The sequence below is a fragment of the Aquimarina sp. U1-2 genome, assembly GCF_017897595.1.
Taxonomy (GTDB): domain Bacteria; phylum Bacteroidota; class Bacteroidia; order Flavobacteriales; family Flavobacteriaceae; genus Aquimarina.
This window is the reverse complement of the sequence record NZ_JAGKIK010000021.1, coordinates 1-57,671: the sequence shown is the minus strand read 5'-3', so window position 1 is coordinate 57,671 and position 57,671 is coordinate 1. Positions and strand designations below refer to the sequence as shown.

Sequence of the window (57,671 nt, the reverse complement as noted above, 5' to 3'; positions counted from 1 at the left end):
TCTCGAACTACACGCGGACCAGCAAAACCAATTAATGCTCCTGGTTCGGCGATATTAATATCTCCCAACATGGCAAACGAAGCGGTCGTGCCTCCTGTGGTAGGATCTGTGCATAAAGAGATATATGGAATGTGCGCATCTGCCAATTGTGCCAATTTTGACGAGGTTTTTGCCAATTGCATTAAAGATAAAGCAGCCTCCATCATACGAGCTCCTCCTGATTTTGAAATAATCATGAAAGGAATTTTGTGTTCTAAAGAATAATCTGCAGCCCGTGCTATTTTTTCACCAACTACACTACCCATAGATCCTCCAATAAATGAAAAATCCATACAGGCGATGACAAGATCGTTTCCGTTAGATTTTCCTACAGCCGTTCGAACAGCATCTTTGAGATCTGTTTTTTCTTCTGCTTCTTTAAGACGATCTACATATTTTTTCTTGTCTTCAAATTTAAGCGGATCCTTAGATGATAAATTTTTATCTAATTCTTTGAATTGATTATCATCAAATAAAATTTCGAAATATTCTTTACTTCCAATTCTTACATGATATCCATCTTCGGGACTAACATAGAAGTTTTTTTCAAGTTGTTCGGCATCTACAATTTTTCCGGTAGGGGATTTATACCAGAGTCCTTTAGGGACATCCTTTTTATCTTCGGTAGCGGTTTGTATACCTTTTTGTGTTCTTTTAAACCAAGCCATATATTCGTATATTAAAAAAGCTGAAACTATCTGGGTGTAGTTTCAGCTTGGTATTTTTTGTTATAACGTATTCACATTATTTAAATCTTCGAACGCTTTCTTTAAACGGTTCTTAAACGTAATTTCGCCTTCTCTAAGCCATTTTCTGGGATCGTAATATTTTTTATTGGGTTCTTCAGCGCCTTCGGGATTACCAATTTGTGTTTTTAAATACTCAATATTATTCATCATATAATCTCGAATTCCTTCGTTAAATGCAAACTGAAGATCGGTATCAATATTCATTTTAATCACACCATATCCTATGGCTTCTCTTATTTCTTCTACTGAAGAACCACTACCACCATGAAATACGAAATCGATATGATTATGACCAACCCCGTACTTGTTAGAGACAAATTCTTGCGAGTTCTTAAGGATTTTAGGGGTAAGCTTCACATTACCTGGTTTATACACACCATGAACATTCCCAAAAGCAGCAGCTACAGTAAATTTATCACTTACTTTGCTTAGTTCTTCATAGGCATATGCAACTTCTTCAGGTTGTGTATATAGTTTAGAATCGTCTACATCGCTATTATCAACGCCATCTTCTTCACCACCGGTAATCCCAAGTTCTATTTCTAGGGTCATCCCCATTTTACTCATTCGAGTAAGGTACTTTTTGCAAATTTCAATATTTTCTTCGATAGGCTCTTCAGATAGATCTAACATATGAGAACTATAGAGTGGTTTTCCATTTTCTTTGTAAAATTGTTCTCCGGCATTTAATAACCCATCAATCCAGGGAAGCAACTTTTTGGCACAGTGATCTGTATGTAAGATAACAGGCACACCATACGCTTCAGACAATAAGTGCACATGTTTTGCACCTGCTACTGCACCGGCTATTGCTGCTTTTTGATCTTCATTAGAAAGACCTTTTCCTGCATTAAATTGTGCTCCACCATTAGAGAATTGTATAATTACCGGGGAGTTTAATGTTGCAGCGGTTTCTAGAACTCCATTAATAGAATTAGATCCTATCACATTTACTGCGGGTAATGCAAAAGCTTTTTCTTTGGCATATTTAAAAATTTCTTGTACTTCGTCCCCTGTAGCAACTCCTGGTTTGATGTTGTGACTCATAATTTAGTTTTGGTTTATAAGCTTACAAAAATAATAAAATAATACAGAAACAAATACGAATGCAACAATCTTTGCACGGGTATAGTAAACTCGGATACCGAGCTTAAAAGGGATAATTAATACCGAAATTATAAACAGCTTCAGAAAATCGATATCCTTTAAACCATCTTTGATCTTCGTCGTTGGCGGGGTTAAAGGTTTTAAATCCGATATCTAGTCGTATCACAAAAAAATCAAAATCATATCGAAGTCCGAAACCAGAACCTACAGCGATTTCCTGTAAATCATCGAGTCGCGAAAAAACAGCATCTTCATCTTCAACATTGTCTAGCACATTCCATATGTTTCCGGCGTCGATAAAAAAAGCTCCGTTTAAAGCACCTAGAATATTGTAACGGTATTCTAGGTTTGCAGCTAGTTTTAGGTTGGCCTCGTTAAATTCGTTTCGGCTTCGAGTACTACCCGGACCCAAATCATAGGCTAGCCATGCACGGTTATCATTTGGTCCGCCACCAAAGAAACTTCGTGCAAAAGGGATACTATTCGCATTTCCGTAGGGGATAGCCACACCTCCAAAATACCTGAAAGCCACAATATTTTTTCTGCCTAAATCCCAATGCTTGATATAATCCAGTTCGGTCTTGGCATATTGCGAAAATTCTACACCAAAGATCTCGAAACGGTCTCTAGAGTTTTCTTGTAATTCTGCAATATTAGAAATGGCATTCAAAACATTCCCGGCAAATTCAAACTTTACCCTGAATCTAGAATAGTCTTCATCAGAAAGATTTTCTTTATTGTTTTTGGTAAACGTATAACTTGACGCAAAAATCAAATTATCTTCGGTTAATCTAGTTTTTCGCTCATCAATATTACGTATTTCTTGTAGTTGGGTAGCTGTAAGATCTGCATCACGATCGGGCCCTAGAGATTCTTGAATAAACCCTTCAGCACCTGTAGGAATCGTAAGTACGGCATTATCTATGGTTGGAGCTCCGTCTTCGGGTTGAAAAAAGAAACTAGAGGATGGTTCTAAAACGTCTTGTGCTATCGTATTTAACTCAGTAAATGATGTATTATAAATGTTGAAGTAATTATTCGTATTTAAATTTCGAACGTATTGAACATTAACAATATCAATTTGATTCGATATCTTTTTATTGGGGCGCCATTGATAATTGAATACGCCGGTTGCATTTTGTCGATCCAGGCCAATATTTTGCTGGACGTTAATCCCAAAAATAAGGTTAGTTGTGGGAGACATGCGCTTGGGAATAATTTTATTAGTTCGTATCGGAAAAACAATTTTCGGAAATGACAAGCGTACATCGGTGCCTACTTCTGAAATATTAAAAAAGCGTTCCCCACCATCTACGGCATCGCTAGATGAACCGATACTTCCTCTCGCCGAAATTTCAAGTATTTCTGCACCTCCAAATACGTTTCTAATTAATAATGACCCACCAAAACCAATACCAAATGCCTGAATCTGAGAAGTAGATACATCAAACTGCGCATTAAAACTATACTTCTTCTTTGGTGTTAAACGAATATTAGCGATCAAACTTTTTCCTGTGATATCATTTTTATCTATATCGTATGTAATATTGGGATATTTAAAAGTTCTCAAATTGTTAATCTGGTTATTGGTAATCGTTCGATCACTTTCTTTAAAAATTTCTCCGGGAGTGATAAGAATAGAGTTGGCTATTGCTTTTCGGGTATACTTGATCTCATCATAAGCATAAATTTTGTATCCATTGTAAGAGGTACTATCTTTTGGAGTTTTATTTCTATTTTCGTAAGAATAATCTGTAAATACATTAACTCGACTTATCTTATGCACTTTAAAAGGTACTCTGGCAGTAGAATCACCATAACTTACGGGTCTATTTTTGATTAATAAGTTAAGGTTAACTTTATGATTAGTGCCCACCGTATCGGCATCAAATTTTATGAATTCTTTTTCAAAATGATAAAGGCCCGAATTACGGAAAAGAGAGGTAACTCGCTCTCGTTCTGACTCTAAATCTAATGTTTTATATTGTTTACCAGTAATAATAGTACTATTTGCGGCATTGGCTTTATATATCGAATCTGCTACATTAGACGTTATCTTCGTTTTTAAAGAATCAATAAAGTAAGGTGCTTTTGGTGTTACAAAATAATTAACTATTGCTGTTTTATCGTCACGTTTATCAATTTTGTAATCGGTTTTTACATTAAACCAGCCATGGTTCCAGTAATAGGCCTGTAGTTTTTTTGCAGAGCGCCTTGCTTTTGACTCATCAACTATCACCGGGGGTTCTCCAGAGCTTTTGATCCATTGGTTGATCGTAGATAATCCTGCACCTAATCGGTCTATTTGTTTTTTAGAAAGAAGGTTGATCATTCTTTTTTTTCGATTGGGCTTGCGATGTAACCAATCTCTATACAACGAATCCCGATCTACACTAGCCAAATTATAGACATGAAGACGCAGTGGGATACCGGCTAATCTCGCATTGGGTTCTTGATACAATAGATTTTCGAGCTTTATAGCATTAGTTTTGACACTATCTATAAAAATCAGGTTTTTTTCTAGCAGATATTCATCCTCCGGAACTCTTTTTACCGCATTACACGAAAATAAAAAGGTGGTGATTAAGGTTATAAATAATATTTTTGTCAGAAAGTCTTTCAATCCCTTATTGATTATGGATTCAAAAATACATTATTTGTATGGTTAGCAAAAACCAAAAGAAACTTATAAAAAGTTTATATCAAAAAAAGTACCGAAAACAACACGGGTTGTTTGTAGCAGAAGGTAAAAAGGTGATTAACGAATTGCTTTCGGCCGGTCTTCTTCTTCATCAACTCTATACGATAAATGAAGATGTTTTTAAGGTGACAGAAGATGTAATGCACACAATTACCCTCGACGAATTGAAGAAAATTAGTTTTTTAACTACACCGCAAACAGCTTTGGCCGTTTTTCGTATCCCTGAACCAAAAGAAATTGATACATCTGGTTTGGTCATAGCTCTAGACGATGTTCGGGATCCTGGTAATTTGGGAACGATAATTCGTTTATGTGATTGGTTTGGGGTGCCCGATTTGGTGTGTTCAACACAAACTGTAGATTGTTATAATCCGAAGGTTATTCAGGCGACTATGGGTTCGATAACTAGAGTGAATATTACGTATCTGGATCTGGCCGAGTTTTTAAGTTTACAAAAATTGAATACTCAGCTTTTTGGAACCTTTATGCAAGGTGATTCTTTATATTCAAAAATAGTCCCAGAACAAGCTGTTATTGTCATGGGAAATGAAGCTAACGGAATAAGAAAAGAAATTGAAGCTTTGTTAACCGATATGATCACCATACCACAATTTGGAACCCATAAAGAAACCGAAAGTCTTAATGTTGCTACCGCTACAGCTGTGGTACTTAGCGAATTTCGAAGAGTATCCTTACGTTAGATTATTGAAAGGTGAAGTTGATAAAAATTCCTCGGGTCGACATTTGATCTATGGTTGAGGTATAAGGGCTGTTAGGATCATTGTCTTGTACCAGTTCGTCAGACATAGCAAATACGCCTCGAATAGACGGGGTAAATTTGAAATAATACAGATACAAATCTACTCCAAAACCTATCTCAAAGTAGTTGGTATTTGTTTTCATTCTAAATTCTCCTGCATTATTATCATCAGGATTATCTTCATTACTTGACAAGTTAATCGAGGTAGATATACCTCCCACTATAAAAGGTTTAAAGTTATTTAAACGTTTTGCCGATACTTTAAGCAGTAGAGGAATGTGCACATAGGTAGATCTTACTTCTCTGAAAGATTCAAATTGAGAAGTGAAAAGAGGATTATTAAAGGTAATATCCCTGCGGGTGAAAGTCACCATCGGCTCTAGTCTTAGATCCAGGTAATCGTTTATTCTCATATTACCCAAAAGCCCAACACTAAATCCTACAGTTTTGTCTACAGTAATATCTTCGTCTTCAAAATCACTAGTGTAGTCAAAGTTAAAATCATAACTATTTAATCCTAATATATATCCCCAGCTAAATCTTGGTTTATCAAAATTTTGCAGGTTTTGTACTTTTTCTTTAGAGAATAGTTGTGCACTTACCTCTTGAGTGCAAACTAAAATTACAATAAGGATAAATAATCTTTTCATTTATTTAAAATTTACTCGATAATCGAGATGTAAAGGCTCCAAGTCTTACCTCGAAATAAAAACTAGTTTCCAACTGATGTCTTATGAGCTTACCTCAAAGACAGTGTACAGGCTATAAAAGTACAAACTTGTACAGATTGGCTGTAACTAGTATAGCGCCTAGTTCTAGGTTTTCTTTTATTTTGAAGCTTTATAAATTGTAGCCACACCAAAGGTTTGTGGTTTATCTTCCACATTTATAAACCCAATTTTTTTTAAAATATTGTTGAACGCTTCACCATATGGAAAAGCAGCAGCACTTTCACTTAAGTAAGCATAAGCCGATTGGTCTTTTGAAAAAATCCTGCCGATACGCGGTAGTATTTTGGTGGCATAGAAAGCGTACCCTTGTTTGTAAGGCGTTTTTGTGGGAATTGATGTTTCTAGAACAACAAATATACCTCCGGGTTTTAATACTCTGTATATTTCGGTAAGTCCTTTTTCAAGATTTTCAAAATTTCGTACACCAAAAGCTACGGTAATCGCATCAAAATAGTTGTCGTCATACGATAAGTTTTCACTATCACCCTTTACCATTTGTATCACCTTATCTAACTGCTTGTTTTTAATTTTGTTTCTGCCTACATCAAGCATTCCTGTAGAGATGTCTAAACCAATAATCTGATCGGCTCCTGTTTTGGATAAATTGATGGCGAGATCTCCCGTTCCTGTAGCTACATCTAAAATAGATTTTGGTTGTGTCTCTTTGACCAATTTTACCACTTTTTTACGCCATTGTATATCAATACCAAATGAAATAACCCTGTTTAATCCATCATAATTTTTAGAAATGGTATCAAACATCTCGGCAACCTGCTCTTTTTTTGATCTTGAAGTATCGTTATAGGGAGTTATCTTTTTGGACATCTAAAAAAATTTAGGCAAATATACATTTTTGAGATTGATAGTAGAGATAGAATTGTGTTAACTTGATCACCATCAAATTTTACTAGTTAGCCAATTTGCATTATCTTTGTACGCTTTTATATGCTAAGATGATACAAAGATGTCTTAGGTTGATATATCATTAGATGGAAAACAATATACATAACCGATGAAAATCATTATTGCCGGTGCTGGTGAAGTGGGATTTCATTTGGCAAAATTACTCTCGTTTGAATCACAGGATATTACTCTCATAGATACCGATAAAGAATGTCTCAACTATGCAGACACTCATTTGGATATTCGGGTGATTAAAGGAGATGCAACTTCAATATCTATTTTAAAAGAGGCACGTGTAGAAAACGTAGATATGGTTATTGGTGTAACCTCTAGTGAGACCACAAATATTACGGCCTGCGTATTGGCAAAACAGCTAGGAGCTAAAAGAACAATAGCCCGAATTTCGAATACAGAATTTATTGAGAATAAAGAAGAAGTAGGTTTTACCAAATTTGGTATCGACGAATTAATCTCTCCAGAAGCCTTGGCAGCGAGCGAAATAGAACTGTTACTAAATCAGTCAGGATTTCACGATAGTTATGAGTTTGAAGATGGTGCGCTCACCATGGTAGGTACAACATTATCACCAGAAGCCTTATTCGTTGGTAAAAGTGTTAGAGAAGCAGCCGCAGTATTTCCAGAATTACATTTTATGCCTATTGCCATACAACGATCGGGGACTCAATATACCTTGATACCCAGGGGTGATACTACCTTTAAGGATGGGGATCAGGTCTATTTTGTTACGTCTAAAGGAGGTGTTGAAGAGCTGTATAAATTAACGGCCAAAACCAAAGAAGAAATCAAGAACGTAATGATTCTTGGGGGGAGTAATATTGGGCATAAAACATCCTGTGACCTTTGTGACCATAAATTTAGAGTTAAACTTATAGAAAAAGATAAAGAAAAATCCTTTGATTTGGCAGATGATCTTCCAAATGCACTAATTATTAATGGTGATGGTCGCAACGTCGAATTATTACAAGAAGAGGGAATTGGTGATATGGATGCCTTTATCGCAGTAACCGGAAACTCTGAAACTAATATCATGTCTTGTCTGGTAGCCAAATCCAAAGGAGTGCGAAAAACTATCGCTTTGGTCGAAAATATGGATTATTTTCAATTATCTCACTCTATTGGGATTGATACGTTAATCAATAAAAAACTTTTGGCGGCCAATAATATATTTAGGTTCATTAGAAAAGGGGAGGTGGTTGCTATGACCAAACTCAATAATATGAATGCCGAGCTGCTTGAATTTATTGTAAAACCAACTTCTGAAGTCAGTGATAATTTGATTAAAGATCTCGATTTTCCCAGATCAGCTATTATTGCAGGGGTAATTAGAAATGGTATAGGAATGATTGCCTTAGGCGATTTTTATATTCAGGCAGGAGATCGTGTTGTAGTATGCTGTTTGCCTAAATCGATCAAGAAAATAGAAAAGCTCTTCCTATAACATGTCTAAATTAAATTTCAAGATTATATCTCATATTATGGGACTCTTGTTACTCTGCAACGGGGGATTTATGCTTCTTGCAGCGTTGATGAGTTTTATATACAAAGATGGTGTTACTGTAGAAATTATGATGGCTGCATTGGCCACCATGTTTGTAGGTATTGCCCTTATGTTTCTTACTAGAGAGCATCAAAAGGAAATCAATAAGCGTGAAGGGTATATCGTAGTAACTTTTGGATGGATTTTTATGTCTTTAAGCGGGACACTGCCGTATTTATTTTCTGGAGCGATACCCACCTTTACAAATGCTTTTTTTGAAACCATGTCGGGATATACCACTACAGGTTCGTCAATTCTAAATGATATTGAAATTATACCTAAAGGTGTGTTGTTTTGGAGAAGTCTTACACATTGGATCGGCGGAATGGGAATTATCGTATTAGCCATAGCGATCTTACCGTTGTTAGGTATCGGTGGGATGCAATTATTTGCAGCAGAAGCCCCGGGACCAAATGCAGATAAATTGCATCCAAGAATTACCGATACGGCGAAACGATTATGGTTGATCTATTTTGGCTATACCGCAGCAGAAACTATTCTTTTGAAACTCGCGGGGATGAATTTCTTTGATGCTATTAACCACGCACTTAGTACATTGTCAACAGGAGGATTTTCAACAAAAAATGCGAGTGTGGCGTATTGGAATGATGAACCCCTTATTCAATACATTATCATTGTATTTATGTTTTTGGCCGGTATGAATTTTATATTGAGTTATTTTGGATTCAAAGGAAAGGTTCAGAAAATTATAAAGGATGAAGAATTTAAACTCTATTTTTTCTTTACAGTTTCGTTTACAATTATTGCTGCCTTAGTGATTTATTTTAAAGCAGATGTGTCTATATCTTCTATTGATCATCCAATGGTTTGGGGAGAAGCCGAAAGTGCTTTTCGGCATTCATTATTTCAAGTATTAGCGGTAGTGACAACCACAGGATTTGTAAGTGCCGATTTTACCATGTGGACTCCATTTTTAACTATTTTTTTCTTTGGTTTAATGTTTTTAGGTGGTTCTGCCGGGTCTACCTCGGGTGGGATGAAAGTCGTAAGACATCTCATTACTATTCGTAATGGAATTTTAGAATTTAAACGAACACTACACCCTAGAGCCGTATTGCCGGTTAGATACAATACAAAAGCAGTCTCAAAAGAAATTGTATTTAATATACTAGCGTTTTTTATACTATATATGTTAGCGTTTATTATCGGCTCTGTAGGATTAGGAGCTTTGGGGCTAGATTTTGAAACAGCCATAGGTGGAGCCGCATCATCTCTAGGCAATGTAGGTCCTGCATTTGGAAAATTGAGTCCTGTAAATAATTTTGACGTTCTCCCTGACTTCGGAAAATGGTGGTGTTGTTTCCTGATGCTTATAGGAAGATTAGAACTTTTTACGGTTCTCATTTTATTAACTCCCTTTTTTTGGAGAAATCGTTAACCAAGAAAAAACCCGATTTGCACTTTTATAGATCAGAAGATAAATATGTAGGGTTTTAACTATAGAATATTGTTTACGGGTCACCCATTTAGTTCGCATAATTATTTTATAACGATAAAAACATCTATGTCTTTTCCTGCGCTCTATCTCGCCTGTCGCTACCGCGCCATCGTCTTCAAAAGGAAGGGAGTCAAAAGTCTCCTTTTGAGGTCAGATTTAGAGGGGTGTAAGCCATCACTAATCATTAATATCCCGAAAAATAGTATCTGAGACTTAGATGGGTAACCCTATATTTTTTTAGTAATTTAAAATCTTATCCACATGTCTGTTCGAGCGCAGTCGAGAACTTTTTATCTGCGTAAAATAGGTTTTGGTCGAGCCTCTCCTAAGCTCTGACGAAGGGCTCAACCGGATAAAAGTACCACTATGCAAGTGAAAAGTTACTTTATCTAAGCACAAAACCTTTCTCGATAGTACCATCTGGCACCTTCCTATCGATCGGTCCTGCTTAAATCAAAAAAGTGTAAATCAATTCTAAAACTTACTATGGATTATGGAATAGAGTAGTGTAAGGTAATAGTCCATAATTCTGCTACATTTTTTATGGTATCTTTAACTTTACCTGTAATTTTATCTCTATGCTCAGGCTCTAGCAAAAAAATATCTACAATGGTTTCATAATAGCTTCTGCTTGCTTCAGATTCTTTTTCTGGATTTATATCCAAAATTTCATCATCGGTATGATTAACATTAAAGTTTTCTTTGAAGATTTGCAGTATATTCTTCCGAACTATACGTTCTTTTTCTAGAGTATCCATGGGGGAATATGGTTTAAGTTAATAACTATTGTAAAACTTACGAAAAGTATAAAAAAGAATAACTACAGTTTTGCTCTTTTAGTATTTTAAAGTGCTTTTTTGGTGTTATATAAAAGTTAATAAATTAAGGGCTGTTTTTTGAAGAAAAACAGCCCTTAATTTATGTATTAATTTACTTAAAATAGTTGAACTTTTTTTCAGGAAACAACGTTCTTAATACGCGTTATGGCTTCAGTAATTTCTTTGGTACTGGCTGCATACGATAATCGTATACAATTATCATTGCCAAAGGCTACACCGGTTACGGTGGCAACATTAGCCTGTTCTAGAAGAAACATAGAAAAATCAGTTGCAGTTTCTATCAAATTGCCGTGCAATGTTTTTCCAAAGTAATATGAGATATCCGGGAATACGTAAAAAGCTCCTTCAGGCTCGTTACATTCAAACCCGGGTGTTTCAGACAATAGTCTTAAAATTAACTTTCGCCTTTCTTTAAACTCGTCTACCATGTATTGAATTTTCTCTACAGGAGCTTCTAAAGCTGTAATTACCGCTCTTTGTGCGATACAATTGGCCCCACTAGTAACTTGTCCTTGTATTTTATTACAAGCTCTAGCTATAATTGTAGGGGCGCCTATATATCCTATTCTCCAACCGGTCATGGCAAAAGCTTTGGCAACTCCATTAACAGTAACAGTTCTATCATACATATCTTCAAACTGAGCCATAGACGCATGTTCTCCTACATAGTTAATATGTTCATAAATTTCATCACTAACTAAAATAATTTTAGGATATTTCTGCAACACATCGGCCAGTGCTCTTAGCTCTTCTTTACTGTATATAGAGCCACTAGGATTGCACGGAGAACTATACCATAGCATCCTCGTTTTCGGAGTAATTGCAGCCTCTAATTGCGATGCGGTCATTTTAAAGTCAGTTTCTATGGTGGTATTGACTTCGATAGGTGTTCCTCCTGCAAGCTTTACAATATCACTGTAACTTACCCAATATGGGCAAGGTAGGATAATTTCATCACCGGGATTAATACATACTTGAGCTACATTGTAAAGTGCTTGCTTTGCACCCGTAGAGACTACAATTTGAGAGCGGTCGTAGCTCAAATTATTGTCTCTTTTAAATTTTGTAATTATAGCGTCCTTCAATTCTACATATCCGTCAACAGGGGTATATGAGTTGTAGTTTTGATGAATTGCATCAATAGCAGCGTTTTTTATAAAGTCTGGAGTATTAAAATCTGGTTCTCCTAAACTAAGTCCAATAATATCTTTTCCTTCGGCTCTTAGTTCTCTGGCTTTCGCAGCCATTGCTAAAGTCGCTGATGCTTCGAGAGCATTGATTCTATCTGATAATTGCGTACTCATTTTTGATGCTGATGTGGTCATTTCTAGTTATTTATAATAGTTATGCATGTAAGGCGGGTTTCATTCCCATTGCCTTTAAGTGCTTAAAATGTGCTATTATAGCTTTGCGCGTTGTTTTATATTCATTGTAGGGTAAATTAAACTCTAAGGCTGTTTGCTTCACAATCTTAGATATTTTGGTATAATGAATATGGCTAATATGTGGAAAGATATGATGTTCTACCTGGTGATTTAAACCACCTGTAAACCAATTTACTATTTTATTTTTAGTCGAAAAATTCACAGTTGTAAATAACTGGTGTATTGCCCAAGTGTTTTTCATATTGCCTTGATTATCGGGGATAGGCATATCTGCTTCTTTTACCATATGAGCCAATTGAAAAATGATACTTAAGATGAGACCGGCAACATAATGCATGACAAAAAAACCTATTAGGATCTTCCACCAGGCAATAGATAGAAATAGCATAGGAACCACTATCCAAATTAGTAGGTACAATATTTTAGTAATTACAATGTTGCTCCATTGCTTTAAAGGACTTGGTAGTTTGCCGTATGATAATTTGCGCGCTAAATAATCTTTAGTTTGTTTAAAATCGGTAGTCAAAGCCCAGTTAAACGTTAAGAGACCGTATAAAAAAACAGAATAGTAGTGTTGAAATCTATGAAAACGTCTCCATTGTGCATGCTTAGTAAAACGAATTACTCTACCAGCATCCATATCTTCATCATGGCCATGAATATTTGTGTAAGTGTGATGTAGCACATTGTGTTGAACTTGCCAGTTATAAACGTTACCAGCCAGTATATAGATACTGTTGCCCATGAGCTTATTGATCCATTTTTTTGATGAGTAGGATCCGTGATTGCCATCATGCATGACATTCATGCCAACTCCTGCCATACCAATACCCATAATTATGGTTAATAAAAGCATCCACCACTGTGAAATATCCAGCGTTAGAATTAAAAAATACGGAGTTAAAAATATTGAAAACATAACAACCGTCTTCACATGTAATTTCCAATTTCCGGTTCTTTTGATATTATTATCTTTAAAATATTGATTAACACGTTTGTTGAGTGTTTTAAAAAATTTTGCCGAATCTGCTCTGTTAAAGCGTACATTGGGTGCTGCCATAAGTATCAAAGTTTTATTCTATAATCGAGATTTTAAAGCCCCCGAGGCTTACCTCGAAATAAAATTAGTATCTAGCCAATATCTCATAGGCTATCGTAAGGTGATTACCTATCAAACGTATCTAATCATCTTTATATTGGGTAAAGTTAGCCATTTAAATTTTTTTAAGATCCTAAAATGTAGTAAAATATGCAAGGTAACCTGTATTTTTATGCCTTAATTATTGATACTTAATTTTTTTAAAGCTAAAGAAGAAAGCGTGACCATATTACAAAAATATTTTTCAAATATAAGTGAAAAACAACATCAACAATTTACTGAATTAGAACTATTGTACACCGAATGGAATGCTAAAATTAATGTAATCTCTCGAAAAGATATAGATGCTTTGTATGAGCGACATGTTTTGCATTCTTTGGGGATCGCAAAAATTCAAGGCTTTTTACCGGGGACAAAAGTATTAGATGTAGGAACGGGAGGCGGATTTCCTGGGATTCCTTTGGCTATTTTGTTTCCTGAGACACAGTTTTACTTAATTGATGTTATTGCTAAGAAAATAAAAATTGTGAATGAAGTTGCAAACGCTTTAGGCTTAACAAATGTAAAGGCAGCACAGCGTAGAGCCGGCACCTTTGATGATCGTTTTGATTTTATAGTAAGTAGAGCAGTTACAAATATGCCCGATTTTGTAAAATGGGTAAGAAAGAATATCGCCAAAAAGAGTAATCATGAGCTGCAAAATGGGATTTTATATTTGAAAGGTGGTGATCTAAAAGAAGAATTATCACTATTTCCAAAAGCTGTAGTTTATCAACTTTCAGATTATTTTGAAGAAGAATTTTTTGACACCAAAAAGGTGGTGCATCTTCCATTGAAGTATAAAGTTTAATTACTTAGATTGATTCGCATTTCTATAAGATGCTTTTTTAAACCTACTTTTTCATATGCCTTAATTGCTCTTGGATTTTTTTCATAAACGGTAAGGCGAACTTCTTCGAGGTTTTTGGTTTTGAGCCAATCATATAAATAGTTAATTACCGTTTGACTAACACCCTTACCTCGGTGTTCTTCTTTTACATAAATAAACCCAATATAACCGTATTGTTTTTGGATAAAGAAATCCTTACGATCACGTATTTGCCCGTAACCACTACCTGCTATTTCTCCTTCTATTTCGGCAACAACAACTTCGGTATGATCTGATTTGATATAGTCTTCGATGCTGTAATAGCTTATTTTCTCCGTTTGTTTTAGTGTAGGATCCATAGGGCGCTCTGCTTCGATAAGTTTTTGTTCGAAGTCAAGAAGAACAGGTAAATCTTCTAAAGTTGCGGTTCTAACAATCATTTGGTGAGTTTTTGTCAAAAAAAAGCGCCATTACAGGCGCTTTTTGATGATTTATAAAATTATTCTCCTAAAAAAGGATATCTGTAATCAGAGGGTGAAACAAAAGTTTCTTTGATTGTTCGAGGTGATACCCAACGCAGTAGGTTTAAATAAGAACCTGCTTTATCATTAGTTCCAGATGCTCTTGCTCCTCCAAAAGGTTGCTGTCCTACCACAGCTCCGGTTGGTTTGTCATTGATGTAGAAGTTACCCGCACTATTTTGTAGTGCTTTGGTTGCTTCTGCCGCGGCGTAACGATCTGTAGAAAAAACGGCACCGGTTAACGCATATTCACTAGTCTCATCTACTAACTTAAGGGTTTCTGCCCACATCTCATCATCATACACATAGATCGTAATTACGGGACCAAAAAGTTCGGTACACATCGTAGTGTATTTAGGATCTTTGGTAACAATAACCGTAGGTTCGATAAAGTACCCTTTGGATTTGTCATAACCACCTCCGGCAATAATTTCTGCATTAGCATCATTTTTTGCTTGATCGATATATTTGGCAAGTTTATCAAAAGAACCTTCGTGAATAACGGCAGTGATAAAATTGCTCATATCTTCTGGTGATCCCATTTTGAACGAAGTAATATCTTCTTTTACAAATTTTTCTACATCAGGCCATAAACTTTTTGGAATATACGCTCTTGATGCTGCGCTACATTTTTGTCCTTGAAATTCAAAAGCTCCTCGAGAGATTCCTGTAGCTACTTGTTTGGCGTTGGCACTTGGGTGAGCAATGATAAAATCTTTTCCGCCGGTTTCACCTACTATTCTAGGATAGGTTTTGTACTTGTGAATATTCGCTCCTATTTTAGCCCAAATATCTTTGAATACGTGTGTGCTTCCTGTAAAATGTATACCTGCAAAATCTGGGCTATCTAATACGGTATCGGTAATCATAACCGGGTCACCATAAACTACATTGATTACGCCATCAGGAACTCCGGCTTCTTTAAAAATATCTACAATTACTTTTGCTGAATATATTTGGCTGTCACTGGGTTTCCAAATTACTGTATTTCCCATTAAAGCAGCGCTGGCAGGAAGATTTCCTGAAATTGCAGTAAAATTGAAGGGAGTAATTGCGTAAACAAAACCTTCAAGAGGTCTATATTCTAGTCGATTCCATGCCTCTGAAGTCGAATCAGGCTGATCTTCATAGATTTGGGTCATATACGCTACATTGAAACGCAAAAAATCAATAAATTCACATGCTGCATCAATTTCAGCCTGAAAAATATTCTTAGATTGTGCCAACATCGTTGCGGCGTTAATTTTAGCTCTGTAAGGACCTGCAATAAGCTCTGCTGCTCTTAAAAATACGGCTGCTCTTTGCTCCCAGGCCAAATCAGCCCATTTCTTGCGAGCTTCGATAGCTGTATCAATTGCGTTTTCAATATGTTGTTTTTCAGCTTTGTGATATGTTCCTAAGATATGCTGGTGATCATGCGGAGGAGACATAGTATTCGTATCTCCTGTTCTGATTTCTTTTCCATTGATATATAAAGGTACATCTACTGTAGCGTTGTACATTTCTTTATAAGTAGATAGCACCTCTTCTCTTTCAGGAGTTCCTGGTGCGTATGATTTTACAGGTTCATTGATAGCAATAGGAACTTGAAAAAAACCTTTTCCCATAATGTATTTTGATATTTAAATTAGTACAATACGTTAGTTATTCAGGATAGCAAAGATAGAAAATTAAATAGGCGATCCTGTTTTTTAACCTTTTATAAACATTGAATACATTTTAATTTTTTGTAAGTTGTTAGATCTTTAACCGACTCAAAACTTATGTGTACAGTAACGTTAATCCCAATCGCGAAGAATGATTTTATCCTTACCTCTAATAGGGATGAGATGCCCCATAGAAAAACTATCGCGCCTCAATTTCACCAAGTAAACGAAACCAGAATGCTATTTCCACAGGATATGGTAGCTGGTGGTACGTGGATCGGGGTTAGTGATACCAATACTATGATATGTTTACTTAACGGCGGTTTTAAGGCGCATGAGAGTGCGTCTTTCTATGAAAAAAGTAGGGGAGTGGTAGTTAAAGATCTACTAGAAGCCAAAAACCTTGAAGAAACAATACATTCTTATAACTATACCAACATTGAACCGTTTACCATTGTTGCGGCAAGTTGGCAAACCGACCTTCTCATTTTTGAACTTGTATGGGATGGGAGACAAAAACACGTGCGTACCCTGCAAAATGAAATGCATATTTGGTCATCTTCGACTTTATATACCAATGAAATGAAAAGTATCAGAAAGAAATGGTTTAAAAATTTTCAGAAGCGTAATGACTTTTCGAAAGCCGCTATTTTAGATTTTCATAAGCATGCAGGTGTAGGAGATAAAGAAATAGATTTATTAATGGATAGAGGAGGGGTAAAAACCATAAGCATTACTCAAATTGTTAAGCAAAAAGACGAATTACAAATGCGATATGAAAACTTACAAAATCAAGAAGTTAAGAGGGTTACTTTTGAAGAAGTAACTGTTTGATTACGTTATTATTAACCTGTAATAGATTTTATAATGCATAATCCGGTTTACTACTTAAACTATATAAATTGCGCTACTCTGGCAAAATAATTTCGCTTGCATTTCCTGATACCTTTGTACAACATTCTGAGGAGTCATCAACCAAAATTCTCTTGGCGTTTGGTCTGGGAAGGCATAACTATATCAAGGCAGGACATGCTGCATTTGTGCTCATCGAGAATGCTAGTGGTCATGCAGCGTATTATGATTTTGGAAGATATATTACTCCGCCTGGATATGGTCGTGTTCGAAGTGCTACTACCGATGTAGAATTAGAAATTCCGTTTAAAGCTATTTTTACAGAAGATATGGCTTTGTCAAATATTGAAAAGTTTCTACTTTGGTTGGAAGCCCATCCTGAAAAAACTCACGGTAGCGGTCGTCTGGTCGCTTCGGTATGTGACTATATTGACTATAAAAAGGCAAAAGATTATATCACATCCATTCAAAAAAAAGGAAGCATACCCTACAAAGCTTTTGGGAAAGAGGGAAGTAATTGTTCTCGAATAGTAACAGATACAATTTTGGCAAGTACCGATCATAACAAGATTAGAATCCCCTTGTTGCGAAACAAATTATTCACTCCGAGTCCTCTTGGTAATGTTGAGAAAAGCGCACTTTTTAATCCAATTTATCAGGTATACAATAAGAAATTAAGTGTATATTCGGGTTCGGTATTAAAAGAGAACCTTACTAATTATTTTGACAAAAATATTCCGAGTACAATTGTTGAAAATATAGATCAACCCAAAGAGTTTTTACAAAATGCTCAATTTCTTTCAGGAACTGGTAGTAGTGCTTATTTTACTTTAGATGCTACTCAAGAAAAACAAATAGTAAAAATTACCAGGTATACACAATATGGAGTACAAGATTTTAAAGGCTTTTTTAGAGTTGAAAATGCATCGTTTGACGCATCAAAAGCGTTTCGTTTTGTTTATGACTCTAATTGTCAATATTGTCATGTAGCACAGAAAGGTCAAAAAATAAGAATGGATTTGGTGAAAAGATTGGCTTAATTAAGCGCAAAGGGAGTACTTAACTTAAAATCAGGGATCATTACTTTAAATTTTCGGGTAGATGTAAAATTCACCATATTGTAATGTCCCTTCATTGAGCCAAATGGCGAATTAAGTAAGCAACCACTCGAATATGTGTGTGATTCACCGGGTTTCAATACCGGTTTTTTACCTATTACCCCTTCACCTTCTACGATTTCAGTGTTATTTAAAGCATCTTTGATTTCCCAAAAGCGAGATGTAAGCTGTACAGAGTCTTTGCTTTGATTTTCGATGGTAACGCGATAACCAAAGGCAAAATGAATTTTGTAGTTCTTGTAGAACGTGCCTTCAAAGGTGGTATCCACCGAAATTTTTATACCTCTTGTTACTTGTTGAACCATAAATTAATATAGAGCAAATGAGACAGCAAAGCCCAAAGTTAATCCTATAGCAGCTAAAATAGTAAATATTTGATTTAGAATCAGAAATTTAATAAGAGTTTTTAGTCTCCCTTGGTTATAAAACCTCTTCATAGCTAGAAAAAGATAAATTAAAAAGGCTATTATTGATATACCTATTGCAGGATTGTCTACAGCATTTTTAGTTATGATACTATCAATTAGCATTCCTAATGTGAGCAATACAAAAAACATAGTTTGGGTATGAAAAAGGAATACAAGATGTTCCATATATGTAAAATCTCTTCTCATGTATAGTATCCATATAGCTAGTGCAAAAACTGGTAACATAAAAAATATGATAAAAGGGAGCTTGGCCCAAAAAAAAGAAATTATACCCTGAAGATTGCCTTCCAAGTCACTGGATTGTACAGATTTATCATAAATCCATCTGTGGTATGATGATTTGTAATGCTGTAAACTATCTAATGCCCTATTTGGATTTTTGATTTTTGTGTCACTAAAGTAATTTTTATACAAAAAATGTCTTCTAATTAAATTTTCAAGAAAAGACATATTTTTTAGTTCTTCTTCGCTATAATAAAATTCTTTAAAAGATTTTATTTGCATACGGGTTATAGTGTCTTTATAGTGCGAATTTGAAACTTTATTTACTGAGTCAAGCTCTTGTTGGTGAGCTTTAAAATTATTCGGATTTGAAGTTGCTGTAAAAGTATACTCGGTGTTAGGTGATGTATTAGTAGTATCTTGAGCGTTATTATTGTTGTCAATATTAATATTTCCAAAGTTGCTAAGAAAGCCAGTAATTACAAAAAAAATAATAGAAACACTTAGGTAAAATCGAAATGGATTGGCATAGCGCACGCGTTTACCTTCAATGTAGTCTTTTGAGATTTTTCCTGGGCTAAATAATAAGGCGATAATAGTATGACGCAATCGAGAATCATATGAAAAAATGCTTGCAAAAAACTCATTAAAAAAGTCAGCAAAAGACAGTTTTTTTGTGGTATTTACTTGTCCGCAATTGTGACAATATACATCTATAGTATCTAAAGGAATACCACAATTCAAACATTTACTTCCTCTATATTTTTTAAGAAATCTCCCCTTTTTTTTCATGATACGGCTAGTTAATGCGCAAGGTCTAAAATAAAAGGAGTTTCTTACAATGCCAAAATAACACGATATATTTGTGGTTTTTAGTTTGTGATATTTACCGAATTACCGATTCCTTTTCCTATAGCTCGATCATAACGAGCCCCAGGGGCTCTGTAATACGGGATAACGGTGTATTTGTTTTCGGTTTCATCAAAATTGCCGCTAATAAATCCTGGATCTATGGTGCCGTCTTGCCGTACTAGCACATATTTATAATTATAAAAACCTTGTTTAAATAGTCTTTGGGTGAAATACAGACCACTTTCTTTATCGTATGACAATTTTGTAGAGTCGTCTAGTAAAAAATTATTGAAATTTCCATAAAGATGCAGATCACCGCCGTTTAAAGGCTCATAGCATTCTAAAGCAAAGTGAACCCAGGCATAATCAGCCTGTATATCGTTATCATCGGCATCAATATTACGAATCACAAAGTTTCCATTGATATCGGGATTGTAGGTATATTGTCTATTTGCTCTTACGATATTAAAATGTAAATAATTATGATAAATATCTTTTAATTCAATTCTGGCTATTCCCGCGTTTGAGGCTCGTATATCTTTATTATCAAAAAACAAGAACTCATTTCCACCCCAAAAGCTGGATTCTTGGTCGTAACGATATACCAATTGATTGGCTATGGTAAACTGTGGAATCAAATTAGTAATACCTTGATCAATATTATTGTTTTGCATCACTAGTGTTTTTACAGTCACTTTTGGGTTTCTTAAAATTTCATTTGGAGAATTTATTTCAAATTGAACTGATTGTTTGGTGTCAATAAATGTAAGATCTCTTGATCTTCGTATCATTACTTTGACCAAAGCATTATTCTCATAAACGATAAATTTTCTGGAAAATACGATCTCATCATCATCGTTGTATATTTGTATAATGTAATTTCCACTTACTTTGAGTTTTCTGGTATCTTCGTTGGGAATGTTAAGGGTATAATGACTGTATAATTGCAAAGTGTTAAAGGAGTTTTCCCAGTTTACTATTCTGATTTCATCAAAACCGTCGAGATATTCATTTTTAAAAAGTACAGAAGGGGTCCAGTCAAAATTACAATGTAAAATTCTATAATAATAATCAGCTTCATCTCCATTTATATCATCGAAGGTAATTTTGATAGGCTTTCCTAGTTCTATTACCGGAATCCCTGTAAATTCAGAATCACCATAAAATTGAATCGTTCTGATATGATCAGCATCGTAGGTAGGATCTGTAGTCTGTGCATTAATTATATGTGCACCGCTGTTAAAAAACAGAGAAAATAGTAAGAATTGTTTAAGCTGAAATATCATTAGAGTAAGAATTAGTACCGTAAAGATAAACAAAATGTATGCCGGCAAAATATGACAGGGTCATAAATACATTATTCACCTTATTTAGAATGATTATTAATAAAACTTTATAACGGAACGTGTTTTCACTTCCATGTTTAAATTAGTAAATTTGCACGATTTTTTTAGTTAATTAACTTAGACTATAAATATGTCAAAAGACATTCGTATCAGAAAAGGTTTAGACATTAAACTTGTTGGTATAGCAGAGAAAACTACTGTTGATGCTACAAGGAGTAATGTTTTTGCAGTAAAGCCTGATGACTTTCATGGTATTATCCCAAAGGTTATTGCAAAACAAGGAACAGAAGTTCTTGCCGGTGAGCCGCTCTTTCATTCAAAGTCCAACGAAAAATTGTTATTTCCGTCACCGGTAAGTGGTGAAGTTGTTGAAATCGTTCGTGGTGCTAAACGAAAAATTTTAGCTTTCAAAATTCTTGCAGACAAAGATCAGCAGTATGTTGATTACGGTGTGAAAGATATTAGCGCGATGAATGGCGAAGAGATAAAAGCGCATTTGTTATCAACGGGTTGTTGGCCATTTATTAAACAACGTCCTTATGATGTAATCGCAAATCCAGACACTACTCCAAAAGCAATATTTATTTCGGGATATAGTACGGCACCCCTTGCTGCAGACTATGATTATACTTTAGAAGGAAAAGAAAAAGAGCTACAAACTGCTATAGATGCTTTACGTAAACTTACTAGTGGTTCGGTTCACGTTTCTGTAGGTAAAAAAGGAAACTCGCCGCTATCTGGTCTAAATAATATATCACTACATAAAGTCTCGGGTCCTCACCCGGCTGGAAATGTTGGAGTGCAGATCGCTAAAGTAGATCCTATTAACAAGGGAGAATTGGTTTGGGTGGTTAATCCGCAAGATTTGGTAGTTATTGGAGAGTTGTTATTAACAGGGAAATTTAACGCAGAACGAACGATTGCCTTAGTAGGATCATCTGTGAAGAATCCTAAATACTATAGAACCAAAATAGGTGCTGAAGTATCATCTGTTGTATACGATTCTGGCGTTCATGACGAAGGAAATATTCGTGTTATTAGTGGAGATGTTCTTACAGGAGATAATGTAAAACCCGATGGGCATCTTGGATATTATCACAATGCTATTACTGTGATACCTGAAGGCGATGATTATGAATTTTTTGGTTGGAATAAACCTGTATTTGATAAAGTGTCTACTTCTAGAGCATTAACTTTTTCGTGGCTTATGCCTAATAAAAGATATGAATTAGACACCAATACTAATGGTGAGCATCGAGCTTTTGTAGTTACTGGAAATTACGAAGAAGTATTTCCTATGGATATCTATCCATTACAACTTTTAAAAGCTTGTATGGTCAATGATTTAGATGCTATGGAGCAATTAGGTATGTACGAAGTTGCACCAGAGGATTTCGCATTAACTGAATTTGTATGTGTTTCTAAACAACCACATCAACAAATAATCAGAGATGGTCTAGATGTAATGTTAAAAGAAATAGGGTAATACTGTAATACTATGGGATTAAAAGATAAATTACATAAGCTAAAACTTAAATATCAAGGTAAAAAAATGGCTCCTGCATTTAATGCGATCCATACATTTTTATATTTACCTAATGAAACAACACACTCTGGTGCTCATGTAAGGGCAGCAGATGATTTGAAGCGTACAATGAACACGGTGATTATATCTCTAATTCCTTGTTTGCTTTTTGGAATATTTAACGCCGGATATCAACACTATGCCGCTATCAATGGTTTTCCAGAAAATTTTTCTCTGTTTCGAGATTTTATTAATTGGGATAATTTTGTGCTAGGGGCATGGACTGTGCTTCCTCTTGTTGTCGTATCGTATGGTGTGGGTCTCGCAGTTGAATTTGTATTTGCTGTGATCAAAGGTCATGAGGTTGAAGAGGGATATTTGGTTACTGGTATGTTAGTGCCACTTATTGTTCCTGTTGATATCCCGTTATGGATGTTGGCAATTGCAGTAATTTTTGGTGTTGTTATTGGTAAGGAAGTTTTTGGTGGTACTGGGATGAATATTTTAAATCCGGCACTTACTATTAGAGCCTTTTTGTTTTTTGCATACCCAACATGGATGTCTGGAGATAAAGTATGGGTACATGGTGCTGTTGAAAGAGCAGATACTCCCGATGCCATATCAGGAGAAACTATCTTAGGTGGTTTGGCTCAAGGGAAAGAGATTCTAACTACGGTTGGAGCAAAAGGTAATGAATTTGCATATTCTATTTCTGAAGCATTTTATGGTTTCATTCCGGGTTCTGTAGGAGAAACTTCAAAGCTTCTCATTATATTAGGAGCGGCTTTCTTGATATTTACGAAAGTAGCGAGTTGGAGAATTATTTTGAGTGGCTTTGCAGGGGCAGCTCTAATGGGATTAATATTCAACGGCATTGTAGATCATACCAATTTAATAACAGAGTCCAGTAAATTTTATGGGTTAATGAGTACTCCGTTTTGGCAACATCTCCTTATCGGAAGTATTGCTTTTGGCGTAGTTTTTATGGCTACCGATCCCGTATCTGGCTCTCAAACTAATAAAGGAAAATGGATTTATGGATTTTTAATCGGATTTATTTCAATATTAATTCGAGTTTTCAATCCTGCATATCCTGAAGGGGTTTTTCTCGCCATACTTTTAATGAACGTATTTGCTCCAACTATAGATCATTACGTAGTTCAGGGCAATGTTAAAAGAAGGATGAAACGTTTAAAACTTAAAACTGCATAATCATGGGATTTAACACAGATAAAAATTCATACACACTCATCTTTGCTATTGCTATGGTAGCTGTTGTAGGTTCATTATTAGCTTTTACAGCTTCTTCATTAAAGGATAAGATTGACGCGAACAAAAGAACAGAGAAACAACAGAATATTTTGTTTGCAATGGGGGTTACCGATGCTGAAGATCCTAACGAATTCGTAGCTCCAGAAAAGGCGCAAGAATTATTTGACAAATACGTTGGGGATCAACAATATATTGTTGTGAATGGCGAAGCACAAAAAACAAATGAGGCTTTTGGTATCGAGGTTAAAAAAGAGAATGATAAGGTAAAACGCGACTCTTTATACCAAAGAAAAAAACCACTTTTTATCGGTACACGTGATGGAGAATCGTACTACATTATCCCGCTAAGAGGTGTAGGTCTTTGGGGGCCTATTTGGGGATATGTTGCACTAGACGAAAAATATAGTGTAGTTAAAGGTGCTTTTTTTGATCATGCTACCGAAACTGCTGGTCTGGGAGCCAATATTACAGAAGCATATTTTAGAGATGATTTTATAGGTGAGCGTATTTTGAATGCTGCCGGAGATTATAAAGGAATTACTGTAAAAAAAGGGAATGCAGATCCTAAAAATCAAAGAAAAGACGATAACGCAGTTGATGCTTTGGCAGGTGCCACAATCACAGGAGATGGTGTAACTGCTATGGTAAAGAAAGGTATAAAAATGTACCAACCTTATTTTGAAACGTTAAAAAAGTAACCGATGGCCGAAGTAACAGAAGAAAAAGTTGAGGTGAAAGCTAAAGAGCCTAGAGAGCCTTTGTTTTCTAAAAAGAATAAAAAATTACTTACAGATCCTCTTGCAGATAATAATCCCATTACTATTCAGGTGTTAGGAATTTGTTCGGCATTGGCGATTACGGCTCAATTAAAGCCTTCCATAGTGATGTCGATCTCTGTGGTTTTTGTAATGGGAGTTGGTAATATTGTCATTTCTTTAATGAGAAATATCATTCCTTCAAAAATTAGAATTATCGTACAGCTTGTCGTTGTAGCCGCATTGGTGATTATCGTTGATCAGGTACTTAAAGCATTTGCCTATACCTTAAGTAAAGAACTTTCGGTATTTATCGGTCTGATTATTACGAATTGTATTATTATGGGTCGTTTTGAAGCATTCGCTTTGGGTAATGGCGTTTGGAAATCATTTCTTGATGGCGTGGGGAACGCTGCCGGATATGGATTATTACTGATTATTGTCGCCTTTTTTAGAGAGTTATTTGGTTCAGGTACGCTATTTGGATTCAAAGTTTTAGGGGATCCGGTAGAGAAAACCGGTTTATATGCTATAGGGTACGAAAATAACGGTTTTATGGTATTAGCTCCTATGGCGCTAATTACAGTAGGAATTATTATTTGGGTACAAAGAAGCAGAAATAAAGCGCTAATAGAGGATCACTAAAATTTAGAAGCATGGAATATTTGGAATTATTTTTAAAATCGATTTTTATTGAGAATATGGTATTCGCATTCTTCTTAGGAATGTGTTCGTACCTCGCAGTATCCAAGAAAGTATCTACAGCGGTAGGTTTAGGAGCTGCGGTAATTTTTGTTCTTGCCATTACGGTTCCTCTCAACTTTTTATTAGATCAGTATTTATTGCAAGATGGGGCGTTAACATGGCTTGGCCCAGAGTATGCAGATTATGATTTAAGTTTCTTAACTTTTATTTTATTCATTGCAACTATAGCTACTATGGTGCAATTGGTAGAAATCATAGTAGAAAAATTTTCTCCTGCTTTATATAACTCATTGGGAATATTCTTACCTCTTATTGCTGTGAATTGTGCTATTTTAGGAGGTTCTTTATTCATGCAACAAAAAGAATTTTCTAATATATCACAAGCGGCAGTATATGGTGTAGGGTCAGGGATTGGTTGGTTTCTAGCTATTTTGGCCATTGCTGCCATTCGAGAAAAAATTAGATATTCGAATGTGCCTGCACCACTTCGAGGATTAGGAATAACTTTTATACTTACAGGTCTAATGGCTATTGGGTTTATGAGTTTTGGTGGAATGCTAACAGGAGGAGATGAAGAGGATGAAGAAACTCCAAAAGCTGCTCAAGTTGAAAATGAGGGAGCTACAAAAGAAGTAGCCGAGAGTACTAACGTTATAACACTTAAATAATATGATATTTTTAGCATCTACCGGTGGAACTATAGCAATAACCATTATTTCATTTTTGGTATTGATTCTTATTTTAGTGGGAATTTTATTATTTGCAAAGGATAAGTTGTTACCATCGGGTCCTGTAAAAATTACCATTAACGGTGAAAAAGAAATTGAAGTCGCCTCTGGAGGGACATTACTGTCTACACTAGGAAGCGAAAAAATATTCTTACCTTCGGCATGCGGTGGAGGTGGGACTTGCATACAATGCGAATGCCACGTATTAGACGGAGGTGGAGAAGCCCTACCTACAGAAACTCCTCATTTTTCTCGTAAAGAACTACAACATGGGGCACGTTTAGCATGCCAGGTTAAAGTGAAGCAAGATATGAATATCGAAATACCAGAAGAAGTTTTTGGTATTAAAAAATGGGAGGCAGAAGTAGTTCGTAACTATAACGTAGCTTCATTTATAAAAGAATTTGTAGTGCGTATTCCTGAAGATATGGGCTATAAAGCAGGAGGGTACATTCAAATAGAAATACCACCTTGCGAAGTAAAATATTCAGATATTGACATTACCGCCCATCCCGAGGAGCATGACACTCCTGATAAATTTAAAGAAGAGTGGGATAAATTTAACCTGTGGCCTTTGGTGATGAAAAATGGTGAAACTGTAGAACGTGCATATTCTATGGCTTCTTACCCTGCAGAGGGAAGAGATATCATGTTGAATGTACGTATTGCTACTCCGCCATGGGATAGAGCCAAAAACGGTTGGATGGATGTAAATCCAGGAGTTGCCTCGTCTTATATTTTTGCTCAAAAACCAGGCGATAAAGTAACTATTTCTGGACCTTATGGAGAGTTTTTTATCAATGAATCACAAGCAGAAATGTTGTATGTAGGCGGTGGTGCCGGAATGGCGCCAATGCGATCCCATTTGTATCATCTATTCAAAACTTTAGAAACAGGGCGAAAGGTTACATATTGGTATGGTGGTCGTTCTAAAAGAGAGTTGTTCTATCTGGATCATTTTTATGATTTAGAGAAAAAGTTTGATAATTTTAAATTCTATTTAGCACTTTCAGAACCTTTAGAAGAAGACAACTGGAAAGTGAAAAAAGATCTCAATGATGAAGGTGATGGTTTTGTCGGTTTCATTCATAATTGTGTTATCGATAACTATTTAAATCATCATGAAGCTCCAGAGGATATAGAGTTATACTTCTGCGGGCCTCCATTAATGAACAAAGCTGTTCAAAAGATGGGTGAAGATTTTGGTATTCCCGATGAGAATATTAGATTTGATGACTTTGGAGGATAACCCTAAATTACTAACTAATACTGAAACCGATGCAAGAAACTGCATCGGTTTCAGTATTTTTCAAGGGAAATCAAAGTGGATTGTTTTATGAAGAAATACACTATATCGCTAGTCATTGTATTGCTCTTGATTTTTATGTTATTTACTACAAGAAAGGGTAATGTCGCGATAAATCAAATAAAAGGTCTAGCTACAAGTAAAATGGTACCGCCTACTCTTATTAATAAGAAGGGTGATTCTATTTTCACTAGAGTGCTAGTTCCAGAAGGATATAAAAGAGTTGTGTATCCAAAAGGTTCTCTTCAAGAATATTTACGTCATTACAAACTCAAACCCTATGGCAGTAAAATCATTAATTATGACGATTCAGAGTATTTTGCTCAACACTGGCACGAAGCAATTTTAGAAGTTCCAGTTCCAAAAAACGGACTACAGCAATGTGCTGATGCATTAATGAGAATACGATCAGAATATTTGTGGGATACCAACCGAAAAGATGAAATTGGATTCAATTTTACGTCTGGGCACTATTGCTCATGGAAAAAGTATGCAGAAGGATATCGCCCCAAAATTAAGGGGGATAAAGTTACTTTTTATAAAACTGCTACCCCAAATCGTTCAAAATCTAATTTTTACAAATACCTGAATTTAATTTATACCTATGCTGGTACGTTGTCCATGTATCATGAACTTGACAAAATACCTGTTTCAGAAATTAAAATAGGAGATATGTTAGTAAAACCTGGTTCTCCTGGCCATATAGAACTTATTGTAGATGAAATTATAAATGCCGATGGAGATAAAATGTATGTATTAGCACAAGGCAATACACCTGCGCAGAGTGTATGTTTACTTAAAAATCTTGAAGACTCTTCGATTTCTCCATGGTATCGGTTTCAAGAGGGAGCACCTGTGTATACTCCTAGTTATTATTTTGATGAGGCTAAATTTGTACGATTTAAATAATTCAAAATTCTGAATTCGTATTTCTAAATTTAGCGTAGTATCTTTGTAGTGCTATGACTAGAATTTTGACCAAACAAGAACTACATAACCTCGCGATGAATATCGTCGGTGAAGAACTGGAAAAAAAAGGTTTCGAATTTATTGCAGTTAACAGTACATTAGGAAAACACCCTCAATTCGTATGCGTTGATACATCTAATCAACGATATTTTGTACTAGTTAAAGCCATATCGTATCCCGATAATCCTCATAATTATGATGTGATATGGATGGAAACGTTCAAAAAACATGCAAGAGAACAAGAAGCAAAGGTTTTCTATGCTGGGGTGGGATTACAAAATGCAGAAAATCCAAATAAACCTGTACTTCTTAATAAAGATTACATATTAGAATATGCAGGATTGCAAACTATTGAAACGTATCTTAATTAGACATCATGATTCATAATTTACGTATTCTTATCTTGGTGGGTTGTCTTATATCTTGTAAAAAAGAACCCGAATTTCAACTCAGTTATGCTCGGGGAGAAGCTTTTGGCACAAGATATTCGGTACAATGTATAGGTCCTCAAAAAGTTGCGCTTTCAAAATCTTACGATAGCATTGTAGCTGTTATTAATGCATCTATGTCTACGTATATCGAGGATTCTGATATCTCTAGAATCAATCGTGGTGATACCACGGTTACTATTGATGATCATTTCAAAAAAGTATTCACCGCTTCTAAAAGGATATTCAAAGAGACTGAAGGTGCATTTGATCCTACTATTGGTATTTTGGTCAATGCTTGGGATTTTGGTCCTCAAGGTAAAATAATAGCTCTTGATAGTCTTAAAATTGATAGTTTATTACAATCGGTAGGTATGAAGAACGTAACTTTAGAAAAAGATAAAGTTGTTAAAACTCATGCGAATACATTTATTGATTTTAATGCACTTGCCAAAGGATATGCTGTTGATGTGTTTGCTAATTTTATTGAAGAACAAGGGTTTGCTCATTTTTTGGTTGAAATAGGTGGAGAGATACGAGGAAAAGGTTCTAATATCATAAAACAAAAACCGTGGCGAATTGGTGTTGAAGATCCTAATTTTGATAATTCACAATCCTATAGCAAAGTAATTTCTCTACAAAATGAAGCCATGGCAACTTCAGGAAGTTATCGAAAGTACAAAGTCGACGACAATGGAAGTCGTTACGCACATATAATTAATACGAAGACTGGTTATCCTCATAAATCAAACCTGTTAAGCGTATCTGTAATGGCTGCTACCTGTATGGAAGCTGATGCTTATGCTACAGCATTGATGTCTATGGGATTAGAGCGGTCAAAAGATTTTTTAAATACGCATCCTACTGTAAAAGCATATTTTATTTATGAAGATAAAAATAAAGAGTTGAAAACACTTACAATGAATGGTTTTCCTGAAGATAAAAACTCATAAAGATTTAGGTTTGTAGCAAACAGGTAGAATTTCTCCTGGCGCAAGACAATACTTGGTTACTTCTTTGGCTGTTAGCTTTTTGGTATAACTCACTTCTTGCACTGTAAACCCGATACTTCTTAATTTGTCAAAATAGTCTCTTCCATAAATTCGAACATGATCATATTGGCCAAATATTCGGGCACGTTCTTTGGCATCGGTAATACCATAATCTTCAAATGTAGTTTTTCTGTCTAATTGCTGTGGAATTTGAAGTATAGCCATACCACCAGGTTTTAGAACCCTAAATATTTCTTGCATTGCTTTAGTATCATCAGGTATATGCTCTAAAACATGATTACAAAATATAATATCATAGTCATCATTCTTAAACGGTAAATTACAAATATCAGCTTTTACATCGGCTAAGGGTGAATTTAGATCTGTGGTAGTGTACTCGAGATGTTCAAGCTTTCTAAATCTCTTGTAAAATGCCTGTTCGGGAGCAAAATGAAGCACTTTTGCCGGAGCAGAAAAAAAAGAAGTTTCATTTTTTAAATACAACCAAAGTAACCTGTGCCGTTCTAAGGATAATGTTGAAGGAGAAAGTACATTTTCTCTCTGATTTTCATAACCATAAGGTAGAAACTTTGAAAAGCTCTTTCCATCTATTGGGTCTGTATATGTGTTTCCTCGTAAAGCTAAAGAAATAAGAGGGGAAATGATATAACTCAGTCTAATGAGTATAGGCCTGGGAATTGTATTTAGTATGTGTTTGAAGAGTTTTTTCAAAGGCTTACCTATTTAATACTCGGTTTATGCTAAAGCATACACGATAAAAAAAATTCAAATAAAGTCTTGTCTAGAGTTAGTATGCTTAAACGGTGAGTACTTCTTTTCTAAATGCATCTTCTTCATTAGAAGTAATACCCAAGGCCTGATAAATATACTTGAAGGTTGAAAGAATTTCAGGCTTACCCTCTACAATGGCGACATCATGTTCAAAGTGTGCGCTGGGTTTACCATCAGCAGTTACGATAGTCCAACCATCTTCTAGTTGTTTGATGCGATGGGTTCCCATATTGATCATAGGTTCTATGGCGACAACCATACCTTCTACCAACTTTTTTCCGCGTCCTCGTCGGCCATAATTGGGCATTTCGGGGTCTTCGTGTAGCTTTTTCCCCAGACCATGACCTACAAGTTCTCGCACGACACCATACCCTTCAGCTTCTGTGTATTGTTGTATGGCATATCCAACATCACCTACACGATTTCCAATAGTTAATGCTGCAATACCTTTGTACAAAGATTCTTTGGTGATGGTAAGTAATTTCTCTATTTCTGGAGAAACCTCTCCTATGGTGAATGTATACGCATGATCTCCGTAAAAATCATTTTTTATAGCTCCACAATCAATAGCTACAATGTCACCTTCTTTTAAAGGCTTGTCAGTTGGCAACCCATGTACCACAGCTTCGTTAACACTAGTTAATAAAGTAGAGGGGCAGCCATAAAGACCTAAAAAACCAGGAACAGCGCCTAGATCACGAATAAATTCTTCTGCAATTTTGTCTAATGCTTTTGTAGTGACTCCTGGTTTGAGTTCAGAAGCTAACATTCCTAACGTTTTTGAAACCACCAAAGCGCTTTCTCGCATTAATTCTATTTCTTCACGTGTTTTTGTGATAATCATAAATAAATAATTGCATGTGAGTCGAGCGCAAATTTACGAAGAATATCAAGATATATAATTTAATCCTCGTAAGAATGTTTATAGGGTTGACCAGATACAATCGCAAGTATATCTTTTTCTAAAGTTTCTCTGGCAAACTCTACGTACCGACCAATTTCCTTTCCGTCCTTATGAAAAATGAAGGTAGGCACTCGTAGGATATTCAATCCTTCTTCTAAGCCATTAGGAGTATCTTTTTCTCTTGAAACGGTTATAAGTTCTAAGTTGTCATAATCGAAATCTGCCGCATCTAATAGTTTATAAAATGTAGGGGTTTCCCTTTTACTATCACTACACCAGGTACCCATAAAGGCTTTAATCGATATAGTACTGAGGTGTGGTGCTATTTTTGAAACGGTAGCGGTATCTATAGTATAATTCTTATAATTCTCATGAAACCAATGACCAAAAGGTTCCTGTTCTAGTGCTTTCCTATCTTGTTTGCCTATCAATATATCAGTTGTTATTGATGATGAAGCATCGGTATTTGGCAAAGGTTCATATGCTTCAGAAGTATAAGAAGACGTTTGGTCTTGTATTGGGGTTGTTGTGCTAATGCAAGCATTACACAGTAAAATGTAACCAAATAAAAGTAGTTGCTTCATGTATCGCTATTTTCTTTTTCAAGATACTGAAAAACTATAGGTATAGCAATACTTTCAAGATCAAAACAAAAAAATGTAAAAGTAGACGCAGCGTTATTGTAAATAAAGAGTTTATCTAGTGAAGTAATTTTAATTTTTAAAAAACATTATGAAACAACTAATTTTAAGTGCTTTCGTAGGTATTACAGTACTTAGCTGCTCAAACGATGATACGTCGAATACCACTATCCAAAACGATAATCAAAAAGCCTTCGAGACTTACATGACTGCAAGTACAGCTTTTCAATCGTTTGATCAACTTACTCTTGATGCATTTAATGATGTTAAAAACACGTCGAGAAGTAGCAAGCAAAATTGTGTAGCAATAGACGCTCTTTTAGCGTATCAAGACGCTCCTATTTTGGGCTTTGAAGCCTATGATTTTTATAGTGCACTCAGTTTAGATTTTGAGAAAGACGAGTGCCAATCTAATGAATGGCAAGGTAGGTTTGAGTTTTATATTGCCGGTTTAGGGACTACAAAACTTAGAGATTCTGCTGTATTCAAAAATGTTACTTATCAAAATGGTTATTCGTTTGATGGTTATAGATTATCTGTTCAAGATGAAGCGTTGAGTGATGAGGTAACTCAGGTATTCGATGTTACTATTGATGGAATATTAACAGCGCCAGACGGTACAGCGTTACGATATAAAACACAGAGAAATTTTGAATTCGAAAATCGTTTTACACCACAAGAGACTATAGGTCTTATCGAATCTTCTTCTCTTGAAGATTTACAAAACTTAAGACTTATAGAAACTACATCTGTAGAAAATTCTGTTGTAAAGTACGATGCTACATGTTTTAATGGATTAGAGTTTTTGAGATATCCTATAGCAGGTATTCAGAATTTCACAAGTAATTTCGGAGTTAACTTCAGTATTAATTATGGCGACGGATCTTGTGATCGCGAAGTAGTTTTAACGGGAGAGGACGGAAACCAACTGGTTTTTGATCTATAAACTAGTATATCAAAAATGAATTCGGTATAAGAATGTATCTAAATTTTCTTATGTTGAATTGATAATAATGAGATTACCTAAAGAATACATGTGATTCATAATAAGGAAATAGATATCAGAATACATGGTTTTTACCTTATGATTACTCGTATTCTTTATGTAATTTCATTTTACAATAGTATAACTTTTATTACTTATTGAGCAGTAGAATCTTACTGTTTGCGAGAAATCTGGCTACCCTTCATTAACATAGCGCTCTACAATAGTATGTGTAACTAACCCAAAAAAGTTGTCCTGCCTCTCGATAACCAACGTATTTTCTGTAAGTTCAATAATTTTATAGCTACGAATTATATTTATAAAATTTTGTTGTAATTCTGTAATAATAGTTTCATCTGCATTAAAAGTCCATGATCCTGCAAATGTTTGAACATCTGTATCTTCACATCGCGTTGCACCTTCGTCGAATACTAAGTCACCATTAAAGAAATAAATTTTTTGAGCATCACGTTCACATGGAAGCATATCTGCGTACCAATCGGTAATCACAGGTCCGTTAGCCACACGTGCCCTAGCAGGAGTAATAGTTTGTGCCGCTAATACCCAAATTTTTCCTACTAAAAGCGTTTGCCTGGTTACTGGTAAATTTTCATTTGTATTTTCTCCCGAATCCTCAGCGCATGAAAATAACATACAGAGAACAAGCACATAAATAATTGGGATGGAGCTTTTTTTCATCATGTATACATTAAGCGCTAATTTGGTTTTTCTATTTCTTTTAAATGGATAAGTAAATAGCTGAACGTTTACTAATTAAAGACAGCTGCAAATGAACTGACGCTGTCTAAAAATCGTAATCTCGAGAGAAGCTAAAGCATCTTTCAAAATTAAAATTTTTCGTAATGATTATTGTCACTACTTTCTTGGTCATCTTCATTAGGCATTACTTGCATACCTATTTCGTCAAAAATAAGAATATTTCTTGATAATTGAGATGTATTTCTAAATCAGTAGAATATGAGATAAAACAGCCATCTTATTTTAGTAATTGTTCTGAAGCAAGATTTTTATACGTTTACACATTAATTATTAAAAAAAGAAATAATTTAAAACGAATATCCGTAATTTAACCTAAACGGTTTGCGTCAAGCTGAACTCGTTTCAGCTTCTCATCTCAATTTACTGAAGATAAACTTAATGAGATCCTGATATGAATTCAGGATGACTTCTCAGTTAAATTTTAGGTATAATAACGGGCAATCAATAATTTAAAAATTAAGAAAAACATATAACCGTTACACGCTCACATATATAAAAAAATTGGAGCAAAAATAATACCCATACCTGCTTGAATTCTATGTTGGGAAATAGGAGCATTTGCATCATAAAGCGAAAACAGTTGGTAGCTTACCTCTGGCCCAATACTAATTTTCCATCGTCGGGACCATTTGGTGATAATTTTGAAAGAAAGAAAAGCAGATACATTCCATTTTCTGATTTTGGTAGCATCAGCCTCGATCAAATTAAAGTTTTGATCAAAATAAGGTGAAAGATCTGGGTTGTTGGTACTATTTGAATTAAGATTGGTAAAAAATTGATCCTGATATACTCTGTAGGTTGGTGATACATTACTATATAACAATCTATGTATTTGTATTCCAGGTTGGATGAGGTAATTAAAATTCTTTTTCTGACCTTTAAACCCTAGCGATAGCGGTAACTCGGCAAAAACAAAATCTTCATCATAGGGTGAGTTTTGAGTAAGTAGCGTATTGGGAAACACAGTATTGATTAAATAGTTGGTATGGACTCCAGTTTTTCTAAAATAAGTAAGATGTAGTCCTATTCCGGTAATTGTAGATTCACCTTCAGCATAAATAGTATTGCCCAGAGTTACAGATATATCAGGTATCGTGTTTTGATTAAATTCCCTGTTTCCTGAAGAGGAAGAAAATGTCCAAAAAACCGATGCTACAGAAGCATAAAACCCATAGGCAATGTCAACATTCTTTAAGGAGAATTTTGGTAATTTAATCTTGTTACGCTTTCGTTTTTTCTTTATTATTTTTAAGGAATCAATAACTTTTACTTCTAAGGAGTCTACGCGCATTGAATCTAACTGAGTAGGGTAAGAAAATTCGTCAGAGGGCCTTTTGTAGAGGGCGATGAGTTTTTTAAGTACTATATCTAAATTAACTCGTATTCCATTTTTGTTTGATCCCATGTAGTACTCTGAAATAGGAGCTAAATACAAGTACGTTGATGAAGTACTATTTTTAATGTTTTCGATGAATTGAATATCTTCCTTTTTAACCAATATGATTTGATCATCAAATCCAATATAATCCACAAGCGTATTCTCAAAAATAAGATCTAGGGCTCGAAATAATTCTTCGTTTTTTATAGCAATTGAAACTCTTTTTTTTAGTGGAATTTCACTATCAATATACGAAAAACTAAAGGCATTATCTTCCTCCAATGTTGCGAGTATCGTTTCTATCGTTTGATTTTTACTGTTTATAGTAACTTGGGAGGTCAATACATCTTTAGGTTGTTTTGTAGTCGACTCCTGACTTTTTACAGATAAGGTGCCGAAAAGAAATATACACAGTAAAGAAAAAATTCTGTATTTCAAATTGATGAATTCAAACGGATTAACGAAAACAATTGTTTTGTCCAACTATAACAAAGGTATCATTTTTCTTTTGTAACACAGTTCCCAGGGTCATATTGACAATTTGTAAAATTTTTTCTGGTGAATTTTTTTTAAATGTTCCGGTGTAACTGCATTGTAACAATAGAGAATCTTGTACCGTTACATGTATATCAAAGTTTTTTCTCAGGTCTTGAATAAGAGTACGAATAGTACTGTTTTTGTAGCTTAAAGTACCTGTTTTCCATGCAAATTGATTAGGAGATGTTTTTAAAAGAGTTAATCCGTCACTATGCATACTATAGCTTTGGCCAGGTACCATTTGTTTAGACCTTCCTGTTTTTAAATGTGATATGGTTACAGATCCTTCGATAAGCGTGATTTTGTCTTCATTTTTTTCTGAGGACATGATAAAAGATGTACCTGTAACCCGTATATTGCTATGACGACCTTTTACTATAAAGGGTCGATTTGTATCTTTTGCAACGTTAAAAAATGCGCTCCCGTTTAAATTTACGATTCGGTCACCTTGTTCTGTGTTCAAAAACTTGATTTGACTAAGCGGTCGCAGAGTAAGCATACTTTTATCATTTAATTTTATAGTTCTCGATTGTTTTTGTGAAGTGAAGGTTTTAGGTGTTGAACGGTTAGCCAATTTGGTATATTTCTTTTTTTCTTGATCACTTTTGGCAACAGTAGCATCCTCTGTAGTAGTCAAAACGTTTTTATGATCTTGATGATCACCTAGTGCTGGTATCGGTTTTTGAAGGATTGTATCCTCATTCTGTAGAGTCTCAGTATTTGTTATTTGTATTTTCGTACGATTGGCTTTCTTTTGCGGCAATGTAAGTAAAGCCCCAAGACCAAAAACTACTATTATGGCGGCAGCGGCACCGTACCAAATTCTATAATTAAACCTAGGCTTATTTCTTTCTACTTTATCGTAGATAGTATCAAACATTGGTTTAGAAGGTTCTATGGTATCATTTCTAAAACGCTCATGCAAAACCTTTTTTATTATGTCTTCATCCTGTTTCATGCTATGATTAACATTAATACGTGATATTGTGTTCTATAATACGTTCTAATAATTTTTTCTTGGCTCTGGTGTAATTAGATCGAGAGGTACTTTCTTTTATGTTCAGCATATGACCAATTTCTTTATGAGAATATCCTTCAATAGCATACAAGTTAAGCACATATCTATATTGTTCTGGCAAATCTGTTATCAATACTCTTAGTTTTTCTATAGAGAGCTCTTTCAAAAGCGCATCGGTTTCACTTGGGTCTACGGAGTGTATTTCATCCTGACTTTCAAAATTTTCATGATCTAGATAAATCGTTTTTTTTGTTTTTTTCCAATGATCAATGGCACAATTGGTAACAATACGTTCTATCCAACTCCCCAATACCCCGGTGTGATTATACCGGTGAATATTCTTAAAAACCTTGATGAATGCCTCTTGAACAATATCTTCTGCATCAGTTTGATGCTTACAATACCGCATACTTATAGCTATCATTCTAGAAACATACATGGTATAAAGCTTTTCCATAGCAGTACGGTCATGAGCTTTACATGCGCTCACTAACTTTGCCTGTTCTTCGGTATTCATAAAATAGATAGCACTTTCTTATAAAATAACTAGAATTTTCGAATTCGCTGCGTAAGATTTGGTAAAAATACTAAATGCATGTTTAGAATGATGAAAATAGTCGCTATAGACGTTATGTTTCAATTTTTTTGTCTTTATGACGCAGCGTTTTTTACATAGATGGGTTTAATAACTGATTAATTATTTTAAAACGAAAAAAGAATGAAACTCAATTTTGTTAGTTATTTAGTACTGTTTTTTTTAATGCTTGGTGCGATCGGATGTGAGTCTGAAGATTCTGAGAACGTTGACCAAGATAGGATTTATGCAGCTTACGAATTATTCTATGATGAAACAGAGAACGTAACCTATGCTAAGACTACATTTAGTTTTGGTAATTTAACAGGAACTCGTTTAGAATTGTCTGAGGGTGCTAGTATTATTTTTAATGATACCGCAATTCCATTTAATAACGTGGGTGGGTTCTACGAACTCAAATTAGCAGGCTTAGTGAATAGTGGTACTTTTTTATACACAGACCTAGATGGTGAAGTATTTTCAAACTTGATTACTTTAAGAGCGGTCAATTTTCCTGAAAATATACCAACCATTCTTGATCGATCTCAATCGTATGAACTTATTTGGCAAGGAGCATCGGTAGCAGAAGGTGCATCTAGTGTAGTAGCTACTGTAGTGCCAAATAATATACAACAAACAAAAGTTTTCACCCAATCTAATGAGGATGCTACATCTGTTGTTTTAGGCTCTGGAGTATTGCAGGACATAGATCCACAGCCAGGAACTCTTATATTAGAAAGGTTCGATATTACAGAAGCTACTGAAACTACTAGTGCCGGAGGATTAATTACCGGAAGATATAGACCTACAGTACTCTCGATTAACATTGAATAATGTAGCTAAGAACATTGACTATTGTTTTATGTTGGTTTAGCTTTATATAACTTTTAAAAAACATCCTATGCGATCAAGTTTCTTTTTAGTTTTCGCAATACTATTTTTGTGGCCCCCGATAATATATGCTCAAGAAAGTCTAAAGTTGGGAATACGGGGTGGATTCAACCTTAGTAATCAACGAATCGATACTGAATTTTTTAATATTGAAGACGATACTGAGGCCAAATCAGGATTACAGATCGGAGTAGTACTCTATGCACCTTTTAAAAACTCTAATTTCGGAATTCAACCTTCTTTAATGTTTAAAGGTAAAGGGTATCGATTTGATGAAAATATACTACTAGTTGATGTAGAAGTAACCTCAAGTCCACTGTATCTTCATGCCCCTGTTCCAATAGTTTATAATTTTAATATAGGAAAAACCAGTTTGTTTGCAGGTGCAGGGCCCTATGTAAGCTACGGTATAGGAGGTGAGATTGACACTACCGGTGATGTAGGAGCTATAGATTTTTTTACTGATAGTGATATCGAATGGGGAAATGAACAATTTGAAGATACCTACAGGCCATTCGATTGGGGAGCCGTTTTTACAGTAGGTGTACGAATTTCTCCTGCCTGGCAAGTAGATATATCCTATGAAGCTGGACTACAAAATATCGTACCCGAAGGTGATGATGATACTAGTATTAAGAACAGGTCACTGGGCTGCAGCCTGGTGTACTTCTTTTCAAATTAGTGACAATTTATTGAATATCTTAAACACACATGGTAAGTTGTTATCATTAATTTGATAATTGAAATAAGCCAGTGTTGAGCTTGTTTTAGTATTCAGTACACATAGGTTTTTGGTTCTTATTATAAATTACCCATTGTGCATTCTGAAAGAAATAGTAAAGAAAAGCGTCAATTCATGTGATTTTTTGTAATAACCTCTCGACTCCGCTCGAGATGACATGAAGAAAAATTAGCCTGCCCTCAACTTGATTGGGGTATCGAAAATAGCTTTTTGTATCCAAAATCCTACGTTATCCTGAGCTTATCGAAGGGCTCTATACACTTCTTCCTTCGTTCGAAACACTAGGATCTAGTAGTATCGCAACAAAACTTCCAAAATGGAAAACAAAAGAAGGAGAATACTAACAATAATTAGGATTTAAGTAAAGAGTGTCTCGTCATCACCTCTGGTTTTTTGAGATCCATCAAATCTAATATCGTAGGAGCAATGTCTCCTAGCACACCGTCATTAATTTCAATACTATCTTTATCTATTAAAATCAAAGGAACTGGATTGGTCGTATGTGCAGTGTGTGGGCTACCGTCTGGATTAAGCATTGTTTCACAATTGCCATGATCTGCAATTAGCAGTGTCGTATACCCATGATCTAGTGCGGTTTCTATGACATCTTGTACGCATTGATCAACAGCTTCACATGCTTTTATTGCAGCTTCCATTACTCCTGTATGGCCTACCATGTCTCCATTGGCAAAGTTAAGGCATATAAAGTCTGTTTCAGCTTTTTCTAGTTCTGTAAGTAAAGCGTCTCGAAGCTCAAAAGCGCTCATTTCTGGTTTTAAGTCGTAGGTTGCGACTTTGGGTGAGTTTTTTAGAATTCGAGTCTCTCCTTCAAAAGGTGCTTCCCTTCCTCCAGAGAAAAAGAAGGTAACATGAGGATATTTCTCAGTTTCTGCAATACGAATTTGCTTTTTTCCAGCATCAGATAGTACTTCGCCAAGTGTTTTGGTGATATTTTCTTTGTTATAAATTACCTGAATATTGTCGAAGGTATCATCATAATTTGTCATAGTAATATAATGCAAGGGTAATTTGTGTGTGTCATATTCAGGCATATCTCTTTGAGACAGCATCTCGGTTAGCTCTCTGCCTCGATCTGTTCTAAAGTTGAAGAAAATGACAACATCATCTTTTTTGATAGTTGCTATAGGGTCATCACCTTTAGTAATTACAATAGGATCTATAAATTCGTCGGTAATATCTTTTGCGTAACTTGATTCAATACTCTTCAAAGCATCATTAGATCGTTCACCCTTACCATGAACAATGAGATCATATGCTTTTTTAACACGCTCCCATCGCTTATCTCTATCCATCGCATAGTATCGACCAATAACAGAAGCTAATTTACCAGTAGATGTAGCCATATACTCTTGAATGTCTTTTATATGCTTTTTCCCGGATTTTGGAGCGACATCACGACCATCGGTAAAGGCATGAAGAAAAACATTAGTAAGATCGAATTTAGCAGCGGTATCTAATAGTTCTTTGATATGATTGCTATGTGAATGTACACCACCATCGCTAACCAAACCTAAAAGATGCACATTTTTATCATGTTTTCTGGCATATTGAAAGGCATTCACAAGCACCGTTTCATCTTTGAGGGTATGCTGTGCTACAGCCATATTAATTTTTGCAAGATCCTGGTACACGATTCTTCCGGCACCCAAATTCATATGACCTACTTCACTATTGCCCATTTGTCCTTCGGGTAAACCCACATGAAGTCCATCAGTTCTTAGAGATGCATAAGGATACCTTTTATAAAGGCTATCAATATAAGGTGTTTTTGCTTGGTCAATAGCAGAAACTTTTGGATCGGGGGAGGTACCCCACCCATCTAAAATCATCAAAATTACTTTTTTGCTCATGATTGTCTAACAATTAAATTTATGGTTGGCTATTGTTTTTGTGAATGCTTAGAAAAGGTCAAGCTGTAAATTTACGATTTCACTAGTAAGCGAGCAAAATACTTTGATTATCCAATAGTAAAATAAACCTTTCGCTAGTATTACAGAATAAAGTTTTTTTGTGATATCGTTAACGAATTTGTGTATACAGGGTTAATATTACGTTATTCTTAAATAAAATGAATTATTTTTTGGAATAATGTAATTTATTTGTAGTGTCAAATAAGTTATAAAACACAAATCAGTATTGAACTTAAAAATGAAAAAAATGAAAAAGTTATCCATGTTTTTATTGACTATGATGGTAAGTATATCTTTTGCGAAAGAAACTGTCACAAGTACTTCCTTAAACTCTGTAGATTATGTTGAGACTCCGCGGGTAACTCCGTTTTGTTTATCTATAGTAAAAGGTGATTACGAAATGGTAAGGAAATTAATTGACCTAGGTACAGAGGTTAATCAATCGTCTAGAGGAATGACACCGCTTATGTATGCGGCTAGATACAATAGAGTAGAGATTATTAAACTTTTAATTGACCATGGTGCAAAACTAAAGGCTAAGGATAGTAAAGGTTTTACAGCTCTAGAATATGCAGAATTATCTGGTGCTAAAGACGCCCAAACTTTATTGCTCGAATTTAAAGAACGGCAAGTAAAGTAAGCTTTGCAACAGTTTATATAAAAAAACCGTTTTCTCCTTTATGTTTTAGGGAGGAAGCGGTTTTTTTATGGTATACTGCTACTGCTTGTAAAAAGAAGTTGAATCATACACAACTTAAAAAGTAATTGAATATCGTTGAAAAGTACGACTGCCAAAATCAGGTCAAGTTGAATTGATTTCAGCATCTCATAAATACGTTACCTTTTAATATGCTTTGAATTGAGGCCCTGGTACAAACTTGTTTTGGTATTTAAGATGACGCAAAAATTATGAGCCATTACTGATAATTGGTAAAAGTACAACAACGAAAACCAAACGTTAAAAACATGTTATTTTGCATTTTAAGTAAATTACATAATACTAATATAGTTATATTTGCATGTAAGTATATTATTATATAATAGTAAGACTATTAATTTATTTTGAATTAGCCATTCTTTACATAACAGTATACACTATTATAGACATAATATATGGTAATACATTACGCATTTTGAAAAAATAAAAAGTAGTAACGTGAGTAATTTTTGCAGTGATTTCGCAATAGCATAACGTAAAATTAAGTGTTAGGCTACTTATGGTAGCCAGCGAGAATAGCTTTCAGATTCAAAATGCTTAACGAAGTACATTACGATTTGTTTGATTGATTGATTTGTTCGTTCTCTTTAAATTCGATTGTTACTGTTGTAGTGGCAATCGAATTTTATTTTCGTAGGGGTAGATGAATAAAGCATGTTCAAAGTATTAAATAAAAAAAGTTGCTTACGAATACAAGCGAAAACACTTTTTAGTAAGCAACTACTATAGCTGTTGTTCTTTATTTAGAATAGGATGAAGTGTTAACTGGCATGGTCGAGATTGCCTAGTTTAGCGATAAAAAATTTGGGTGAAATAATATCTTCCATTATCGTTTTGAACTACTCCTATACCTATGTGTGTATAATTTCCTTCAATATTAGTACGGTGACCTTCACTGTTAAGCCATGCTTCCATTACAGACTGTGCTGATCGCTGACCAGATGCTACATTCTCTGCAAAACTACGAGCATTCTCTACATCGCGTAATGTTCTAAATTTGGCATCTTGATTATCGTGGCTAATCGCTCCCTGAGAGATCATATATTCACTATGCGCAATAGCAAGTTCTTCTGCAGTAGAATTTTTACTTACGGTAGATAACCCGATACTTTGCCTATGAATATTGACTAATTCAAGGATTTCATCTGCCATGGATACTTCTCTAATAGTGTCATCTTCAGAACATGAGTATACCGTCACTAGTAAAGCTAAAAGTATGAACGGATAAAAAGTTTTAATCTTCATTTTTCTTTTTTAAACTGTGATTTTGAAATTTTAGTATAGTACATAGCCAAAACAGCATATAATAACATTAATATTATATATTGATTCAACTACGTTTGAATAGTAATAAACTTATATGACAGATACTCGCTAGATCAAATATTTCAATGAATTCTACTAGTGAAGTTCTCAAATAATCTAAGCAAGTAGATTGGCCTATATTTATATTCATTTTGGTATTACCCTAGTTTATCTCATTCGAAACATAATTAAGGTGTAATAGTTCTGTCCAACTTCGTCTTGGGTAACTGCAATCCCTACATTAGAGAAGTTGCTTTCCAAGCTATTTTTAGTGGTAGAACCTTCTCGTAACCAATTTTGAACAAGTTCTTCAGGACTGTAAAATCTTGAGTTAAATTCTACCACTGCTGTTGCATTTTCTGTTTCCTGAAGTCGGGTTTTTCGTTCTGAATTACCATCAATACTCAATTCTCTTTGATTAGCCATAAATTGAGCATGATCAAAAGCTAATTGCTTTGCAACACTGTTCTCTTCTAAAGATAGTAATGATAGCGAGTTTCTATGCTCATTGATCGAATTTAGAATCGTATTCTCTACAAATGTATTAGAATTTTCTGCAGGTAAGTCTGAATCACCATCAGAGCTGCAGGAACTCAGTACAATGGTGCAAAGAATAATACTAATAGATAAAAGTAATTGATTTTTCATAGTTTGGGGAATTAATTTGTAGTAAAATTAACACAATTTTATTAAAAAATCAAAGCAAATATCGATTAATGTCTAAAATATTCTGTGAAATGTATTTTCTGATGAAATTATCCGAAAAATTTTCTGACCCAAGTAACTTTATGTTCTGAAGTTCTTCTTTAATATTTAATGTTCTGTATTCTTGCAACATAGGTTTTGATAAAGGCGCATAAGAATAGTGCCAAGGCTCATATTTAAATCCTTTACGATCCTTTGTATTGGTATATACCAAGTGAAAATCATACCGTTCTGCGTGCTCGTCCAACCATTCTTTGAATGGACAAAATGGCCCGTTACCTTCAAAATGTTCTTCAAGAAGTAGATGTTTTGGTTGGGGAGCGTTGCCATCTACAATATCAATATCGGTACCCCAATGATGCCTAGATGTTCCCGGAATGGTTGAATATTCTATAATCTTCTCAATAGTTTGATCAGGTGATAATCCTTCTTTGAGGAACGATTGGTATTTACGCTCCCAAATTCGATTTTGATGTGCATAATTACGATAGCTCGATACCACTTTTATCTTAAATCCGTGGGTAATGGCCTCATTTTTCATAGCAACAAAAGCTTCGTGCGCCTTTTTTCGCAATTGATATCCATCCCCAAACAACACAGGATTACCTTTTCCCATTAATTGGTCTTTAGAGAAGAATTTTAGTTGAGGTTTATGTAATGAGAGCAGGGATACTCCTAAAAGCCCTAATGATGTAGTTTTTATGAATTCCCTCCTCGACATATGATTATAGTATGTTGGTGATTACGATTCATCTAAAATACCGTCTACGATACCATAATCTAAAGACTCCTGAGCATCCATCCAATAGTCTCGATTAAAATCTTTTAATACTTTATCTATATCCTGACCGCAATTATCTGCAAGAATTTGAGCACTTAGTTCTTTTGTTTTTAAAATTTCTGTAGCCTGAATTTCTATATTTGAAGCCTGACCTCTTGCACCACCACTTGGTTGATGGATCATTACTTTGGCGTGGGGTTGGATAAATCGCCGTCCTTTTTTACCAACACTAAGTAAAATGGATCCCATAGAAGCAGCTAGACCTGTACAAATAGTGGATACAGGACTTTTTAAACTTTGAATAGTATCGTATATAGAAAATCCAGAAGTAACGTAACCACCCGGACTATTGATATATAATTTAATTTCTTTATCACCCGTCATATCCAAATACATAAGTCTGTCAATCACATGCTTTGCTGATTTGTCATCCACTTGCCCCCAGAGGAATATACTGCGTTCTTCCAAAAATTTATGGTCAATAAGGTCTTGTATTTTTCCCGATTTTTCTTTCATTTTTTATGTTTTAATTTTTTTAAACATTTCATTTTCATACGTTTACATTTTATTAACTATTGTAAGCTCATTATAAAATTGAGAACGTATATAACCGCAAGGCTCTCACAATAAAAACTTTAAACATTCCCTTTGGTAAAGAAATTTTTAAAATTTTATTACTGTTCGTTGCATGACAAGATAAATGTAAATGTTTTTTTGCAAAAGACCACTATTCTTATAGATCAATTTGTCACAAATGAATGCGCTATAAAATTATGATCATTACCCATTATTTTCATTTTTTTGTTTTGAACACTACTATAAAACGATATACTTAATTTCAAAGTATCAATTGTTGTAGAGATATCTGAAAAGATACATAAGAAAATATCGAAAGAGAATATTTGTAACGTAATAAGATTAATTTTTTACGGATTTCCTCACTATCCATGTTAAATAATGAATGATTATGTTAAAATATGTTAAAAAATTGATTATTGATTAGATAAATTCATTTTAATGGAAGTTGTAGTGTTAATGCTGTTTGTCGAAGATTTTAGTGTTATGACGATTAAGTAATTACGGTATTACCATATGTTTAATACTACTTAACGGTAAAGCCATTATTTTGTAATCTTATATATTTGAATTGTAATGAGATACAAGATTCACAACTTGTATTAATTATAGAAAAGAATATTTTGATTTGCGGGTTAAGCATTAAAATATTCTGGGGCTTTCATAAAATTAGGTAGTATAATACAACTACTTTTTTCTTCACACATTTTATTCAACGCGATTCTCATTGATAATGAGATGATTTGTTACAAATGTAATAACACATGTCTATTTGTAGATATATAGATAGTTGAAAATAATTCTTGCAAGAATCCAAACAGACAACGCTTGTAACGTCTTTAAATCATCAAGCATTAGAATTAGTAATAACCTTAAATTATTTGAATTATGTTAAACAACATTTTAAAACATTCAGGAGTAAAGAAGTTAAACAAAAGTATGCAGCAAAGTATTAATGGAGGAGATCAAACTCCAGGAATGGGTTTCTGTTACGATCCTAATACGTGGTGGTACGAACACCCTTGCGGAGAGATATGCAACGATGGTGAAACATACCCTCAATTTTGTAGCTAAAAATCTTCAAAATATTAGAGCGGGTAAGGGTTTTGACTCTTACCTGTTTTTTTATACATGTTCTGGAAGATGATTTATGATTTTAAACATTAGTCAGAACATTTGACATAAATTTAATAGTCTTTTCATCAAAAAAGAATAAGAGTTATGAGTATTACTTCAATAATATTTAAAATCTACCACAAAATCACACTATAGTATACAATTCATGAGATTAAGTTTTCATATAAATTAAAAACCATTACTGTCATTAAAATTAATAATGAATAAATCATTGTTTTTTAATTCTTTTTAGAAATAAATTTGTTTATCATCTGTTAATATATAAATACCCAGCTTGATCTTTTCTTCCATCGATTTTCAATACGTAGTAATATGTTCCAACAGGTAATTCTTCTCCTTTGGCAATCGTTGTTCTCCCTTCAGAAATTCCTATAAAAGCATCAGAGCCATTATTATCTTGAGCTTCATGATATCGTTCTCTTTGATAGACCAATACTCCCCACCGATTAAAAATAGATAATTCGTTATTCGGGAAATTAGCCAATCCTTGTATTCTAAAAAAATCATTTTCACCATCTCCATTTGGGGATACCGCTGTAAAAATTTCAAATTCTCCATCTAACAATAATTCAGAAGTACCAAATGTAAGTATGGTATAGGTATCTGGTACAAATGCTTCTGAAGTAATTTCACCATTACTTAAATCTCCTATAAAACCAGTATTTCCAAGACTTTCCCATTCTTCAGTCTCAGCATTCCATCCTACTACTCTTAAATTTTCCAGATCTTCAACCAGGGTGGGAATGTTACTGTTGTCATCCCAAGTCAATGTTACTTGAGTAGGCGTATTTCCATCAAGATCCCAAAATTCAAAAATACTCACAGCCAACACATTTGTAGCAAGGCTTGAGGTATCGAAACGCTCTGGAAAAAAATTGGGAAAATTTGGATCTTCAAAAAAATAAGCACCTCTACTCGTATTAACCGATGCACCATCAGTAATGCGCATTGGTCTAAGCCTAAAATCATCACCAATAGGAAATGTAAAATCTAAATCTCCGGTTAACGAGGCATATCCATCTACAAAGCGTTCATCACTTTCGCTATCATAGGGAGCATCGCTTAAATAATCTAATGATGTAGTGATACGATTGCGATTTCTTGGAGTCTGAACTCTTCCGTTGGTGAACTGCTGAAAATTTCGCACTCCCGTAGCAACTTCGAGAAAGAGATCGTCAAACACATCAATTTCCATATTGAAAAATACTGGTCGATTTGTTCCTGATATCGTAAGACGGTCATCTGAACTGTAAAATCCGGTAAATCCTTCATTTTGGTCAAAAGTACCATCATTAATAACGTCTAAATGAAAACCAACCTCACCGTCGGTATGAATTTGAATAGTCCCATAATTATGAAAAGCCTGTTGGCTATAGCCTTTGCTAATAAAAATCAGTACTATAATCCATATACCTATATTATAATCTTTTCTCATCTTAATTTTGTTTAACTCTGTAAGTGATTCTTCGGTTTGAAATTACTGTGGCTGCACCTACATCAATTATGGGTCCGAATTCTGAAGTGGCATTATTGAACGTAGCAGTAGCTGTAATAATACTTCCTACTGGAATCGGTGTGCTTAGAACGATGCTGAAATCGAATCTATCAGTAGTATCGGCATTACCATCAGAATCACTGTACGCTGAAATTGTAGTATCATTATCATTGGGACTACCTTCGATACGTGAGGCTAGAAAAGTTTGACCCTCTCCATAATCTTGATTCAACGTGTTGGGAACTTGATTTTCTCCAGGATTGGCTGCTCCTGTACTGATGTCTGAAACAAAAAATTCTATAGTAGTTCCTGGTCTTGACCAACCTGCAACTCGTAAGGTATTTCCAGAAATAGATGATGATTCTATAACAGGAAAGTTCAATTGATTATTAGGGCCAGTTGGAGAATCACCAGGGTCATTCAGTGTAACCCCATCATCATTGATGTCAATTCCTAATGCAGGTGCTAAAGCAGTACCATTAGCAAAAATTGAATTTTGGGATATTCGACTCGTTGTCCCCCCTGTAACAATTATACCCGCTCCTTCATTCGCATTGATGACATTGCCAAGAGTCGTTGAATTTCCGTTACTTAAAGCAATACCTGCATTTTCGTTACATAAAGGTGCAGGATTTTGACCAGATCCCGTTATAGTATTCTCTCGAATGGTTATAGTTCCATTGCTAAATCTAATCCCGTAAATTCCTGAATCTTCAATAAGATTATTTTCAATAGTATTCGTACCACCCCTAATATTGATGGTCCCCTGATCATTACAAATAGTACTGCTATTTGCCGTAAACTGATTTAGAGTAATAGTTGTAGTTGGATTACCATTAACTCGTATACCAGTAATTCGATTTTGTGCTATATAATTATTTGTTATCGTAGCATCGCCTCCATTGATTCGAATACCATGTCTCGTATTTCCTTCTACGACATTTGCAAGATTAGGTCCAATAATATTTGATTGAACTACTACGTTAGATCCAGATGCTATTCTAATGGCATCAGCATTATTTTGATTTGCAAAGAGTCCAAGATTCCTTATCGTAATATTATTAGCAGCAATCTCAAAAACAAAGGAATCATCATTACTACTTCGTTGTACTTGTACTTCCGGCGCATTATATACAGGTAATGAAGTTGAAGATGTGCCTACGACCGTTCCACTAGTGCCGAAAACATTCGTATTGGTGTTGCCAGAATATGCTGTTTGTGTTCTCCCATCAATTTTTGTATTCGCATCTGTAATTTGAGGAAGATTTGTAGTGGCTAGAATGTCAAAATATCCATTAGCTATATTATATCTTGCATCTCCGGCTCTACCCAATGGGTCGGCGTTCGAAGGAATCATAAATATCGAGGTGTCATCTCCTGGTGAAGGATTAAGAGTACCATCGTTAGGATGTGCTTCAATATCTAAGCCAATTTGATCTAGATTATTAGAATTAATTATAAATTGTGCTAACGATCCTTGTCCGTCAGCATTTGTATTTACAATCGTATTGAAGTTGAACCCAAAGTCTAAACCATCTGCTCCTTCATCGGTAATGGTAACATCTGAAACCGTCTGGGCATTTGCATCTAACAAAGTTCCATTTGTGGTAACAGCAGGAGTATCTGATGTTGCCGCAGGATTAGCACCGCCTATCTCATTCACTACATCTGTAAAAATGCCTCCAGATGCGAAATTTCTTCTAAACGTTTGTACAGGTAAACATTCGGTACACGAATCTCCTCCTCCTCGAGTAGATTCCATATCGGTATTCACTACTCGAACTTTGTAGGTTCCATTTTGCATACCGGCAAAAACGTATTGACCCGAAGCATTAGTGGTAGTTCTATCCTCTAATACGAATATTCCAGTTCCTGCTGGGTTTTCTCGGTACAGTTCTAATTCTGCGTTTGGAATACCTGCACCAGAAGTAGTTGCAAGATTTCTACCTGGACCTCCTGGATAATTTATATCTTCAAACACTATACCTGTAATTAAATTGCTTGGTACTTTTAACACAACAGAATTAACGATGACAAAATCGAGACCTGAAGCTACGTTGGTGGTAATAGTAGATTCTCCGGCTCTTAAAATACTAGAGAGGTCATAAGTGTCTAAATCTATTCCATAAGTGCCTGTTTGATTAACTCCAGAAGTACCGTCATATATAGTTGAATTAAACGGTCTATTGTTTCCTCCAACATTGTCTCCATCACCTTCCAGTGATGTAGTTTCTTCGGGAGGTAGGGGAGAAGTGATTGATAGTTCTTCACCCACAGAAGTGGCTGCGGTTTCATCACCTTCCCAACTTAATACTGTCGTTTTTGCTCCGTTGGGATTTATAGCAAAAAAATTATCGAGCGTGAAAGAAGAGTTGCTAAAACGTTCTCCACTAAAACCATTATATAAATTAATTCTAGATGTAGGAAAAGAAGTATCGCTATAAAATACCATTAAGCTCCATGCTCCTAAGACTGTGGGTCCTCCACAATAAGGATCACCAGTATTAATATCTAAATTTGTTAATGTATACGAATTGGTAAATGGATTCGAAACACTTTGAACTATAGTGGTAACATCACTTACATAACCATAAAAGGCACCACCACCAAATGCAGATTGATTAACAGTTGAGGCGATAACAGGCTGTCCTTCAAAAGTTATATTAGGGTTAGGATTTCTTTTAGAATGTGCCCAAAATAGATAGGCTTTTTCAATTGCAGCGGTATTAGGTATTGATCCCGAATTTGTAAGTATTCCAGATGATGTATTCGTTACTGCACAGGGGTCGGTACCATCATCAGCCGTTCTGAAGGTACCGCCTGCAACACCATAGTCAAACGCACCATTAAAACTTTCCAATAATTCTAAATCCGGATTTACAGGTACAACTACAGAGTCGGTATCTTCAATAATACCTCTACCATCTACCAACCCTATTGACGAATCATTTACATTAGTTAAATCAATAGTAAAATTTTCGGTTCCTTCAGAATATACATCATTCGTGATAGGTACTGAAAAAGAAACCTCCTGATTTGGTGCTCCCGAAAAATTTAAAGTCCCGGTTTGAGCTATATAATCTCCATCTGCAAATGCCGTTCCGTCTACGGTACTATAATCAACAGTAAAAGCAGCTACTGTAGAACCTTCATATCTTGCTGTAAAAGTTATAATACCTGCATTTTCATTTACTGTTACATCATTAACAAATACTCTTCTATTATAGGCGGTAAATCTTACATTGTCAATAAAAAATGCAGCATTACCAGCCCAGTTCTGATCAAATCCTCTAAAGCGCACTCGTGCATCATTAGACGCCTGAGCAGCAGATAGTTGATAATTTCTTGTTCCAATACCACCAAAATTTATAAAGTCTACTATTTGATAAGAATTCGTAGTACTATTATACATTTCTACAATAAAAATTTCACCTTGTCTAAATCTTGAATCGTAAGAATAGGAGAAATCAACAACACTATAAGTTGATAAATCTAATCTCCTTTCTATACTAGCGTTATCTAAATTAATTAGAGTTAATTCTTGTAAGTTAAAATTAATTTGACCATTATTAATATAAATTCTACGTGCATTAAAATTTCCGGGATTAGTAGGGAGACCATCATCATTAGTTTCTAACCAATTCGTACTAAAATTTTGATTACCATCGTTATCGGCGTAGGTATTTGTAGGGTTGAAATTATCAAAAAAAGTATCTTGACCTAATCCTTTTTGAACAGGAAAGGTAAAAAGTAAAACAAGGAATATTTTAATATATACTTTTCTAAATATTTTCATCCGTTTAAATGTTTTTAATTGTTTAAAAACGAAATAATTAAAAAATTGAGAACGTACGTAACCCCTACGCTCTCACATTAAAAATTTTAAATCCTGCGCTCCAACTGGCTTGTTCGCTAAAAATGTTTACTAAACATTTTTTAACGCTCGACCCTGTGAAGTAATTTTCAAAATTTATTACTATTCGTTTTGTGTTTAGCTATTATTATTTCACAACAAAAACTACGTTTATAATAGTATTATCATTCGTAGGTTGCCCTACAATTCTATAAGTTAATATACCACTATTAGAAAGACTGATAATATTAAATACACTAGTATCTGCAAAAGTGACATAATAATATAAATCATTTGGTCCATATATTGGAATATCATTTGGGGCATCAGGGCTTTTAGCTGTTTGATAATTTACTGTAGTTCCATTTATTGTAGTGCTTGTTTGAGTTAAATCATACTGATTAGCATACTGTGCATATAAATCAATAGTTTCATCCGCTGTAGAATTTACTGAGGCATCAATTTCTATAGAAGGAGGATAAAAGACTCTTCCTGCTCTAGATGTAATAGGCGTAATGGCATCAATAACTTGTTTAACTGTAGTTTCATCTCCAGCATTTGGATCTCCCGGGACATTATTTACATCGATAGGCGTACGCAAAAGTACTTCATCATCGAATTGATCATCGGCTATAATCCAATTTGTCCCATCATAACGATAGATGCTATTATCTGTAGTATTGTATACAACGTTTCCAATGTTGGCTGCTGTCTCTCCTGTAATCGTATTTACATCACTTACTCTAGGTAGACCCATAGCAGTTTGGTTTACATCTTGTGCTTGTACTACAAAAGATACAAAGGTTAAGAAGGTTGTTATAAGTAATATTCTATTCATTTTAAACATCATATTTAAAAATAATTTATCTTTTATTAAGGCAGTCTGATTACAGTAAACATAAACTCAAGGTCAATATCGATTCGCGGATTAGAACCGTTATCGTTGTCACCTATGTTTATATTGAATCCATTGACGGTTTGACTATAATATGTAATCCCAGGGTCATCATAACTTGGTCCTGTTAGTGCATCAGGGCAGTTGCCTCCACAATCTGTAATGGTTAACTGTATGATATAATTAGCATTAGGTAATGGATTTGTAAATGTAACTTGATAATCTCCCGTGTTCAATCGAGAAACCGTTGCATTGTATATAGAAGCAGCTGTACCTGTTCCACTAACTTTTCCAGCTGAGTATATTGTTGGCATTGCTGCCAAATATGCGCCGCCATTAGCACCTGTAGTTATCTGGTTGTCAGTTTCGGCAGCAACTACATTTGCTGTTTGCGTTGCATTTGCTTCATTAGTATAAGTAATGGTACCAGTACCTGCATCTTGGGATAATGTGGTTACACTTTCGTTTATGGTTACATCTGCACTAGCTTCATTTCTGTATGTAGCAATGGTTCTTGCCGTAGTTCCTACTTCTGTGTCGGTGTTACCGGCAGCTTGCGTTATAGTAGTGTTTGTATTAACAGCCGAATCATCAACAAGCACCCAGTCGGTACCATCCCATTGTAATAGTTGTCCTGCTGCTGTACCATCGGCAAGATCAGCCGTACCTACGGCGCCATCAGCGATTTCTGCAGTAGTTACCGCATTTGGAGCAATTTCTAGTGTTACATCGCCAAGTAGCGCATTTGTATCTCCACCAACAGTGAGGTCAGACGAAGTAATGTTTCCATCACCTGTGATTGCAGTTCCGTCTACTTCTAGTGCACCCGATGCATTTTGCGTAAGTCCTGCACCGGCTACGTCTGGGTTTATCGATTCTGCATTGATTGCATCAGCCGCAATATCATCTGAAGTTATGGTTCCATCTAGTATTTTATCAGTAGTAACTGCATCGGTTGCAAGTTCTGTATTTCCAACAGCTCCAGGTGCAATTTCTAAAGTCACATCATTTAGTGTTGAATTTGCACCACCAGTTACGGTTAAGTCTGTAGAGGTAATTGATCCATCACCAGTAAGTGCTGGAACGTTCACATCAAATCCTACGTTTTCGAATAATGAATTAGCAGGTGTCCCTGTTAAAGTTACAGTTCCATTAGGAGAGGTAATTGATCCATCACCACTTATTCCAGTCACATCTACTTCTAAAGCGCCTGTTGTTGCATTTTGGATAAGTCCAGTTCCCGCTACATCTGCGTTTATGGTTGAAGCGTCTACTGCATCATCGGCTATCTCTAAAGTTACATCATTTAAGGTAGAGTTTGCACCACCTGTTACGGTAAGATCAGAAGAAGTAATATCTCCATCACCAGTAATTGCTGTTGGGTCTACTTCTAAAGCGCCCGTTGTTGCGTTTTGGATAAGTCCAGAACCCGCTACATCTGCGTTTATAGTTGAAGCGTCTACTGCATCATCAGCGATTTCTGTAGTTCCTACTGCATTCGGAGCGATTTCTAAAGTTACATCATTTAGTGTTGAGTTTGCACCACCAGTTACGGTTAAGTCTGTAGAGGTAATTGATCCATCACCAGTAAGTGCTGGAACGTTTACATCAAATCCTACGTTTTCGAATAAAGAGTTAGCCGGTGTCCCTGTTAAAGTTACAGTTCCATTAGGGGAGGTAATTGATCCGTCACCGCTTATTCCAGTTACATCTACTTCTAGCGCTCCAGAAGCATTTTGCGTTAGTCCTGCACCGGCTACGTTTGCATTTATGGTTGAAGCATCTACTGCATCATCAGCAATTTCAGCAGTTCCTACCGCATTTGGAGCAATTTCTAGTGTTACATCACCAAGTAGCGCATTTGCATCTCCACCAACAGTAAGGTCAGAGGAAGTAATGTTTCCATCACCTGTGATTGCAGTTCCGTCTACTTCTAGTGCACCCGATGCATTTTGCGTAAGTCCTGCACCGGCTACGTCTGGGTTTATCGATGCTGCGTTGATTGCATCAGCCGCAATATCATCTGAAGTTATGGTTCCATCTAGTATTTTATCAGTAGTAACTGCATCGGTTGCAAGTTCTGTATTTCCAACAGCTCCAGGTGCAATTTCTAAAGTCACATCATTTAGTGTTGAATTTGCACCACCAGTTACAGTTAAGTCTGTAGAGGTAATTGATCCATCACCAGTAAGTGCTGGAACGTTTACATCAAATCCTACGTTTTCGAATAATGAATTAGCAGGTGTCCCTGTTAGGGTTACAGTTCCATTAGGAGAGGTAATTGATCCATCACCACTTATTCCAGTCACATCTACTTCTAAAGCGCCTGTTGTTGCATTTTGGATAAGTCCAGTTCCCGCTACATCTGCGTTTATGGTTGAAGCGTCTACTGCATCATCGGCTATCTCTAAAGTTACATCATTTAAGGTAGAGTTTGCACCACCTGTTACGGTAAGATCAGAAGAAGTAATATCTCCATCACCAGTAATTGCTGTTGGGTCTACTTCCAGTGCACCTGTTGTTGCATTTTGTGTAAGTCCAGAACCGGCTACGTCATTATTGATAGTAGCTGCATTAACTGCATCGGCAGCAATATCATCTGAAGTTATGGTTCCATCTAGTATTTTATCGGTAGAAACTGCATTGTTTGCAAGTTCTGTATTTCCAACAGCTCCAGGTGCAATCTCTAAAGTCACATCATTTAGCGTTGAATTGGCACCACCTGTTACGGTAAGATCAGAAGAAGTAATATCTCCATCACCAGTAATTGCTGTTGGGTCTACTTCTAAAGCGCCCGTTGTTGCGTTTTGGATAAGTCCAGAACCCGCTACATCTGCGTTTATGGTTGCTGCATCAATTGCATCATCAGCTATTTCTAAGGTTACATCATTTAGTGTTGAGTTTGCACCACCTGTTACGGTAAGATCAGAAGAAGTAATATCTCCGTCACCAGTAATTGCTGTTGGGTCTACTTCTAAAGCGCCCGTTGTTGCGTTTTGGATAAGTCCAGAACCCGCTACATCTGCGTTTATGGTTGCTGCATCAATTGCATCATCAGCTATTTCTAAAGTTACATCATTTAGTGTTGAGTTTGCACCACCCGTTACGGTTAAGTCTGTAGAAGTTATCGATCCATCACCTGTAAGTGCTGGAATGTTCACATCAAATCCTACGTTTTCGAATAATGAATTAGCAGGTGTCCCTGTTAGGGTTACAGTTCCATTAGGAGAGGTAATTGATCCATCACCACTTATTCCAGTCACATCTACTTCCAAAGCGCCCGTTGTTACGTTTTGTGTTAGTCCAGAACCGGCTACGTCATTATTGATAGTAGCTGCATTAACTGCGTCGGCAGCAATATCATCTGAAGTTATGGTTCCATCTAGTATTTTATCGGTAGAAACTGCATTGTTTGCAAGTTCTGTATTTCCAACAGCTCCAGGTGCAATTTCTAAAGTTACATCATTTAGCGTTGAATTGGCACCGCCTGTTACGGTAAGATCAGAAGAAGTAATATCTCCATCACCCGTAATTGCAGTTGGGTCTACTTCTAAAGCGCCCGTTGTTGCGTTTTGTATTAGTCCAGAACCAGCTACATCCGCGTTTATGGTTGACGCATCTACAGCATCATCAGCTATCTCTAAGGTTACATCATTTAAGGTAGAGTTTGCACCGCCTGTTACGGTAAGATCAGAAGAAGTAATATCTCCGTCTCCATTAATTGCTGTTGGGTCTACTTCAAGCGCACCTGTTGTTGCATTTTGGATAAGTCCAGAACCGGCTACGTCTGGGTTTATCGATGCTGCGTTGATTGCATCAGCCGCAATATCATCTGAAGTTATGGTTCCGTCAGCGATTTCTGCAGTAGTTACCGCATTTGGAGCAATTTCCAGAGTCACATCACCGAGCAGAGCATTTGTATCTCCACCAACAGTGAGGTCGGAAGATGTAATGTTTCCATCACCATTGATTGCGGTAACATCTACTTCTAAAGCACCGGAAGCGTTTTGAGTAAGTCCGGTTCCTGCTATATCACTATTAATAGTAGCTGCAGTTACAGCATCATCAGCAATATTTTCAGTTTGTATAGCATTATCTGCAATTTGTGCATTGGTCACCGCATCATCGGCAATTTCAGCAGTTCCTACCGCATTCGGAGCTATTTCTAGTGTTACATCACCAAGCAGAGCATTTGTATCTCCACCAACAGTGAGGTCGGAAGATGTAATGTTTCCGTCACCTGTGATTGCAGTTCCGTCTACTTCTAAAGCACCGGAAGCGTTTTGAGTTAGTCCTGCGCCAGCTACGTTTGCATTTATGGTTGAAGCATCTACTGCATCATCAGCAATTTCAGCAGTTCCTACCGCATTTGGAGCAATTTCTAGTGTTACATCACCAAGTAGCGCATTTGTATCTCCACCAACAGTGAGGTCAGACGAAGTAATGTTTCCATCACCTGTAATCGCAGTTCCGTCTACTTCTAGTGCACCCGATGCGTTTTGAGTTAGTCCTGCACCGGCTACGTCTGGGTTTATCGATGCTGCATTGATTGCATCAGCCGCAATATCATCTGAAGCAATAGTTCCGTTTTGTATTTCATTTGAGGTGATAGATTCTGCATTTATATCTATATCAATTTCATCATTAGCTGTGTCATCCGTTATAGAAATTTTACTTGAACCTGCATTAATATTTTTAAATTCTAGATCAGCACCTGTTTTTCTAGCGAAAACTCCGACTCCTGCATTTCCAGAGTTTGAAGCTGTATTGGTTTGACCGGCTGTAGCGGCAAATCCATCAATATCAGTTTGTAATTCTTCAATTGCATCTTGTACATTCGTGCTTGTAGTATTCACAGTTGGAGTAAAAGATACGTCTGAGGCGGTTATATTAACCTCAAGTGCACCTGATGCATTTTGCGTAAGTCCTGCACCGGCTACATTTGGATTCAAAGTTGAAGCATCTACTGCGTCATCGGCGATTTCAGTAGTTCCTACCGCATTCGGAGCTATTTCCAGAGTTACATCACCAAGTAGTGCATTTGTATCTCCACCAACAGTAAGGTCAGAGGAAGTAATGTTTCCATCACCTGTGATTGCAGTTCCGTCTACTTCTAGTGCACCCGATGCATTTTGCGTAAGTCCGGTTCCTGCTATATCACTATTAATAG

At 35.5% G+C, this 57,671-nt stretch carries 49 protein-coding genes (1 of these 49 running past the window's edge); 20 read left to right on the top strand and 29 right to left on the bottom strand.

Going from position 1 to position 57,671, the window contains the following annotated elements:
* The 3 genes from accD to J8281_RS17965 all read right to left on the bottom strand — a co-directional run.
* Window positions 1–707 carry the 5' portion of an acetyl-CoA carboxylase, carboxyltransferase subunit beta gene (accD, locus tag J8281_RS17975; RefSeq protein WP_210199049.1) on the bottom strand. The gene continues 151 nt to the left of window position 1, outside the view, so 707 of the gene's 858 nt are visible here — the first part of the coding sequence; its start codon is at window positions 705–707; its stop codon lies off the left edge, out of view.
* Window positions 708–767: 60 nt separating this feature from the next.
* Window positions 768–1,835: a class II fructose-bisphosphate aldolase gene (gene fbaA / locus J8281_RS17970; protein ID WP_210199048.1), complete on the bottom strand. Its 1,068-nt coding sequence runs from the start codon at window positions 1,833–1,835 to the stop codon at window positions 768–770.
* Window positions 1,836–1,938: 103 nt separating this feature from the next.
* Window positions 1,939–4,518, bottom strand: a complete 2,580-nt coding sequence (locus J8281_RS17965) for a BamA/TamA family outer membrane protein (RefSeq protein ID WP_210199047.1) — start codon at window positions 4,516–4,518, stop codon at window positions 1,939–1,941.
* A 38-nt stretch (window positions 4,519–4,556) separates the two neighbouring features.
* Between J8281_RS17965 and J8281_RS17960 the strand changes: the two genes are divergently transcribed.
* Window positions 4,557–5,297, top strand: coding sequence for an RNA methyltransferase (locus J8281_RS17960; protein WP_210199046.1), 741 nt, complete (start codon window positions 4,557–4,559; stop codon window positions 5,295–5,297).
* Window position 5,298: 1 nt separating this feature from the next.
* On the opposite strand, the gene J8281_RS17955 is transcribed toward J8281_RS17960, so the two are convergent.
* Both J8281_RS17955 and ubiE read right to left on the bottom strand, forming a co-directional pair.
* Complete coding sequence (locus J8281_RS17955) at window positions 5,299–6,006, bottom strand: porin family protein (protein WP_210199045.1); 708 nt, start codon at window positions 6,004–6,006, stop codon at window positions 5,299–5,301.
* Between the two features lie 177 nt (window positions 6,007–6,183).
* Window positions 6,184–6,912, bottom strand: coding sequence for a bifunctional demethylmenaquinone methyltransferase/2-methoxy-6-polyprenyl-1,4-benzoquinol methylase UbiE (gene ubiE / locus J8281_RS17950; RefSeq protein ID WP_210199044.1), 729 nt, complete (start codon window positions 6,910–6,912; stop codon window positions 6,184–6,186).
* 187 nt (window positions 6,913–7,099) lie between these two features.
* Here ubiE and trkA point away from each other — a divergent pair, with 187 nt between their 5' ends.
* Complete coding sequence (gene trkA, locus J8281_RS17945) at window positions 7,100–8,449, top strand: Trk system potassium transporter TrkA (protein WP_210199043.1); 1,350 nt, start codon at window positions 7,100–7,102, stop codon at window positions 8,447–8,449.
* Between the two features lies 1 nt (window position 8,450).
* The gene (locus J8281_RS17940; RefSeq protein ID WP_210199042.1) at window positions 8,451–9,947 is read left to right on the top strand and encodes a TrkH family potassium uptake protein; all 1,497 of its coding nucleotides are present in this window, start codon (window positions 8,451–8,453) and stop codon (window positions 9,945–9,947) included.
* A 551-nt stretch (window positions 9,948–10,498) separates the two neighbouring features.
* Here J8281_RS17940 and J8281_RS17935 read toward each other — a convergent pair.
* The 3 genes from J8281_RS17935 to J8281_RS17925 form a co-directional block, all read right to left on the bottom strand.
* Complete coding sequence (locus J8281_RS17935) at window positions 10,499–10,765, bottom strand: hypothetical protein (RefSeq protein ID WP_210199041.1); 267 nt, start codon at window positions 10,763–10,765, stop codon at window positions 10,499–10,501.
* Window positions 10,766–10,962: 197 nt separating this feature from the next.
* Window positions 10,963–12,150 carry a pyridoxal phosphate-dependent aminotransferase gene (locus J8281_RS17930; protein WP_210199058.1) on the bottom strand — a complete coding sequence of 396 codons (1,188 nt, stop codon included), beginning with the start codon at window positions 12,148–12,150 and terminating at the stop codon, window positions 10,963–10,965.
* Between the two features lie 40 nt (window positions 12,151–12,190).
* A complete protein-coding gene (locus J8281_RS17925; RefSeq protein ID WP_210199040.1) occupies window positions 12,191–13,291 on the bottom strand; it encodes an acyl-CoA desaturase in 1,101 nt (366 codons plus the stop codon).
* 259 nt (window positions 13,292–13,550) lie between these two features.
* Between J8281_RS17925 and rsmG the strand changes: the two genes are divergently transcribed.
* Entirely contained in the window at window positions 13,551–14,180 is a 630-nt protein-coding gene (rsmG, locus tag J8281_RS17920; RefSeq protein ID WP_210199039.1) for a 16S rRNA (guanine(527)-N(7))-methyltransferase RsmG, read from the top strand.
* Here rsmG and J8281_RS17915 read toward each other — a convergent pair.
* Together J8281_RS17915 and pruA are read right to left on the bottom strand one after the other, a co-directional pair.
* The gene (locus J8281_RS17915) at window positions 14,177–14,638 is read right to left on the bottom strand and encodes a GNAT family N-acetyltransferase (RefSeq protein ID WP_210199038.1); all 462 of its coding nucleotides are present in this window, start codon (window positions 14,636–14,638) and stop codon (window positions 14,177–14,179) included. The two genes, rsmG and J8281_RS17915, sit on opposite strands and share 4 nt — an antisense overlap.
* 59 nt (window positions 14,639–14,697) lie before the next feature.
* Complete coding sequence (gene pruA, locus J8281_RS17910) at window positions 14,698–16,326, bottom strand: L-glutamate gamma-semialdehyde dehydrogenase (RefSeq protein WP_210199037.1); 1,629 nt, start codon at window positions 16,324–16,326, stop codon at window positions 14,698–14,700.
* Window positions 16,327–16,482: 156 nt separating this feature from the next.
* On the opposite strand from pruA, the gene J8281_RS17905 reads away from it, so the two are divergent.
* Together J8281_RS17905 and J8281_RS17900 are read left to right on the top strand one after the other, a co-directional pair.
* On the top strand, window positions 16,483–17,199 hold the full coding sequence (locus tag J8281_RS17905) for an NRDE family protein (protein ID WP_210199036.1): 717 nt from the start codon (window positions 16,483–16,485) through the stop codon (window positions 17,197–17,199).
* Between the two features lie 68 nt (window positions 17,200–17,267).
* Window positions 17,268–18,257 (top strand): DUF6695 family protein, encoded by a 990-nt coding sequence (locus J8281_RS17900; protein WP_210199035.1) that lies wholly within the window; start codon window positions 17,268–17,270, stop codon window positions 18,255–18,257.
* Here the strand turns inward: J8281_RS17900 and apaG are convergent.
* The 3 genes from apaG to J8281_RS17885 form a co-directional block, all read right to left on the bottom strand.
* Window positions 18,254–18,640, bottom strand: a complete 387-nt coding sequence (apaG, locus tag J8281_RS17895; protein ID WP_210199034.1) for a Co2+/Mg2+ efflux protein ApaG — start codon at window positions 18,638–18,640, stop codon at window positions 18,254–18,256. The genes J8281_RS17900 and apaG overlap by 4 nt on opposite strands.
* Before the next feature lie 3 nt (window positions 18,641–18,643).
* Window positions 18,644–19,777: a DUF3667 domain-containing protein gene (locus J8281_RS17890; RefSeq protein WP_210199033.1), complete on the bottom strand. Its 1,134-nt coding sequence runs from the start codon at window positions 19,775–19,777 to the stop codon at window positions 18,644–18,646.
* 80 nt (window positions 19,778–19,857) lie between these two features.
* Entirely contained in the window at window positions 19,858–21,123 is a 1,266-nt protein-coding gene (locus J8281_RS17885; protein WP_210199032.1) for a DUF5103 domain-containing protein, read from the bottom strand.
* 190 nt (window positions 21,124–21,313) lie between these two features.
* Here J8281_RS17885 and J8281_RS17880 point away from each other — a divergent pair, with 190 nt between their 5' ends.
* The 9 genes from J8281_RS17880 (at window position 21,314) to J8281_RS17840 (ending at window position 29,824) form a co-directional block, all read left to right on the top strand.
* The gene (locus J8281_RS17880; RefSeq protein WP_210199031.1) at window positions 21,314–22,669 is read left to right on the top strand and encodes a Na(+)-translocating NADH-quinone reductase subunit A; all 1,356 of its coding nucleotides are present in this window, start codon (window positions 21,314–21,316) and stop codon (window positions 22,667–22,669) included.
* A gap of 12 nt (window positions 22,670–22,681) precedes the next feature.
* Window positions 22,682–23,920, top strand: coding sequence for an NADH:ubiquinone reductase (Na(+)-transporting) subunit B (locus tag J8281_RS17875; RefSeq protein ID WP_210199030.1), 1,239 nt, complete (start codon window positions 22,682–22,684; stop codon window positions 23,918–23,920).
* Between the two features lie 2 nt (window positions 23,921–23,922).
* Window positions 23,923–24,678, top strand: a complete 756-nt coding sequence (locus J8281_RS17870; RefSeq protein WP_210199029.1) for a Na(+)-translocating NADH-quinone reductase subunit C — start codon at window positions 23,923–23,925, stop codon at window positions 24,676–24,678.
* A 3-nt stretch (window positions 24,679–24,681) separates the two neighbouring features.
* Window positions 24,682–25,380, top strand: a complete 699-nt coding sequence (locus J8281_RS17865) for an NADH:ubiquinone reductase (Na(+)-transporting) subunit D (RefSeq protein ID WP_210199028.1) — start codon at window positions 24,682–24,684, stop codon at window positions 25,378–25,380.
* 11 nt (window positions 25,381–25,391) lie between these two features.
* Entirely contained in the window at window positions 25,392–26,108 is a 717-nt protein-coding gene (nqrE, locus tag J8281_RS17860) for an NADH:ubiquinone reductase (Na(+)-transporting) subunit E (protein WP_210199027.1), read from the top strand.
* 1 nt (window position 26,109) lies between these two features.
* Window positions 26,110–27,417, top strand: a complete 1,308-nt coding sequence (gene nqrF / locus J8281_RS17855) for an NADH:ubiquinone reductase (Na(+)-transporting) subunit F (protein WP_210199026.1) — start codon at window positions 26,110–26,112, stop codon at window positions 27,415–27,417.
* Window positions 27,418–27,504: 87 nt separating this feature from the next.
* Window positions 27,505–28,383: a DUF4846 domain-containing protein gene (locus tag J8281_RS17850; RefSeq protein WP_210199025.1), complete on the top strand. Its 879-nt coding sequence runs from the start codon at window positions 27,505–27,507 to the stop codon at window positions 28,381–28,383.
* A 95-nt stretch (window positions 28,384–28,478) separates the two neighbouring features.
* The gene (locus tag J8281_RS17845; RefSeq protein WP_246849157.1) at window positions 28,479–28,814 is read left to right on the top strand and encodes a Na(+)-translocating NADH-quinone reductase subunit F; all 336 of its coding nucleotides are present in this window, start codon (window positions 28,479–28,481) and stop codon (window positions 28,812–28,814) included.
* A gap of 5 nt (window positions 28,815–28,819) precedes the next feature.
* Complete coding sequence (locus J8281_RS17840; RefSeq protein WP_210199023.1) at window positions 28,820–29,824, top strand: FAD:protein FMN transferase; 1,005 nt, start codon at window positions 28,820–28,822, stop codon at window positions 29,822–29,824.
* On the opposite strand, the gene J8281_RS17835 is transcribed toward J8281_RS17840, so the two are convergent.
* From J8281_RS17835 to J8281_RS17825, 3 genes are all read right to left on the bottom strand, one after another.
* Window positions 29,819–30,595: a class I SAM-dependent methyltransferase gene (locus J8281_RS17835; protein WP_210199022.1), complete on the bottom strand. Its 777-nt coding sequence runs from the start codon at window positions 30,593–30,595 to the stop codon at window positions 29,819–29,821. The genes J8281_RS17840 and J8281_RS17835 overlap by 6 nt on opposite strands.
* Window positions 30,596–30,680: 85 nt before the next feature.
* A complete protein-coding gene (map, locus tag J8281_RS17830) occupies window positions 30,681–31,499 on the bottom strand; it encodes a type I methionyl aminopeptidase (protein WP_210199021.1) in 819 nt (272 codons plus the stop codon).
* A gap of 59 nt (window positions 31,500–31,558) precedes the next feature.
* Window positions 31,559–32,143 carry a thioredoxin family protein gene (locus J8281_RS17825; protein ID WP_210199020.1) on the bottom strand — a complete coding sequence of 195 codons (585 nt, stop codon included), beginning with the start codon at window positions 32,141–32,143 and terminating at the stop codon, window positions 31,559–31,561.
* Between the two features lie 148 nt (window positions 32,144–32,291).
* On the opposite strand from J8281_RS17825, the gene J8281_RS17820 reads away from it, so the two are divergent.
* Entirely contained in the window at window positions 32,292–33,146 is an 855-nt protein-coding gene (locus J8281_RS17820; RefSeq protein ID WP_210199019.1) for a hypothetical protein, read from the top strand.
* Between the two features lie 234 nt (window positions 33,147–33,380).
* On the opposite strand, the gene J8281_RS17815 is transcribed toward J8281_RS17820, so the two are convergent.
* From J8281_RS17815 to J8281_RS17800, 4 genes are all read right to left on the bottom strand, one after another.
* Entirely contained in the window at window positions 33,381–33,887 is a 507-nt protein-coding gene (locus J8281_RS17815) for a hypothetical protein (protein WP_210199018.1), read from the bottom strand.
* A gap of 562 nt (window positions 33,888–34,449) precedes the next feature.
* Entirely contained in the window at window positions 34,450–35,781 is a 1,332-nt protein-coding gene (locus J8281_RS17810; protein ID WP_210199017.1) for an STN domain-containing protein, read from the bottom strand.
* A 19-nt stretch (window positions 35,782–35,800) separates the two neighbouring features.
* Entirely contained in the window at window positions 35,801–36,838 is a 1,038-nt protein-coding gene (locus J8281_RS17805; RefSeq protein WP_210199016.1) for a FecR family protein, read from the bottom strand.
* 13 nt (window positions 36,839–36,851) lie between these two features.
* The gene (locus J8281_RS17800; protein WP_210199015.1) at window positions 36,852–37,415 is read right to left on the bottom strand and encodes an RNA polymerase sigma factor; all 564 of its coding nucleotides are present in this window, start codon (window positions 37,413–37,415) and stop codon (window positions 36,852–36,854) included.
* Window positions 37,416–37,616: 201 nt separating this feature from the next.
* Here J8281_RS17800 and J8281_RS17795 point away from each other — a divergent pair, with 201 nt between their 5' ends.
* Complete coding sequence (locus J8281_RS17795) at window positions 37,617–38,306, top strand: hypothetical protein (RefSeq protein WP_210199014.1); 690 nt, start codon at window positions 37,617–37,619, stop codon at window positions 38,304–38,306.
* 67 nt (window positions 38,307–38,373) lie between these two features.
* Window positions 38,374–39,045: a porin family protein gene (locus tag J8281_RS17790; protein ID WP_210199013.1), complete on the top strand. Its 672-nt coding sequence runs from the start codon at window positions 38,374–38,376 to the stop codon at window positions 39,043–39,045.
* Window positions 39,046–39,455: 410 nt separating this feature from the next.
* On the opposite strand, the gene gpmI is transcribed toward J8281_RS17790, so the two are convergent.
* Window positions 39,456–40,976 carry a 2,3-bisphosphoglycerate-independent phosphoglycerate mutase gene (gene gpmI / locus J8281_RS17785; protein WP_210199012.1) on the bottom strand — a complete coding sequence of 507 codons (1,521 nt, stop codon included), beginning with the start codon at window positions 40,974–40,976 and terminating at the stop codon, window positions 39,456–39,458.
* Between the two features lie 307 nt (window positions 40,977–41,283).
* On the opposite strand from gpmI, the gene J8281_RS17780 reads away from it, so the two are divergent.
* A complete protein-coding gene (locus tag J8281_RS17780) occupies window positions 41,284–41,676 on the top strand; it encodes an ankyrin repeat domain-containing protein (RefSeq protein ID WP_246849156.1) in 393 nt (130 codons plus the stop codon).
* Between the two features lie 867 nt (window positions 41,677–42,543).
* Here the strand turns inward: J8281_RS17780 and J8281_RS17775 are convergent.
* The 4 genes from J8281_RS17775 to J8281_RS17760 all read right to left on the bottom strand — a co-directional run bounded on the left by J8281_RS17775 (window position 42,544) and on the right by J8281_RS17760 (window position 45,061).
* Complete coding sequence (locus J8281_RS17775) at window positions 42,544–42,999, bottom strand: CAP domain-containing protein (RefSeq protein WP_210199011.1); 456 nt, start codon at window positions 42,997–42,999, stop codon at window positions 42,544–42,546.
* A gap of 228 nt (window positions 43,000–43,227) precedes the next feature.
* Window positions 43,228–43,707 carry a CAP domain-containing protein gene (locus tag J8281_RS17770; protein ID WP_210199010.1) on the bottom strand — a complete coding sequence of 160 codons (480 nt, stop codon included), beginning with the start codon at window positions 43,705–43,707 and terminating at the stop codon, window positions 43,228–43,230.
* Between the two features lie 49 nt (window positions 43,708–43,756).
* Window positions 43,757–44,485 carry a M15 family metallopeptidase gene (locus tag J8281_RS17765; RefSeq protein ID WP_210199009.1) on the bottom strand — a complete coding sequence of 243 codons (729 nt, stop codon included), beginning with the start codon at window positions 44,483–44,485 and terminating at the stop codon, window positions 43,757–43,759.
* A gap of 21 nt (window positions 44,486–44,506) precedes the next feature.
* Window positions 44,507–45,061, bottom strand: a complete 555-nt coding sequence (locus tag J8281_RS17760) for a ClpP family protease (protein ID WP_210199008.1) — start codon at window positions 45,059–45,061, stop codon at window positions 44,507–44,509.
* Between the two features lie 948 nt (window positions 45,062–46,009).
* Here J8281_RS17760 and J8281_RS17755 point away from each other — a divergent pair.
* A complete protein-coding gene (locus J8281_RS17755) occupies window positions 46,010–46,195 on the top strand; it encodes a hypothetical protein (protein WP_210199007.1) in 186 nt (61 codons plus the stop codon).
* A gap of 310 nt (window positions 46,196–46,505) precedes the next feature.
* Here the strand turns inward: J8281_RS17755 and J8281_RS17750 are convergent, their stop codons facing one another.
* The 4 genes from J8281_RS17750 to J8281_RS17735 form a co-directional block, all read right to left on the bottom strand.
* On the bottom strand, window positions 46,506–47,693 hold the full coding sequence (locus J8281_RS17750) for a gliding motility-associated C-terminal domain-containing protein (protein WP_210199006.1): 1,188 nt from the start codon (window positions 47,691–47,693) through the stop codon (window positions 46,506–46,508).
* A 1-nt stretch (window position 47,694) separates the two neighbouring features.
* Window positions 47,695–51,549, bottom strand: coding sequence for a right-handed parallel beta-helix repeat-containing protein (locus J8281_RS17745; RefSeq protein ID WP_210199005.1), 3,855 nt, complete (start codon window positions 51,547–51,549; stop codon window positions 47,695–47,697).
* Between the two features lie 205 nt (window positions 51,550–51,754).
* Window positions 51,755–52,444, bottom strand: a complete 690-nt coding sequence (locus J8281_RS17740; RefSeq protein ID WP_246849155.1) for a hypothetical protein — start codon at window positions 52,442–52,444, stop codon at window positions 51,755–51,757.
* Window positions 52,445–52,479: 35 nt separating this feature from the next.
* A partial coding sequence (locus tag J8281_RS17735) for a hypothetical protein (RefSeq protein ID WP_210199004.1) occupies window positions 52,480–57,671 on the bottom strand: 5,192 nt, incomplete at its 5' end.

Excerpts from the sequence above, each read along its gene's own strand:
- nqrF (WP_210199026.1), top strand. The coding sequence starts at position 26,110 with ATGATATTTTTAGCATCTACCGGTGGAACTATAGCAATAACCATTATT.
- J8281_RS17825 (WP_210199020.1), bottom strand. The coding sequence starts at position 32,143 with ATGAAGCAACTACTTTTATTTGGTTACATTTTACTGTGTAATGCTTGC.
- map (WP_210199021.1), bottom strand. The coding sequence starts at position 31,499 with ATGATTATCACAAAAACACGTGAAGAAATAGAATTAATGCGAGAAAGC.
- J8281_RS17850 (WP_210199025.1), top strand. The coding sequence starts at position 27,505 with ATGAAGAAATACACTATATCGCTAGTCATTGTATTGCTCTTGATTTTT.
- J8281_RS17870 (WP_210199029.1), top strand. The coding sequence starts at position 23,923 with ATGGGATTTAACACAGATAAAAATTCATACACACTCATCTTTGCTATT.
- J8281_RS17960 (WP_210199046.1), top strand. The coding sequence starts at position 4,557 with ATGGTTAGCAAAAACCAAAAGAAACTTATAAAAAGTTTATATCAAAAA.
- J8281_RS17765 (WP_210199009.1), bottom strand. The coding sequence starts at position 44,485 with ATGTCGAGGAGGGAATTCATAAAAACTACATCATTAGGGCTTTTAGGA.
- J8281_RS17865 (WP_210199028.1), top strand. The coding sequence starts at position 24,682 with ATGGCCGAAGTAACAGAAGAAAAAGTTGAGGTGAAAGCTAAAGAGCCT.
- J8281_RS17955 (WP_210199045.1), bottom strand. The coding sequence starts at position 6,006 with ATGAAAAGATTATTTATCCTTATTGTAATTTTAGTTTGCACTCAAGAG.
- J8281_RS17885 (WP_210199032.1), bottom strand. The coding sequence starts at position 21,123 with ATGATATTTCAGCTTAAACAATTCTTACTATTTTCTCTGTTTTTTAAC.
- pruA (WP_210199037.1), bottom strand. The coding sequence starts at position 16,326 with ATGGGAAAAGGTTTTTTTCAAGTTCCTATTGCTATCAATGAACCTGTA.
- apaG (WP_210199034.1), bottom strand. The coding sequence starts at position 18,640 with ATGGTTCAACAAGTAACAAGAGGTATAAAAATTTCGGTGGATACCACC.
- J8281_RS17795 (WP_210199014.1), top strand. The coding sequence starts at position 37,617 with ATGAAACTCAATTTTGTTAGTTATTTAGTACTGTTTTTTTTAATGCTT.
- J8281_RS17800 (WP_210199015.1), bottom strand. The coding sequence starts at position 37,415 with ATGAATACCGAAGAACAGGCAAAGTTAGTGAGCGCATGTAAAGCTCAT.
- J8281_RS17880 (WP_210199031.1), top strand. The coding sequence starts at position 21,314 with ATGTCAAAAGACATTCGTATCAGAAAAGGTTTAGACATTAAACTTGTT.
- J8281_RS17750 (WP_210199006.1), bottom strand. The coding sequence starts at position 47,693 with ATGAGAAAAGATTATAATATAGGTATATGGATTATAGTACTGATTTTT.
- J8281_RS17845 (WP_246849157.1), top strand. The coding sequence starts at position 28,479 with ATGAATATCGTCGGTGAAGAACTGGAAAAAAAAGGTTTCGAATTTATT.
- J8281_RS17780 (WP_246849156.1), top strand. The coding sequence starts at position 41,284 with ATGAAAAAGTTATCCATGTTTTTATTGACTATGATGGTAAGTATATCT.
- J8281_RS17875 (WP_210199030.1), top strand. The coding sequence starts at position 22,682 with ATGGGATTAAAAGATAAATTACATAAGCTAAAACTTAAATATCAAGGT.
- fbaA (WP_210199048.1), bottom strand. The coding sequence starts at position 1,835 with ATGAGTCACAACATCAAACCAGGAGTTGCTACAGGGGACGAAGTACAA.
- J8281_RS17755 (WP_210199007.1), top strand. The coding sequence starts at position 46,010 with ATGTTAAACAACATTTTAAAACATTCAGGAGTAAAGAAGTTAAACAAA.
- gpmI (WP_210199012.1), bottom strand. The coding sequence starts at position 40,976 with ATGAGCAAAAAAGTAATTTTGATGATTTTAGATGGGTGGGGTACCTCC.
- J8281_RS17820 (WP_210199019.1), top strand. The coding sequence starts at position 32,292 with ATGAAACAACTAATTTTAAGTGCTTTCGTAGGTATTACAGTACTTAGC.
- J8281_RS17930 (WP_210199058.1), bottom strand. The coding sequence starts at position 12,150 with ATGAGTACGCAATTATCAGATAGAATCAATGCTCTCGAAGCATCAGCG.
- trkA (WP_210199043.1), top strand. The coding sequence starts at position 7,100 with ATGAAAATCATTATTGCCGGTGCTGGTGAAGTGGGATTTCATTTGGCA.
- J8281_RS17935 (WP_210199041.1), bottom strand. The coding sequence starts at position 10,765 with ATGGATACTCTAGAAAAAGAACGTATAGTTCGGAAGAATATACTGCAA.
- J8281_RS17775 (WP_210199011.1), bottom strand. The coding sequence starts at position 42,999 with ATGAAGATTAAAACTTTTTATCCGTTCATACTTTTAGCTTTACTAGTG.
- J8281_RS17805 (WP_210199016.1), bottom strand. The coding sequence starts at position 36,838 with ATGAAACAGGATGAAGACATAATAAAAAAGGTTTTGCATGAGCGTTTT.
- J8281_RS17760 (WP_210199008.1), bottom strand. The coding sequence starts at position 45,061 with ATGAAAGAAAAATCGGGAAAAATACAAGACCTTATTGACCATAAATTT.
- J8281_RS17790 (WP_210199013.1), top strand. The coding sequence starts at position 38,374 with ATGCGATCAAGTTTCTTTTTAGTTTTCGCAATACTATTTTTGTGGCCC.
- J8281_RS17890 (WP_210199033.1), bottom strand. The coding sequence starts at position 19,777 with ATGAAAAAAAAGGGGAGATTTCTTAAAAAATATAGAGGAAGTAAATGT.
- nqrE (WP_210199027.1), top strand. The coding sequence starts at position 25,392 with ATGGAATATTTGGAATTATTTTTAAAATCGATTTTTATTGAGAATATG.
- J8281_RS17925 (WP_210199040.1), bottom strand. The coding sequence starts at position 13,291 with ATGGCAGCACCCAATGTACGCTTTAACAGAGCAGATTCGGCAAAATTT.
- ubiE (WP_210199044.1), bottom strand. The coding sequence starts at position 6,912 with ATGTCCAAAAAGATAACTCCCTATAACGATACTTCAAGATCAAAAAAA.
- J8281_RS17745 (WP_210199005.1), bottom strand. The coding sequence starts at position 51,549 with ATGAAAATATTTAGAAAAGTATATATTAAAATATTCCTTGTTTTACTT.
- J8281_RS17740 (WP_246849155.1), bottom strand. The coding sequence starts at position 52,444 with ATGAATAGAATATTACTTATAACAACCTTCTTAACCTTTGTATCTTTT.
- J8281_RS17815 (WP_210199018.1), bottom strand. The coding sequence starts at position 33,887 with ATGATGAAAAAAAGCTCCATCCCAATTATTTATGTGCTTGTTCTCTGT.
- J8281_RS17840 (WP_210199023.1), top strand. The coding sequence starts at position 28,820 with ATGATTCATAATTTACGTATTCTTATCTTGGTGGGTTGTCTTATATCT.
- J8281_RS17905 (WP_210199036.1), top strand. The coding sequence starts at position 16,483 with ATGTGTACAGTAACGTTAATCCCAATCGCGAAGAATGATTTTATCCTT.
- J8281_RS17915 (WP_210199038.1), bottom strand. The coding sequence starts at position 14,638 with ATGATTGTTAGAACCGCAACTTTAGAAGATTTACCTGTTCTTCTTGAC.
- J8281_RS17940 (WP_210199042.1), top strand. The coding sequence starts at position 8,451 with ATGTCTAAATTAAATTTCAAGATTATATCTCATATTATGGGACTCTTG.
- J8281_RS17770 (WP_210199010.1), bottom strand. The coding sequence starts at position 43,707 with ATGAAAAATCAATTACTTTTATCTATTAGTATTATTCTTTGCACCATT.